Here is a 53,172-nt window from a genome sequence, read left to right on the forward strand (position 1 = left end):
GGGCCGGAGGGAGGGGGATAGAGAGGGAGGGGGTAGGGCGGCCCGCTCAGCTTCGGGTAGACTGCCGCACGACGATCCGGGGCGGCATGGCCAGGCTCCGGGTCGGCTGCCCTTCGATCCGCGCCTTCAGCCGCTCCACCAGGGCCCGCGCGCCTTGCGCGATCTCCTGGCGGATGGTGGTCAGCGGCGGGGTGGTCTGGGCAGCGAACGGCAGGTCGTCGAAGCCGACGATCCGCACGTCGCCGGGCACGGCGCGGCCCCGCTCGTGGAGGATGCGCAGGGCCGCCATGGCGACGAGATCGGATGCCGCGACGATGCCCTCGATCGGCAGATCGGCTGCGGCCAGCGCCCGATCGATCTGCGGACCCATCGCTTCGCCGGCCGGATCCACCGGCAGGTGGACGAAAGGCGCGCCTGCGCTCTGGGCGGCGGCGGCGGCGCCGCGATAGCGAGCCGCAGCCTCGATCGCGCCGGTCTGCCCGAGGAAGGCGAGGTGGCGGGCGCCCGAGGCGAGCAGATGTTCGACGGCGATCCGGCCCCCCAGTTCATTGTCGGTGCCGACGGTGCACTGGGTCTGGCCGCTGCGCCCCTGGCCCCACACCACCAGCGGCCGATAGGCGTGGGCGACCTGCTCGATCACGTCGGCCTGGTCGGACTGGCCGATGACGATGATCCCGTCGACCATGCCCGATCCGCTGATCCGTTCCAGCCAGTCCGCCGTGCCGTCGGGAGCGGCGCGGCTGAGCATGATGTCGTAGCCGCATTCGGCCAGTTCATCGGCAAGATGGCCGAGCAGCCGGAGGAAGAGGGGATCGGAGATCTGCCCGCGCCTGTCCTGGCCGAGGGGAATGACCACGCCGATCACGCCCGTCCGCCCGGTGCGCAGCTTGCTGGCCATCTGGTTCGGCTTGAAACCGTGATGGCGGGCGAGGGCCTGGATGCGATCGCGGGTTTCCACGTTGACCAGCGTCTTGCCGGCCAGGGCGCGGGAGACTGTGCCCGCCGACACGCCGGCCAGTCGCGCCAGATCGGCCAGGGTTCGGACGTGCCGCCGGGCGTCCGGGCCGCGCGGCTCGCCTTTCCGCGTCGGGTCCAGGGTCCGATCGTCGATATCCGCCATTCCACTTCCCTTTGTTCCGGCCGATTGAATGTTCGGATCCCGCGGCGGAGACGAAAGCCCCTTCGATAGTCCTGCTTACCCGAAGCGGGCCGCAGGGCTGGAGGCGAGAAGCGCCGCGCCCGCCCCCGCCAGCGGACACAGCCTACGAAGACCAGCGAGCGGCGCCGACTTAGGGCAGGAAACAGCTTCTATATCAAAGGCATGGATGTCGTCTCCAGGAACATCGGAAACCGGATTAAAATATTGAAAAGGCTTCCGCGATGCTCGCCGAAAGCGCGCAGGCGCTGCTGACGATCAGATGGTTCAGGCGAGGCGAGCGATAACGCGGGCCCAGGAGTCTCGAAGTGCAAATTATTCAATTTCGCCCGCTTAAACGAATGTTGCGCAGTGAAGAAATCGCGTTACAACTCAGGTGAGCGTCGAAAGACCGGTCGCGCGAGCCGGGTCGCTGCACTTTCCACAGTGTACCGACCGGCCGATGCTGTCGCCTTTCCCAGGATACGGGAAAGCGGTGGGTGTCGGATCGCCGGACCAGTCCTATATTCGTCGTCCGGCAGCGGGCGCCTGCGATGCCTCCTGCCGCTGTTTTGCGGGAGAATGCAATGAGCGCAGAGGATCTGACCGCCGCCCCGAAGACCCGTTCTTGCAAGCCGGGCCGCGATTCAGGACCTCTACTCTGACAAGCTCATTGCCGTAGACAAGCGCCAAGAGGGCCGTCTCGCTTCTATTTGGTGGGATGATGCAGAGTGGACCATTGAGGGAATCGGCACCTACAAGGGCCCGGAAGGCGCCCTCGATTTGGCCAATAACGTACTCTGGCCAATGTTTCACGAATGTATTCATTATGGAACCAATCTGCGCTTGGAATTTGTGAGCGCGGACAAGGTAAATGGTATTGGCGACGTCCTTCTCCTTGGAAATCTCGTCGAAGGTAATCAGTCGATTCTTATCGCTGCGGTCTTCACGGATGAGTATGAGCGCCGTGACGGGGTGTGGAAGTTCTCTAAGCGCAACGCATGCACAAGCCGGACCGGAAGGTTTCCGCGCTGCAGCCGGCGATCGTCGCGCGCATCCGGGATTCGCTGCTGCCCGGCGACGCGCCCGACCAAGGCGCCTGGGTGGAGGATGCCGCATCGGTCCTGCTCGAGGTCTCCGCGCAGCGCGCACCCGGCGCGCCGGTGATCGACATCGTCTCGGTGAACGAGGAGCGCCGCTACTTGCGCATCGCGATCGTCAACGACGACATGCCGTTCCTGGTCGACTCGGTCGCGGCCGTGATCGCCGAAGCGGGCCTCGTCATCGACCGCCTCGTCCATCCGGTGGTCCGCGTCGAGCGCGATGCCGCCGGCGGGATCCTCGCCCTTCCGGAAGACGCGTCGCCAACGGTTCACCGCGAGTCGATGATCTACATCGAGACCGACCGCGCCGACGCCCGCCAGCGCCGCGACCTCCACGCCGCCCTGGAAACCACGCTGGCCGACGTGCGCGTCGCCGTGGCGGACTGGCCGAAGATGGTTGAGGCGATGGAAGCCGATGCCGACCGCATCGACGATGGGGAAGGTGCCGATCTGCTGCGCTGGTTCGCCGGTGGCATGCTGACCCAGCTTGGCCATGTCACGCGCCGCCGCGACGGCACGCATGGCGACCTGCTCGGCATCTGCAAGCGCGATGCCCGCGATCTGCTGTCCGACGCCAGCTACCAGCGCGCCTTCGAAGCTTTCGATGCCCGATTGGCGGCAGGCGAAGTGCGCGCGCCGATGGTCATCAAGGCCAATGTCATCGCCCGCGTCCATCGCCGCGTTCCGCTCGACCTCTTCCTGGTCCCGGTGATCGAAGGGGACAAGCTTGCCGCGCTTTCGGTCCATGCGGGCATGTGGACGAGCGCCGCGCTGGCCGTCGCGCCGGACCGGGTGCCACGCCTGCGCCGCCTGCTGGCCGGCCTGGCCGGAAAGCTCGGTTTCGATCCGGGCGGCCATACCGGCAAGGCCCTGGCCCATGCCATGACCAGCCTGCCGCACGACCTGGTGCTAGGTTTCGGCGAAGCGGACGTGGAGCGGCTGGCCACGACGATGACCGGGCTCGTCGATCGCCCGCGCCCGCGCCTGGTGGTCACCACCTCGCCGCTGTCCCGTCACTTGTTCGCCTTCGTCTGGATCACGCGCGACACGCTGTCCACGCAGATGCGCAAGCGCATCCAGACCATGATCGAGGAAGCCGCGCAGGCGCCCACGCTCGACTGGTCGCTCAGCGTCGAGGCGGGCAACCTGGCCATGCTGCGCTTCACGCTGGACATCCGCGAGGGCGCGCAAGTGCTCGACGAGGAAGCGCTCGACCACCGCTTGCAGGTCATGCTGCGCGGCTGGGGCGAGGCTGTCGAGGCCGCTCTGGCGCAGTCGCTCGAACCGGGCCGCGCCGCCGCCATCGCCACGCGCTATGCCGAAGCCTTCCCGATCTCCTACCGTAGCGATTCCGGACCGGCCGAGGCGGCGATCGACATCGCGCACATGCGCGGACTGGTCGTCGGCGATGCGGGCACCGAAGCGCGCGGCAGCCGCGGCGTGCGGCTCTAAAAGTCCGTGAAGAGGTTATCAAGCCTGAGCAATCGACTCTGATTAGCCCGGATCGACAGTCACCGAGCCTCCTTCGCCGCGAAGCGACGGTCGAACCGCGGTTCGAACTGTTCCACTTCGTGTTCTCAGTCTGCTCGCAAAAGGTGCGCGGCACCCTAATGGAGAAGGGCGTGACCTTCGGCTCCAACGAGTTGACGATCCTTCCCCCGCAGAATGAGAATTATTGTCCGCAATATGTCCGGCTGCGGTTGCGATCGGAAGCCGCAGCCAAGCACCGTCCTGTCAGCTCGTTCACTGGGCAGTCGTCTGTTGATTCCGAAGGGTTCGACCCGCTCGTCGTACCGACCCTCGTCGACCATGAGACCGGCCGGATCCTCGCCGATTCCAAGGCAATCTGCCTCTACCTCTGCGACGCCTTGTCCGGCGGTACCGATCTTCTGCCCGCCGACATACGGGAGGCTGTGCTCAAGCAGGTCCAGCTCGCTGACACGACGCCCCATGTAGCCCTGCTCTACGGCGCCGATCCGGACGGTGATCGTCGGCCCGAAAGCATGCAGGCGGTCATGCCCGGCATCCACGCACACAAGATCGACGCCGTGCGCCGCAATATCCCGCTCGCGGACGGCGACCCGCTTCTCCTCGAAGCCTACCAACACAAGATTGTGAAGGAGGAAGCCGCCGCCTCGTTCGTCATCAACGAGCCGCAAATGCGGACCGCCATCTCGAAGGCGGAGCAGCTGGTTACCGATCTCGATCGCGACCTCGGGGCGTCCACCGGACCTTGGCTGTTCGGCGACCGCTTCACGCTCGCCGACCTGTTCTGGGCCGGAACGATTCCGGCGAGGCGCACCAGCTTCACCTCAAGATCTACCAGGCCGAAGGCAGCCTGCCGCTGTCCGACGCCGTCCCCGCGCTGGAGAACTTCGGCTTCCGCGTGCTCGCGGAAATGCCCACCCCGCTGGACAAGGGCCGCATCGGCACGATCCACGACTTCACCCTGGCCCTGCCGACCGGCGGCGACGCGCGCGAAGTGCTGAAGCTGGCGCCGATGATCGAGGACGCTTTGGCGGGCGTGCTCAACAACCAGGGCGAGAACGATCCCTTCAACCGCCTGGTCCCCGGCCTGGGCCTCTCCAAGCGCGACGCCAACTGGCTGCGCGCCTGGTATCGCTACTTGCGCCAGGCGGGCATGCACTTCGGCATCGGCACCGTGGTCGATGCCCTGCTGGGAGCGCCGGCGGTGACGCTGGGAATCGTCGACCTGTTCCGCGCCATCCACGATCCCGCCTTCAAGGGCGACCGGGCGCAGGCCAAGGCGCAGGCGCAGGAAGCGATCCGCGCCGGCCTGGCCGAAGTCAGCGCGATCAACGACGACCGCGTGCTGCGCGCCTTCCGCGACGTGGTGGCGGCGATGCTGCGCACCAACGCCTTCGCGCCCGCCGGTGAGACGGCGCTGGCCTTCAAGTTCGATTCCGCGATGGTGCCCGGCCTGCCCAAGCCGCTGCCCTGGCGCGAGATCTTCGTCTATTCGCGCCGCGTGGAAGGCATCCACTTGCGTGCAGGGCCTGTCGCGCGCGGGGGCCTGCGCTGGTCGGACCGCCGCGACGACTATCGCACCGAGATCCTGGGCCTGATGAAGGCGCAGCGCGTGAAGAACGCGGTGATCGTGCCGACCGGCGCGAAGGGCGGCTTCTATCCCAAGCAGCTTCCCGATGCGGCGCTCGATCGGGCCGGTTGGGCGGCCGAAGGGCAGGCAAGCTACGAGATCTTCATCGGCACGCTGCTGTCCATCACCGACAACATCGTGGCGGACAAGGTGGTCCATCCCGAGGCCGTGGTGATCCTCGACGGCGAAGACCCTTACTTCGTGGTCGCGGCCGACAAGGGCACGGCCAAGTTCTCCGACGTCGCCAACGGCATCGCCGAATCGCGCGACTTCTGGCTGGACGACGCTTTCGCCAGCGGCGGCTCCAACGGCTACGACCACAAGGCCATGGGCATCACCGCGCGCGGAGCCTGGCTCTCGGTGCAGCGCCATTTCCTGGAAATGGGCGTGGACGTGCAGAACGATCCGGTCCGCGTGATCGGTTGCGGCGACATGTCGGGCGACGTTTTCGGCAACGGCATGCTGCTTTCGAAGTCCCTGAAGCTGCTGGCCGCCTTCGACCACCGCCACATCTTCCTCGACCCCGATCCCGACGCGGCGAAAAGCTGGGCCGAACGCAAGCGCATGTTCGACCTGCCGCATTCGAGCTGGGACGACTACGACAAGAGCCTGATCTCGCCGGGCGGCGGGGTGTTCTCGCGCAAGTCCAAGTCAATCGTGCTGACGCCCGAAGTGAAGGCCGCGCTGGGCATCGAGGCGAACGAACTGGACCCCGAATCGCTGATCTCCGCGATCCTCTGGGCGCCGGTGGACCTGCTCTGGTTCGGCGGCATCGGCACTTACGTAAAGTCTTCGGCCGAGAACAACGCGACCGTGGGCGACCCGGCCAACGACGCGCTGCGCGTCAGCGCCAACGAGCTGCGGGTCCGCGTCATCGGGGAGGGCGCGAACCTCGGCGTCACCCAGGCCGCGCGCATCGAGTTCGCGGCACGCGGCGGGCGCATCAACACCGACTTCATCGACAATTCGGCCGGCGTCGACTGTTCGGACAACGAGGTCAACATCAAGATCGCGCTGGCTGCCGCCAAGCGGGCCGACAAGCTCACCGAGGAAGAGCGCGTCGAACTCCTGCGCGAGATGACCGACGAAGTGGCCGAGCTGGTGCTGGAGGACAACCGCCTCCAGGCCTTGGCGCTCTCCATCGCCGAGCGCGGCGGGGCCAGCGCCATGCCCTCGCACGTCCGCCTGATCGAGACGCTGGAGGAAGGCGGCAACCTCGACCGCAAGACCGAGGGCCTGGCCGACAACGAGTCGCTGGGGCGCCGGGCGCAGGATGGTCGCGGGCTCACCCGGCCCGAACTGGCGGTGCTGCTGTCGAGCGGCAAGCTGGTGCTCCAGGCCGCGATCGAGGCTTCCGACCTCGCCGCCGACGCCACGCTCCAGCCCATGCTGCTGGCGGCCTTCCCGCAGCCGATGCAGGCGAAGTACGCGCGCTTCATCGAAGGGCACCGTCTGGCGGGCGAGATCATCGCCACCAAGCTGGCGAACCGCGTGGTCAACCGCCTCGGCATCGTCCATCCCTTCGAACTGGCCGAGGAAGAAGGCGCCGACCTGGCCCATGTCGCTGCCGCCTTCGCGCTGGCGGTGCGGCTCTTCGACCTCGATGCACTGTGGGAGCGCCTTGAAGTCGCGCCGATGAGCGAGGACGCGCGCATCGCCCTGTTCGACCGCACGGCCAGCGTCGTGCGGAGCCACATGGCCGACCTGCTGCGCGCCGGTGCGGGACAGGCGGCGCCTTCCGAAGTGCTGGCCCGGATCGGCAAGCCGGTCGCGGCGCTTTCGGTGGACACGCATGAACTGCTGGGCGAACGCGTGGCCGTACATTCGCGCAAGTTGCGCAGCGGCCTTCTCGAACTCGGCGCGCCCGAGGGAGAGGCAGGCATGGTCGCCAACCTCTACGACCTCGACGGTGCCGTGGGCATCGCCGCGCTGGCCGCCGACACCGGGATCGATCCGCGCCAGCTGGTGGGGGCCTTCACCCGCATCGGCGCAGGCCTCGGCCTCGACTGGGCCCAGGCCAGCGCGACGATCATGAACCCGTCCGATCCGTGGGAGCGCCTGCTCGTCGCCGGCCTCGCGCGCGATTTCCAGCAGATGCGGCTGGACTTCCTCAAGCGCCTCGCAGCCACCAAGTCCGGCAAGTCGGACCCGGCCGCCGCCGCCGAGGAATGGGGCCGCGCGCACATCGCCGCGATCCAGACTTTCCGCTCGATGGTCCAGCGCGCCGAGAACACCGCACCGCTGAGCCCGGCCATGCTGGCGCAGATCGCCAGCCAGGCGCGGAACCTGCTCGGGCGGTAAGGGGAGAGCAGGGGTTTACCACCCCTGCAGCCCTAACCTGGGTTCTCGCCTGCCGCGCGGAATACTCGCGCAAGCACCAACGTCATCCTGAAACAGGTTCAGGATGACGCGTGCGTGGGAGCACCGCCAGTGCCCTATTCCAGCGGCAGCGCGCGCTGTTCCTTGATGGCTTCCAGCACGATGCTCGACTTTACGTCGCGAACGCCGGGGATACGCACCAGCGTCTTCAGCGTGATCTGCGAGAGATGCTCCACGTCCCGGGCGATGATGTGGACGATGTAGTCCATGTCTCCCGTCACCGCATGGCAGGCGATCACATAGGGATTGTCGCGGATCGCCTGTTCGAAGCGGGTGATGTTCTCGTCGATATGGGCGTTGAGGTTGATGAGGACATAGGCCTCCAGTTCGAAGCCCAGCTTGCGCGGATCGAGTACCGGCGCATAGCCGATGACCACGCCGTCATCCTCCAGGCGCTTGATACGGCGGCTGACCGGCGTGGCGGACAAGGCGGTGCGTTCGGCGACTTGCGCCACCGGCATGCGCGCGTCTTCCTGCAACGCGGCGATGATCTTTCGGTCAAAGAGGTCGAGCTGCATGAATCGCCTGACTCAAGGATGGTTCCTGGTTGAAACCACTCATAACGGCGCTGAAGATGCATGCAATCGCATGAATCCAGCGCCTGAGCTGTGATAATCTCCCTCGAATGAAGAAGCCCTCTACCGAAACATCCACGAGCGGGCTTCGGGGAGAGTACGACACGGCTGCCGACGACTATACGGTCGCGCAGGACTGGCACGGCTACACCCCGGAGATGCATGAGCGCTGGCGCCGGCTCTATGCGCGCCAGTCCGGGCTGGTGGAGACTCATGCCTGCGCTGCATTTCGCGAGGGCCTTGCCCGCCTGGATTGTGCCGCCGGCATTCCGCGGTTCGAGGATGCCAACGCCATCCTCAGCGCCGCCACGGGCTGGCGGCTCATCGGCGTACCGGGCTTCATTCCCGACGCGATCTTCTTCGACCACCTGGCGCATCGCCGCTTTCCGGTCACGCGCTGGCTGCGTGAGGAACACGAGCTGGACTATCTCGTCGAGCCGGACATCTTCCATGACTTCTTCGGCCATGTGCCGATGCTGCTCGACCCCACCATCGCCGATTTCCTGGAACTTTACGGTCAGGCCGGCGCACGGGCCATGGCGATGGACGCGCTCGACATGCTGGCGCGGATCTACTGGTACACCATCGAGTTCGGGCTGGTGCGGGAAGATGGCGGGCTGAAGGTCTTCGGGGCCGGGATCATCTCCTCTTCGGGTGAGACGCACTATTCGATCGAGGACGACACAGTGCTGCGCCTGCCGTTCGAGGCCGTCCGGGTGATGCGCACCGGCTACAAGATCGACTCGTTCCAGAAGACCTACTTCGTCCTCGAAAGCCTGCCTCAGCTAATCGAGGACCTCGTCTCGCTGGATTTCGGCCCCGTCTATGAAACCTGGCGCACGGCGCCGCCCATTCCCGCCGGAGAGGTGCTTCCCGGCGAAACCCCCTTGGGAGAACTGACTTCATGACCGACCTTTTCGACAACCCCATCGGCCTCGACGGCTTCGAGTTCGTCGAGTTCTCGGCGCCGGAGAAGGGCGTGCTGGAGCCGGTGTTCGAGGCCATGGGGTTCACCCGGATCGCCCGTCACCGCTCGAAGGACGTGGAACTCTGGCGGCAGGGCGGGATCAACTTCATCACCAATTACGAGCCGCACAGCCCGGCCTGGTTCTTCAGCCGCGAGCACGGCCCTTCGGCCTGCGGCATGGGTTTCCGCGTGCGGGATGCACGCGCGGCCTATGCCGAACTGCTCGCCCGCTCGGCGGAGCCGGTGCAGGTCGCGACCGGCCCGATGGAGCTGCACCTTCCCGGCATTCGCGGCATCGGCAACTCGATCATCTACCTGATCGACCGTTACGAGCGGAACGGAGACGGCGCCCTGTCGATCTACGACATCGACTTCGAATACCTGCCGGGTGTAGACCGCCACCCGGTGGGGGCGGGCTTCGACCTGATCGACCACCTGACCCACAACGTCTACGGCGGCCGCATGGCCTATTGGGCGGACTACTACGAGAAGCTCTTCAACTTCCGCGAGATCCGCTATTTCGACATCAAGGGCGAATATACCGGCCTCACCTCCAAGGCCCTCACCGCGCCGGACGGCAAGATCCGCATCCCGCTCAACGAGGAAGCCGAGGGTGGAAAGGGCCAGATCGACGAGTTCCTGCGCGCCTTCAACGGCGAGGGCATCCAGCATATCGCCTTGATCTGCGACGATCTGATCGGCGCCTGGGACAAGCTCAAGGCGCTTGGCGTGCCGTTCATGACCGCCCCGCCGGAGACTTACTACGAGATGCTCGACGAGCGCCTTCCCGGTCATGGCGAACCGGCTGAGGAACTGAAGATGCGCGGCATCCTGCTCGACGGCACGACCGGGGAAGGGCAGCCTCGCCTGCTCCTCCAGATCTTCGCGGAAGCGCGGGTGGGGCCGGTGTTCTTCGAATTCATCCAGCGCAAGGGCGACGACGGCTTCGGCAACGGCAACTTCAAGGCGCTGTTCGAAAGCATGGAACGCGACCAGATCCGGCGCGGGGTGTTGAAGGTGGATGAGCCCGCCGAATAGACGAGGTTGGGAGAGAGGGGCAGGCCCACGCAGGTCTGCCCCCGATTTCCGGGAGATTGACGATGACTGAGACGACGACTGGCAAGGCACCTGCGGCCGTTCCGAACCCGGCTCCGAAATTGGGCGGAATTCACCACGTCGCCTACCGGTGCCGGGACGCCAGGGAGACGGTGGACTTCTACCGCGACGTGATGGGCATGGACTTCATGCTGGCCATCGCCGAGGACAAAGTGCCGTCCACCGGCGCGCCCGACCCCTACATGCACGTCTTCCTCGATTGCGGCGGCGGCAACGTGCTGGCCTTCTTCGAACTGCCCAACGCGCCCGACATGGGGCGGGACGAGGCTACGCCCGCCTGGGTCCAGCACATCGCCTTCAAGGTGGAGAGCGAGGAAGGCCTGCTATCCGCCAAGGAGCGCGCCGAGGCGCGCGGGCTTACGGTGGTCGGCCCGGTCCATCACGGCGTGTTCAAGTCGATCTACTTCTTCGATCCCAACGGCCACCGCCTGGAACTGGCGTGGCAGTTCGGCACCTCCGGCCAGATGGCGCAGCTCAAGGCCGTGGCCGAGGACATGCTGGAAGAATGGTCGCGCACCAAGAAGGCGCCGCGCCACGCCGCCTGGCTGCACGAGAAGATCGCTGCGGAGACCTGAGAGCGTGAAGCTCCATGGCTACTGGCGCAGCTCCACAAGCTACCGCTTGCGCATCGCGCTGGGTCTCAAAGGACTTGAATACGAGCAGGTCGCCGTCAACCTGCTCGACGGGGAGCAGCGCTCCGCGGAATATCGCCGCCTAAACCCCTACGGCGGTGTTCCGGCGCTGGAGATCGACGGGCGCGTCTACGCGCAGTCGATGGCGATCCTGGAGTGGCTCGACGAGAGCTTTCCCGATCGGCCGCTGCTTCCCCGCGATGTCGAGGGCCGCTTCGCCTCGCGCGAACTGGCCATGGCCATCGCCACCGAGCTGCATGCGCCGCTCAACCTGCCGGTGCTGCAATACCTGAAGCATGATCTCGGCCATGCGCAGGCGGAAGTGGACGCCTGGTATCGCCACTGGATCGCCCGCACTTTCGAGGGCGTGGAGGCGCGGCTGGCGAGGCGGGGCGCGGGGAATTATCTGTTCGACGCGCCCGGCCTGTTCGAATGTGTGCTGATGCCGCAGCTATACAATGCGCGGCGGTTTTCCTGCGATCTCGGCAGCTATCCGCACGTGATCCGGATCGAGGCGGCCTGCCGGGAGCATCCCGCGTTCGTCGCGGCGCATCCCGACAATCAGCCGGACAGGAATTGAAGCGGCGGGTCAGGCTTTCGGCGTGACCCAGACTTCCACCGGCGCCACGAACTTTCCGGGCGCGGGCTTGCCGACATGGACGCGGTCGGCAGTGACGAGTTCGCCGCTGGCGAGGTTGAAGCTGGCCCAGGGCTTGGGCATGCGGCCGAAGGTCATCTTCTGGATGGGCTGGCCGGTGGTCGAATTCATGATGGTGGCGATGATGCTCATCCGCCCGCCCGTAGCCAGGTCACGCCATGGCGGTCCAGCGGGTGAGGAGAGCTATACCCGGAGCAATGCGTCGTCCCGGACTTGATCCGGACCGCTGGCGATTCTTCACGCGCCCGCGCGCAGTAAAGCGCCTCGCCGACAGACGGGCCGTTCTCGGCCAGCGGTCCCGGATCAAGTCCGGGACGACGGCCAAGTTCAACTGGCCTCAGCCCTCCGCAGGCGCCAGCAGCAGATCGCGCAGTGCTTCCAGGCTCGGCAGCACTTGCGCGCAGACCAGCGTCTGTTCCTCGGTGGCGGGCAGCAGGTCGGGCACCATGACGGTGGCGATCCCCGCCGCCGTGGCCGAGCGCACGCCCACCGGGCTGTCCTCGATGGCAACGCAATCGGCAGGATCGACCCCGAGGCGGCTGGCGGCGAGCAGGTAGGGCTCCGGATGCGGCTTGCCTTCCCGCACATCGCTGCGAGTGACGACGACATCGAAATAGTGCAGCAGTCCGGCCCTTTCGAGCTTCTGCTGCGCATAAGGCGCCTCGGAGGATGTGGCGATGGCCATCGGCACGCCTGCCTTGGCGAAATGCTCCAGGATCACTTCCGCGCCGGGCCGCAGCGGAATACCGGCTTCGAGCATGGCGGCGAAGGTCACGTCGCTCTCGTCGAAAAAGCGGTCGAGCGGGAAGTCCGGGCCCATGTGCTCGGCCATCAGGCGGCGCGAGCCATCGCGATGGACACCGACCACCGCTTCGCGCAGGTCCAGCGGAAGCGGATAGCCCATGGCCTCGCCCGTGGCGGCGAAAGCGCGCCCATGGACGGCCTCGGTATCGAGCAGCGTCCCGTCCATGTCGAAGATCGCCGCGCGGATCGGATCGGGCAGGGCGGAGGAGCGGAGCGTTGCGGGGAGCGTGGTCATGGTTCCAATATGAGCGCTGGTGATGGTGGAACCAATGCAAAAGGCGAAGGGATGGTTGCAGTAAACGTCGTGAGGATGAGGATGAGGGGGAGACGTCGTCCCGGACTTGATCCGGGATAACGACCACTCACCACTCACGCGCTGGCGTACGTCACGACATCCCCCGGCCCCACGCCCAGCAGCGCCGCCGCCGCCGCATCCAGCGTCACGCCGCCATCGGCAGCATCGACCTTCCCGAGACAGGCCCGGAAATCCGCCAGGCGCCCGGCGGCGACGAGGTGGCTGGCTTCCGCGTCGTCGGCATCCGCGATTCCCGTGATCTCGGCGCTGCGGGCCTGCTGAACGGTGCGGATCTGGTCGGTCCTGGCGATCATCGTCGGTCCGGCATCGAAGATGTCGACGTAGTTCTGGAACGAAAAGTTCTCGTTTTCCAGCATGCGCATCGCCGGGCGGCCGGAATAGTGCGGCTGGCCCATCACCTGCCGCGCCGCTTCGGACAGCAGCGCGCAGTAGATCGGGTGCTTGGGCATGAGGTCGGCGATGAACTGGTTGCCGTGCTTGGCGTTGAACTCGTCCGCATCGCGGAAGCTCATGTCGAAGAAGCGCCCGGCCAGGCCGTCCCAGAACGGCGAGTTTCCGGCATCGTCGATGGCGCCGCGCAGTTCGGCCAGAGTGGTCTCGCCGAAGCGCGCTCGGTGCATCTTGATGAAAAGGTAGCGGCTGCGCGCCAGCAGCTTGCCCACGCCGGCCGAGCGCTCGGTGGCGTCCAGATAGAGCCCGCCCACTTCGCTGGCGCCGTCGAGATCGGTGCAGAGCGTCAGCATTTCCGCGCGGAAGGTGCGGTCCAACTCCTTGGAATGCTGGGTGATCCGGCCGAGGCGGTAGGAGTAGAACGGAAACTCGGTGCCCACTTGCGAGAAAGCCTGGCAGGTGCCGCGCACTTTGCCGGTCTCGGTGTCTTCGAGGATGAACACGAAGAGGTCGTTGGCGATCTCGTCGCCGTCGCGCGCGAAGCTCTTGGCCGTGCGCGTCAGCTTGGCTTCGAGGGTGGGCTTGTCGGGCGGCAGGTTGGTGAAGCCGCCGCCGGTGCCCTTCGCCATGCGGTAGAGCGCTTCGAGGTCCTTTTCCTGGGCGGTGCGCAGGAGAAACGTCATGCGGGCAGAACTCCGTGGCGGTCCAGTCTGCGGAGGACGAGGGCGGTTAGGCGGGCGCGGGCGTCGAGGGAATCGGCCAGCAGGAATTCGTCGGGCGAGTGGATGGAGCCGCCCAGCGCGCCCATGGTGTCGAGCACGGGTATGCCGCAGGCGGCGATGTTGTTGCCGTCGCAGACGCCGCCAGTGTCCTTCCAGCTCATCGGCTGGCCGAGGTCGGCGGCGGCCTTGCTGACCATGCCATAGAGCGCCTCGGTCCCTGCCGAGATCGCCTTGGGCGGGCGCGAGACATGGCCGTGGACATGCATGTGGACGTCATGCGCGGCAGAAACTTCGGCGACCGCGGTCCTGATATCCGCTTGCGCCTCGGCGGCCAGTTCGGGTGTGGCGGGGCGCATGTTGAAGTGCAGGATGGCCAGGTCCGGCACGGTATTGTTGGGCGCGCCGCCCTCGATCCGGGCGGGATTCACCGAGAGGCCGGGGCGGCGCATCGCGGCGAGGCGCAGGGCGAGGTCACCGGCGGCGAGCACGGCGTTGCGGCCTTCCTCGGGATTGCGTCCGGCATGGGCGGCGCGGCCGTGGACGACGACGGCGTAATTGCCCGATCCGGGGCGTGCCCGCGCCATCTGCCCTCCGGGCAGCGCCGGTTCGTACGTCAGCGCGGCCAGCTTGCCTTGCGCCAGCTCCGCGATCAGCGCGGCGGAGGAGAGCGAGCCGGTTTCCTCGTCGCTGTTGATCAGCACATCGTAGCCCAGCGTCGCACCGGAGCGCTCATAGGCCGCGAGCCCCGCCAGCATGAGCGAGAGACCGCCCTTCATATCCGCCGTGCCGGGGCCGTTGAGCCGGTTCTCGTCGAGCCATCGGCACGTCTGGAAGGGGTGGTCGGCGGGGTAGACGGTGTCCATGTGCCCGGTAAGGATCACCCGGCGCTGGGCCTGGGGCCGCACCGAGAGCACCAGATGACGCCCGTGGACGACCTCGCGGGCATGGCCCTGGCTGTCGACTTTGTCGACCGGGGCGGGATCGACCAGCCTGACTTCGCCCGGCAGGACGGCAAAGGCCTCTGCCAGCTGCCGGGCCATCGCCGCCAGCCCCTCGATATGGCCGGTGCCGCTGTTGATCGCCGCCCAGTCTAGCGTCCGCGCGAGGATCGTGGCCCGCTCTACCGGCGCAAGAAGATCGCGTTCCTCGCTCGTCAGCCCTGTCATCAACGCAGCTTGCCGGAGAGCGCGCCGCTGTTGCCGGCCACGTCGGCCGCCTCGAAGCTGGCGACCGGATAGGCGCAGTAATCGGCGGCGTAGTAGGCGCTTGGGCGGTGGTTGCCGCTGTCGCCAAGCCCGCCGAAGGGCATCGATCCCGCCGCCCCGGTGGTCGGGCGGTTGCGGTTGACCACGCCCGCGCGGCTCTCCAGCACGAAGCGATCCCATAGCGCGTCGTCGCCGCTGACGAGGCCCGCCGACAGGCCGAAGCGGGTGGCGTTCGCGGCGGCGATGGCGGCATCGAAATCGGGAACGCGGGTAATCTGGACGATCGGGGCGAAAATCTCCTCATCGGGCACGTCCAGGCCGGTTACGTCGAGAACGCCGGGGGTGACGAAGGCGCCGCTGCGGCCTTCCACACCGGTGAAGGCGCGGATGACGGTGGCACCCTGCGCCGCGAGGTCCGCGAAGCGCGCCTTGGCGGCCTCGGCAGCCCGATCCGAGATCAGCGGGCCGAACCAGGGCTCGGGCGTCTCGTGCCATTCGCCGATGGTCACGCGGTCCGCCAGGGCGGCCACGGCGTCGACGAGCGCGGTGCCGAAGGCACTGTCCGGCATGATCAGTCGCCGCGCGCAGGAGCAGCGTTGGCCAGTGGTGATGAAGCTGGACTGCACGACCACCGAGGCGGCCTCGTCCACATCGCCGTCCCATACGACCAGCGGGTTGTTGCCGCCCAGTTCGAGAGCCAGGATCACGTCGGGGCGATTGGCGAAGATCCGCCGGAAATGCGCGCCGGCGCCTGCCGAGCCGGTGAACAGCAAGCCGTCGATGTGCCCGGCCACCAGCGCCTCGCCGGTGGCGCGGGCGCCGTGGACGATCTGGAACACGCCCTCTGGAAGACCGGCCTGGACCCAGGCATCGGCCATGGCCTGGCCGGTTGCCGGGGTCATCTCGGAAGGTTTGAACACCACGGTGTTGCCCGCGAGCAGGGCCGGGACGATGTGTCCGTTGGGCAGGTGGCCGGGGAAGTTGAACGGACCCAGCACCGCCATCACGCCATGCGGGCGGTGGCGCAGCACGGCTTGCCCGAACGGCATGTCCTGCCGCTTTTCGCCTGCGCGCTCGGCCTGCGCGGCGATCGAGATGCCTACTTTGCCGATCATCGAGGCGATTTCGGTGCGCGTCTCCCAGAGGGGCTTGCCGGTCTCTCGCGAGATCGTCTCGGCCATGGCGTCCTTGCCGGCTTCGAGGACCGCCTTGTAGCGCTGGACCAATTCCACGCGTGCGGAGACGGGAAGGGCGGCCCAGGCCGGGAACGCCGCATGGGCGCGGGCCAGGGCGGCATCGACGGCGGCGGCATCGGCCGCTTCGCCTTCCCAGACCAGCGCGCCGCTGGCCGGATCGAACGATTGGAGCAAGGTCATGCGTTCCTCGTCACCGCGAAGATGCCGGTGGCATTGCCCGAATCGAAAGTGAGATCGAGCCTGCCGGTCTCCGGATCGATGTCGCGGGTAATGAATTCGTAGAAAGAGCCCGGCACCGGCAGCGGAACTTCGGCGCCATCGGCCTCGCGGAAGGGGCGCACGACCTTGTCGGCCAGGATCGCGGTCTGGCGCACGCGGCCGTTCTGCGACACTTCGACCGAGGGCTTCATCGGATAGCCGTCCGCCTTCAGTTCCTCGGCCAGGGCCACGACATTGTCGGTGCGGGTGGTGGCGTGGTTGAAGGCATTTCCTTCGGTGGCGATCCAGGCGCCTTCCTTGGTTTCGCTCAGAAGCACTTCGTAGTCGGAAAGCGCCGGCGGCTCGTGCTGGCGGCCGAAGCAGGCGAGCGCGCCCTTGAGCGCGGTCACGGCCTGTTCGAACCCGCAGGCGCCTTCGGCCGAAAGCACCGCGAGCGCAGCGATTTCCGCTTCGCCGAGCGGATCGGCGGACGTACCGAAGACAGTGGCGCAGGCAGCCTGCGCCGCTTCGGAAAGCTGGTCGACGTGCAGTTCGGAGACGAAGAACTGCGGCACCGTTTCCGGCAGGTCGCGCTGGACGTAGGCACGGCCGGTCATCTTCAGCCGGGGCAGCGGATAGAGCCCGCCCACTTCGTAGCCGAGCGGCCTCAGGAAGCGGCCGAAGCCCTCGTGCCCGCGCGGCAGGGCGCCGGTTTCGCCGTCGATCGTGCGCAGGGCACCGTGGTCGAAAGCGATCGTCTCGCCGGCTTCCCGGACGGAATCGACGTAGCGGGCGGCGGTGGGCACGCGCTCCAGCAGATCGGCGAAGAGCGCGGCGTTGAGCGCCATGGCCACTTGCGCGCGGGAAACCGGCTGGCCGCTTCCGGACAAGGCGGGGTCGATAGTGAGGACGGCGAGGGTGGAGGCGGCGGTACGGTCGCCCACCGCGGCGGAAAGCAGCCGGAACAGGGTATCGTCGCGATTCGCAAGAAGCTCGGAGTCGGAAGGCATCGTGTTCCCGTCGTATTCTGTTTGCGCGTTGCAACGACATAGAAAAGCACCGGGGGCAAGTCCATGCCGGTGAATGCCGCGATGGCCATTTGTCTATACTAAAAAGCCGCGACTCGCGGGCGATTCGCAACCGCACAAAAGTGAACATGCGACAATTCCGCCCTCCGCGCGCCGTCTGTGACGGGCAGCTTGCCGCGTTATGTCGAATTTTTTGCAGTGCAGCGGGAAACTCCGGGCAAGCTCAGGCTTTAAGCGAGCATTCTTCCACCATCTCCTGCGGGGTGCGCATGAACCTGATGCCTCGTGATCAAGAACCCGGCCGGAAATCGGGTTCCGACAAAGTGCGGTCTATTTTCGAAGGTCCCGCCGGCGGTAGCGACGTGCAGGCCGACCGGCCGCTTCATCTTGCGCTCGTCGGCAATTTTGCGCCGCGCAAGTGCGGCATCGCCACTTTCACGACAGACATTCACGAAAAGCTGGCCGAATTTCATCCGGACATGGTCGTCGATGTCTATGCCCTGGACGATCCGGCCCAGAAGCTGGCCTATGGCGACATCGCCGGCACGATCGCGTGCAATGCGCCCGAAGACTACGCGCGGGCCGCGCGCCAGATCAACGAGGCCGGCGTCGATGCGGTCTGGGTCCAGCACGAATACGGCATCTTCGGCGGCAAGGACGGCGAGATGGTGCTCGACTTCGTCGACCGGCTGGCGGCACCGCTGGTGCTGACGCTGCACACGGTGCTGTCCGACCCTTCGGAGCGCCAGCGCGCGATCCTGCGCCATCTGATCTCCCGCGCATCGCGGATCATGGTCATGTCGCACAATTCGCGCGACCTGCTGGAGCGCGAGTATGACGCGCCTGCCCGTATCCTCGAAGTGATCGAACACGGCGCGCCGGACCGGCCGTTCGGGCGCCAGGAAGAGTTCAAGGAGCAGCTCGGCCTGGATGGCCGCAAGGTGCTCATGACTTTCGGGCTGCTCAGCCGCGGCAAGGGGCTGGAGAACGCGATCCGCGCGCTTCCCGCCGTCGTCGAACGCCATCCCGAAGTGATCTACCGGATCGTCGGCGCCACGCACCCCAACCTCGTCGCGCACGAAGGGGAGGCCTACCGCGAGGAACTGCAGGCTCTGGCGCAGGAACTCGGCGTCTCGGCGCATATCTCCTGGGACAACCGCTTCCTCGAAACGGGCGAACTGCTCGACCAGCTGGAAGCCTGCGACATCTACCTGACGCCCTATCATGGCCTGCAGCAGTCGACCTCCGGTACGCTCAGCTATGCCGTCGCCTTGGGCAAGGCGGTCGTTTCGACCCCTTACGTCCATGCGCGCGAACTGCTGGCCGACGACATCGGCCGCCTGATCGAGCCGGAATCGAGCGAGGCGATCGCCGAAGCGGTCAATGCCCTGCTTGACTGCCCGGCGGATCTCTCCGCCATGCAGCGCCGCGCCTGGGCGCGCGGCAGGGAGATGATCTGGCCCCGCTTCGCCGATGCGAGCCGCCGCCTGGTGGCCCGTGCACGGGCGCCCGAGCCGGCGCTGCCGCCGATCACCGCAACGCCGGGGCTGGCCGCCGTGCTCGCCATGAGCGATGCCACGGGCATGCTCCAGCATTCCGTCGGCGTCGTGCCCGACCGGCGTCATGGCTATTGCCTGGACGACAATGCCCGCGCGCTCATGCTGATGAACGTGGCGCGCGGTCTGCCCGTGGCCGAGCGGATGAAATGGAGCCTGGTCTACGCGGCTTTCGTGCAGTCGGCATGGAACCCGGATCTTGCCCGCTTCCGCAACTTCATGCGCTTCGACCGCGACTGGTGCGAGGACGAAGGTTCGGAAGATTCCAACGGCCGCGCCATCTGGGCCCTGGGGCAGACCTGCGAGCGGGCGCCCGACCAGAGCCTTTCGGAATGGGCGCTGCAACTGTTCGAGGAGGCGCTGCCCAGGCTGTCCACGCTCGAATCGCCGCGCGCCCGCGCTTTCGCGATGCTCGGCGCCTGCGCGGTGCTGCGCCGCGATCCCCGCAACGCCGCCGCGCTCGATTGCGTACAGCAGGGCGGCGATTTCCTCATGCGCCTGCTCGGCCATGGCCGCCGTCCCGACTGGGCCTGGTTCGAGGCCGTGCTCGGCTACGACAATCCGCGCCTTCCGCAAGCCCTGATCGAGGCTGGGCTGGCCCTGGGGCAGGAAGCCTGGATCGGCGCCGGGCTGGAGACGCTGGAGTGGATCTGCGTGCAGCAGGTCTCGACCCGCGGACAGTTCCGGCCGATCGGTTCGGAGAGCTTCGGGAAGCCGCATAGCTATCTGCCCTTCGACCAGCAGCCGCTGGAAGCGCAGGCCGCCATCGAGGCTGCTTGCAGCGCCTGGACCGCCACCCGCGGCGCGTTCTGGGTCGAACATGCGCTTACCGCGTGGCGCTGGTTCTTCGGCGGCAACGATCGCGGCGTCGTGCTGGCCGATATTGCGACGGGCCGTTGCCGCGACGGGGTCACACCGAGGGGGGTAAACGCCAATTGCGGCGCGGAATCCATTCTCGCCTTCCAACTTTCGCACTATGCTCTGGCCGAGCTTGCCGTGTCGGCACCGCTCGGACGTGGAGGAGGACTGCTTGAATCGGCCCGAGAACGTCTGGTCTGAACCGCTTCACATCTTCGAGACTCGCCTCTACGCCGATCCGGCGCGAGTCGTGCTGCGCCCGTTCCACCTTGGCTGGCAGGGCAAGAATGCCGGCGGGCGCGCCTATCGCCTGGTCGAGGACGTGGCGGGGCTCAGCGACGAGCAAGTCGCTTCCGAATACGCGCGCGTCCTGCGCGACTTCAAGGAGCGCCACTGGCAGACCGAGAAGATCTTCGCCGAGCGCTTCGACGAAGTGGCGCGCAATCTCGAACTCGATGCCGCGCAGTTTTCGGAGACGCGCCAGCGCCTGATCGGTGCCTATTTCTGCCACGAATATACTTTCGCGGCGGCGGCGCTGATGAACCCCTCGATCGTGCCGGCGCCCGACCAGTCGGGCATGCAGGACGGCGCCGTGCGGTTCATCATGAGCCTGCGCGCCGTGGGCGAAGGCCATATCAGCTCGATCGCTTTTCGAGAGGGTATCGCGGAAGTGGACGGCACCTTCTGCCTCTGGCCGCAGGCGTCCTTCGCGACGTCGGTGGAACTGGACCAGGAAGAGCAGGCCGATTCCGACGAGACCGTTTCGGTCCATCGTCACGCGGAATCGAACCTGTCGAACACCGTGATCTTCCCCATCACCGAGCAGCAGCGCGGCGGATTGGAGGACTTGCGGCTCGTGCGCTTCGATCACGGCGGCGGCGATTTCGAATGGGTGGGGACTTATACCGCCTATTCGGGCAGTTCGATCCGTTCCGAACTGCTGCGCACGCGCGATTTCCGCAGCTTCGAACTGGAACCGATCCGCGGCCGCGCGGGCCGCAACAAGGGCATGGCGCTGTTCCCCGAGAAGATCGACGGCCGCTTCGCCATGGTCGGGCGGCAGGACGGCAAGAACCTGTTCCTGCTGCGCTCCGATTCGCTCGGCACCTGGGATGACGACGGCGTGCTGCTGATGGAGCCCAAATACCCTTGGGAATTCATCCAGATCGGCAATTGCGGCAGCCCGATCCCGACCGAGCACGGCTGGCTGCTGTTCACCCACGGCGTCGGCGCCATGCGCAAGTACGCGCTGGGCTGTGCGCTGCTGGACCTCAAGGATCCCTCCAAGGTGCTGGCCCGCACCGTGGAGCCGGTGCTCACCGCCGAGAACGCCGACCGCTCGGGCTATGTGCCGAACGTGGTCTATACTTGCGGGGCGCTGAAGGTGGGCGAGCGGCTGCTGCTCCCCTACGGCATCTCCGACAGCACCGTGGGCTTTGCGACCTGCGAGATCGAGAACCTGCTGAAGCTGATGCGTTAGCGCTCATCCAGCGGCCTGGCCGGCGCCCAGCCGCTGTCGGCCAATATAGCCTTGGGCGAATCGAGCTTCAGCAGAGCGGTCAGCGCGGCGGCTTTGTCTGGGGCTTTCCGATAGTAGGCAAGTGCTATGCGATAGCCTTGCCAATAGCCCAGATCACCCGGATTAGCCGGCGTCCCGGCGCCGTTGTAGAGCCAGCCGGAAAGATCGGAACTCTCGGCCTGGGCCAGAAAGCGCTCGTCTATTTCTGCTTGCTTGCCGAGAGTCCATTTGCGCAGATGGGCATTGGTAATATCTCCGGAAATGAGTTCCGCGATCAGTTCCGCAACGCCTTCGATCAGCGACTGGCGCAGGACCGTGGTTGGAACTGTCTCGTCGTCGAGGGTGGCGGGTTGCTGAACATGGCCATATTCATGCGCGACAAGATGCAGCAGTCGATCGGAGAGATCCGCTTGCAACCAATTCGACCGGCAGGTGACTTCAAGGCCGATGAGCACGCCTGACGCGGCGGTCGTGCCGCCGCTGTTATCGCGCCCTATCAAAATCGTCGCGGGCGGAAAGCGCGCTTCCGGTAGCAGTTTCGCCAGTTCAGCGAAGGCGGCTTGCAGCCGCGCCTTCACTTTCGGCAGCACCTTGAGGCAGGCTCTAGCCCGCTCATAGACCTCGGGATGGGCGGCGACCTGGGCTGCCAGTGCCTGGCCGGATAGGATACGGTGCGGCAAGAACTGCCGCACCCCTTCGCTACCGTGCTCGATATAGTCGCGCTGGAGGGTTTCGGCCGAAGGCTTACCCTTGGCCGCGTCGTAGATCGCGTAGAATCGGTCGACGTCTTCGATCCGGACTTCAACGGGAACTTCAGGCTGCGCGGCGGCCGCCAGGACAGGAGGACTTAGCCCCAGGCCCAGCGCGGCTGCCGCCGCAACAGCCCTACCCATGCGCCCCGAACTCGTTGGCCAGCGCGGTGGTGATGCGCAGGGAGAGGCCGTAGGAGCGGGCGATCGGGTCTATGTATTCGCGGTGGATGCGGGTGTAGCCGGTCGCGCTCGAATCCGGGTAGTCGCTGGGGCAGTCCACCTTGAAATCGTCGATCGAGGGGAAGCTGGTCGGGAAGGCGCGGCGAAGCTGGGCGAGGCCGTCTTCGACGCGCAGGGTGAAGAACATCTCCAGCACGTCGTCGCGGCTGATGTCGTTGGCGCGGCTGAACTGCGGCACCATGACGGCGCGCAGGAACATGTGCTTGAACAGCGCGATGCGCAGGGATTGCAGCACGCCGAGGCTGCGGCGGGTGTGCTCGCGATCGGGCAGCGGCTCTTCGTCGGGCAGCAGGTCGAGCAGGAAGTGCAGCTTCATCGCATCGACCCGCAGGCGCGAGGCGAGGCGGCGGAACACGCCGGTGCGGTCGTCCTTGGTGAGGTATTCGGCCAGCTTCAGGCAGGCCTCGGCGATGTACTGCTCGTCGCCGCGATAGGGGCGGCTGGCCCAATAGGCCGAGTTGAACAGCTCGCCGTAAGCCGCCACCGTCTTGATCGAGGCGAGGGCATTGGCGGCGCGGGCCAGGCGGAGCAATTGCTGCCCGCGCTCGCTCTCGCGCAGGAGCACGGCGATCTCCTCGCGGTTGCCGTCGGAGGCGGTGCCGATCCCGGCGATCACGTTGACCGGATAGCCGAGCTGCTGGAGAATGGCGTTATGCGGGATCGCGCGGATCTGGCGCAGGCTCATCGAGCGGTCGGCGGCGAGATCGGACTGGCGGCGCGATTTGCGGCTGCCGGTGTCGTTGAGCAGGCCCAGGCCGAAGGCGGTGATCGCCCGGCTGTAGGTGGCCGATTCCAGATGTTCGTGCTGGACGCCGCGGATCGCGCGATAGAAGTCGAGGCTGAGGTCGGTGCGGCGATAGAACAGGTCGGTCGGCGCATCGGTGTCGGCGCCCCAGAGCGGCATTTCGGCCATGCGGGTGAGCGTGGCCAGCGCCAGTTCGTCGGACCCGAACCAGAGATAGCCGTCGCCCCCCTGGAACGAGACTTCGGGCTCCAGCCGGATGCCCGCGCGCAGGAAGCGGCGGCGGGCCCAGGGCGACATCGGCCACTGGAAGCGGTCCTCGATGCTGGAAGGATGGGCGCCGCGACCCATCGATTCGCCGTGGGTGTTGAAGATCAGCGCCGAGACATCGGTAAGGCCATTGGCGACCATCGCTTCGGAGAGGCGGCCCTGAAGGCGCTCGATGGCGAGCGCGGCGGGCACCTGGCCGACGAACCGGCCTGCATCCGAGAAGCCGGTCTGAATCGAGATCCGGCCGCGCTTGCGGGCGTAGTCGCGATAGGCGGGCTCTGCCAGCACGGCATCGACGAAGCGGCCGCCGTGTTCCAGCGCGGATTCGGTCTCGAACAGCGGCGAGACGTCCACCTTGTCGTCGATGCCGAACATCCGCGCGAAGTAGAGCGCGGCGAGGATCGTCGCCGGTTCCTCGCACTCGGCCACGAGCATGCGGATCGGCGCATCGGCGTCGATATGGGCGAGGATCTGCGCCATCGCCAGGAACTGGCGCACGGCGGTGGAATTCTCGATGGCGAGCGCGGCGAAGTTCGACCTGAGCGGCACGACTTCGGCCAGCAGTTCGCGCATCCGCACGAGCGCGGCCTGGCTGGCGAGGCTGAGCTTGCCTTCGGGGTCGATGCGCAGGCGGATCGCGTTCTGAAGCTGCGAGGCGTTCACGCGGAAGTGGATCCAGCCCATGCCGAGGCCATCGGCGCGCATGGCGGCGGCAGTGACCAGCAGGGTGCGCGCGATCTCCTGGTCGGCGTGGCGGGCCTCGTTCTCCAGCTCGGCGACCACACCTTCCAGGCTGACGATCCGGTCGGGATGGTCGGCGGTGAGGGCATTGGCGGCGTTGGACAGGGCCTCGGGCGCGGAAAGGTCGGCGGCGAAGCGGGCCACCATGTCCTCGGTCAGCTTGCGAGCGCGCTCCAGCTTGTCGGCGATTTCCGGCGCGGCCTGGGCGAGGCTGGCGGCATAGCTGCCAAGGCGGAGCGCCTTTTCCTGAAGGCGATAGCGGATCGAGGTGGACCAGCCGATGTCGGTGCGGCCGTCCATGTCGTAGCCGACCCAGGAGGCGAAGCGCACCGGCATCGGGTTGAGGCCGCGCCAGCGCTTGGGCCAGCGGGTGGCGGCGATGTCGAACAGGCGGGCATTGATGCGGTCGCGGGCCTTCTGGCCGCGCGCGATCGCTTCCATCGCCTTGTCGTGCTCGTAGTCGAGGGTGATCTGGTCGCGCTCGGGCGAGGCGACGCAGACCGAGGCCACGCTGTGGTCGCCGCTCGATACCGAAGCGGTGACTGCTTCGCTCTGGGCGGTGGACAGCAGGAAAGTGGGATGCGCGGTGAAGACGACATGGGCGGCGGGGCGCTGCCAGCGCACCGCGAAGGCCGAAAAGTCGTCGTCATTCTCACCGCTCTCGCCCGCGACGGCGTCGATGCGGGCGTCATTGTCGGACAGGCCCACCGGTGCGAGCAGGCGGTCGAGCCGGGCAGCGCGGGCGCGAAGGCCCTCGCACTCCATCTCGGCGACGAGAGCCTCGATGTGATCGAGGCTCATTTCGCCGGTTTCCAGCTTGCGCGACAGTTCGTGGCCGAGCTGGAACACCGGGTTGTAGGTCGGCGTCTGTGCGGTCAGGACGTGGAGTTCCTGGAGCCGGCGGTCGAGATCCTCGACCGTGGTCAGGGAGCCCGCGCCCTGGTGCGCCGCGCCCCCGTTCACCGCTGGAGTCCTGCTGCTTCGCGGGCGGCCGCTTCGATCAGGGCAACGTCCGGCTTGCCCTTGGGCACCATCCAGCTGCCGCCGACGCAGAGAACCGCGTCAAGCGCCAGCCATTCCGGGGCGTTCTGCGGGGTGACGCCGCCGGTCGGGCAGAACTTGGCCTTGTAGAGCGGCGCCGAGATCGCCTTCAGCGCCGGAGGTCCGCCCGCTGCCATGGCGGGGAAGAACTTCAGCCGGTCGAACCCGCATTCCAGTGCGAACATCACGTCGCTGGCGTTGGCGGTGCCGGGCAGGAAGGGGATCTGCGACTTGTACGCGGCTTCGGCCAGCATGGGCGTGAGGCCGGGCGAGACGATGAATTCGGCGCCCGCGTCGATGGAGCGCTTGAGATCGTCGGGCGAAAGCACGGTGCCCGCGCCGACCACGGCGCCGGGAACCTGCTTCATCACCTTGATCGCCTCGATCGCGCATTCGGTGCGCAAAGTCACCTCAAGCGCGGGCAACCCGCCGGCGACGAGGGCTTCGGCGATCGGCAGGGCGTGCTCGATATCCTCGATCACCAGCACCGGGATCACCGGGGCGAGACGCATGACCTTTTCGACGGCTGCGGACGGGCTGCTCATTGGACGTGCTCCCTGACATAGGCGGCAGCCGCGCCGTAGAGGCCGGGCTGCGGATGGGTGATGAGCTTGACGGGGATCTGCGCCATCAGCGAGGCGAAGCGCCCCTTGGCGCGGAAACGCTCCGAAAAGCCCGAGGACAGGATGGTCTCGCGGATCCGGTAGCCGAGGCCCCCGGCGATGACGACGCCGCCCGCGCCATGCGCCAGCGCATAGTCGCCCGCGGCGCTGCCGAGCGAGAGGCAAAAACGGTCCACGGCGGCGGCGGCGAGCGGGTCGGACTGGTCCGTGCCCGCCGTCCAGATCTCCACGTCTGACAGCTCGTGCACTGCGCGGTTCTGCATGGCGGCTAGCGTGTGGTAGATGTCGACGATGGCCGGGCCGGAGACGACGCGCTCCACCGAGACGCGGTTGTGCCGCTTGCGCAGGCGGGCGAGCACGGCATCCTCGATCAGGTCGAGCGGGGCGTAGTCTATGTGACCGCCCTCGGTCGCCTGGACATGGTAGAAGCCGCCCTGGCCGTGGGGCAGGCCATTGCGCCACAAGTGGGCAACGCCAAGGCCGGTGCCGGGGCCCAGCACGCTGAGCGTGCCCGAGGCGGGCAGCGGACCTTCCGGCCCGGCAAGATGCAGGAACTGGTCCTCGCCCGCCAGCGCCACGGCATAGGCGACCGCCGCGAAGTCGTTGACGACCGTATAGCGGTCGACGCCCAGCTTCTCGCGGATCAGCGCGGGGCGGATGATCCACGGGTTGTTGGTGAAGCGGATCACGTCGCCGCCGACCGGGCCGGCGATGGCGATCGAGACGGCGGGCGGCAAGGAGCCGCCCATGCGTTCGCGGAAGGCCTGCCAGGCCAGCTGGAAGCTGCCGTGTTCGCTGGTGTGCAGGGTGACGGGCTCGCCGAGGGTGATCTGTCCCCGGTCATCGACCGAGGCTATGGCGAAGCGGGCATGGGTTCCGCCGATGTCCACGGCAACGAGTTCGGTACGCGCGGAATCGCTCACAGGCCGGCCACCTCCAGCATCGAGGAGCCGCCCTGTTCGGCGCCGCCCGCATTGGCCCGGAACATCGCGAAGAGTTCGCGGCCCATCCCCTCTGCGGGAGCGGGCAGCGGGGCGGCGGTGCGGCCCGAAAGGTCCGCCGTGGTGGAAAGCGTGCCGTCTTCGGCCGAGAGACGCACCACGTCGCCGTCCTGGAGATAGGCGATCGGGCCATCGGCCAGCGCTTCCGGGGTGACGTGGATGGCGGCGGGAACCTTGCCCGAGGCGCCGGACATGCGTCCGTCGGTGACGAGCGCCACCTTGAAGCCCCGGTCCTGAAGCACGCCCAGCGGCGGGGTGAGCTTGTGGAGTTCGGGCATGCCGTTGGCGCGCGGGCCCTGGTGGCGCACGACCACCACGACGTCGCGGTCCAGTTCACCGTTCTTGAAGGCGTTGATGACGCCTTCCTGCGTCTCGAACACGCGGCAGGGTGCCTCGATGGTCCAGCGCTCCTGATCGACGGCGCTGGTCTTGAACGTGGCGCGGCCGAGGTTGCCCGAGACGAGGCGCATGCCGCCGTCGGGCAGGAAAGGCTTCGCCACCGTGCTCAGCATGGCCTCGTCGCCGCTGACCGTGGGCGCGGGCTTCCACGTGAGTTCACCCTCTTCCAGCGTCGGCTCGGAGGCATAGCTGCGCATCCCGCCTTCGGAGATGGTGAGGATATCCTCGTGCGCCAGCCCGGCATCCAGCAGTTCGCGCACGATCCAGCCCATGCCGCCGGCGGCGTGGAAGTGGTTCACGTCGCCCGAGCCGTTGGGATAGACGCGGGTGATCAGCGGCACCGCGCCGGAGAGCTCGTCGAAGTCCTGCCAGTCGATCTGGATACCGGCGCAGCGGGCCATGGCGGGCAGGTGAATGGCATGGTTGGTGGAGCCGCCGGTGGCGAGCAGGCCGACGATGGCGTTGACGATCGCCTTCTCGTCCACGACGCGCGCCATCGGGCGATAGTCGTCGCCCTTGCGCGTCAGTTCGGCGGCGCGGTGCACGGCGGCGCGGGTCAGCGCCTGGCGCAGCGGGGTGTTCGGCGGCACGAAGGCGGCGGCCGGGATGTGCAGGCCCATCATCTCCATCATCATCTGGTTGGAGTTGGCAGTGCCGTAGAAAGTGCAGGTGCCCGGCGCGTGATAGCTGGCGCTCTCGCTGGCCAGCAGTTCCTCGCGGCCGACCTTGCCCTCGGCATAGAGCTGGCGGACCTTCTGCTTCTCCTTGTTGGAGATGCCGCTGGGCATCGGACCGGCCGGAACGAACACGGCGGGAAGGTGCCCGAAGCGCAGCGCGCCCATGACCAGGCCGGGCACGATCTTGTCGCAGATGCCCAGCAGGGTCATGCCGTCATACATCGCGTGGCTGAGCGCCACGGCGGTGGAAAGGGCGATGGTGTCGCGGCTGAACAGCGAGAGTTCCATGCCGTCGAAGCCTTGGGTCACGCCGTCGCACATGGCCGGTACGCCGCCCGCGACTTGCGCCGTGGCGCCCACTTCGCGGGCGAAGAGCTTCATCTGCTCGGGATAGCGGCCATAGGGCTGATGGGCCGAGAGCATGTCGTTGTAGGCGGTGACGATGCCGATGTTGATCGCCTTGCCTGCCGAGATCGCCGGCTTGTCCTCGCCGCTGGCGGCAAAGCCGTGCGCGAGGTTGGAGCACGACAGGAACGAGCGGTCGGAATGACGGTCGGCCTCGCGCTCGACCATGGCGAGGTAACGCTGGCGGCTGGGCTTCGACCGTTCGATGATGCGATCGGTGACGCGGGCGACCACCGGGCTGAGATTGCTCATGGGGTTACTCCTGCACTTTCCGTCTGTTTTTTTGTCTCAGCCTCCAGAAGCCGCCGCAACAGGATCTCCCGTGCGGGGCTTGAAGGCCCTTGGGTAACCGGTGTCAAGAAGCATCTTCCACCGGTTCGCGGGGAATTTCTACGCGCCCGGACATGAGGGGCCGTTCACGCACCCGGTCATATAGGGTGCATGTCGGGTTCATGCCGCTGGGCCGGTCCTGTTATTCACGCCCGATTACTCGTGCCAGGTGACGCCGTCGCGCTCGGCGAGGGCGATGGCGGCGGAGGGGCCCCAGCTTCCGGCGGTATAGGTCCGGGGCTCCTGAGCCTGGCCTTCCCACTCGGCACGAATGGCGTCGATCCATTCCCACTGCGCTTCCACCTCGTCGCGGCGGACGAACAGCGTCTGCTCGCCCTCGATCAGATCCAGCAGCAGGCGTTCGTAGGCGATGCGGCGCTGCGGCCCGGCGAAAGCGTCGGGCATTGCGATGTCGAGCGGGATCGAGCGCAGGCCGAAGCCGTTGCGGTCCAGCCCAGGCACTTTGGCCATGAGCGAGAGCGTGATGTTCTCGCTGGGCTGGATGCCGATGACCAGGCGGTTGGGGACCGTGCGGGCGCCGCGACCGTGGAATATCGAGTGCGGCACGTCGCGAAACTGGACGACGATCTCGGTCGTGCGCTTGGGCAGGCGCTTGCCGGTGCGCAAGTAGAAGGGCACGCCCTGCCAGCGCCAGTTGTCGATATGCGCCTTGATGGCGACGAACGTCTCGGTATTGGAATCCCTGCCCAGTTCGTCGTCATAGCCCGGCACGGCCTGGCCGCCGATGGCCCCGGCGCGGTACTGGCCGGTCACCGTCTCGTTTGTCGACACCTTGCGCAGCGAGCGAAGGATCTTGACCTTCTCGTCGCGGACGCTGGTAGCGTCGTAGCTGACCGGCGGCTCCATCGCGACGAGCGCGAGCAGCTGGAGCATGTGGTTCTGCACCATGTCGCGCAGCGCGCCGGAATCGTCATAGTAGGCCACGCGCGATTCCAGGCCGACTGTCTCGGCCACGGTGATCTGCACATGATCGATATGCGCGGCGTTCCACAGCGGCTCGAACATCAGGTTGGCGAAGCGCAGCGCCAAGAGGTTCTGGACCGTTTCCTTGCCCAGGTAATGATCGATGCGGAAGATGCGGTCTTCGGGGAAGGCGCGGGCGACGGCGTCGTTGATCACCTTGCTCGACGCAAGATCGACGCCCAGCGGCTTTTCCAGGCCGATCCGCACGTTGTCCCCGGCAAGGCCGCTCGCCTGGAGGCCGCGAATGGTGGGTTCGAACAGGCTGGGCGCGGTGGAGAGGAAGATCGAGAGCCCGTCCTTCGGCTCGCCCACTTTGGCGGCCAGGGCGTTGAAGCCTTCCATCTGGTTGGCGTCGAGCGTCTGGTAGGACAGGCGGTTGAGGAACCGCGCCATGCCGCCGCGCCGTTCTGCAGGCAGGAACTGTTCGAGCGATTCCCGCGCGAAATTGCGGAATTCCGCATCGTCGTGGTCGGAACGGGCAGTACCGACGATCTCGATCTTGGGATCGAGCAGGCCTTCGGCATCGAGCGCGCAGAGCGAAGGAAGAAGCATGCGGCGCGAAAGATCGCCGGTGGCACCGAACAGAAGCAGGCGGTCGGACGTGAATGGGGCCGAAATCGAATTGGTCACTGGGCGCAGTCCACCTTCTGGGGGGTTATCCCCTATGGGTCATTTTCCGCCGGAATCGACGGGCTCCTCCTCCTGTGCGTTCCCATCATGCGCCCCGCGAGGAATAGATGCCTCTTCGCGGTTGCAGCATGACACGAACTGCGTGCGCCGTGCTAGGCGAGAGCGCGCCAAACCTCAACCTCGTTTGCACGGATTGATCCCGGGCTCCGCCCCGCATACGTATTTAGAACCGTAGCGGAGGCGATTTTCCGCAAGTTCCTTGCGGCGGCGTCTTTGTCCTGACGCTCGGTACGGGCATGGGACAGGATCGGCATCCGTGCAAAAGCGGCTGCGGCGAAGGATAGAAGGCGAAAAGCATGGCCGGTGACGGCGTCCACCTCCTCGAACATCTCCAGACCCCGGCGATGATGGTCTCGCGCGGGCAAGTGCGCTTCGCCAACGGCGCGGCGCGGGGCCTGCTCGGCGCCCATATCGTCGGGCAGGACGTGCGCATCGCCATCCGCGAACCCCGCGCGGTCGCCGCGATCCTCAGCGACGAAGGCGGAATCGCCCGCGTCAGCGGCTTGTCCACCGGCGGCAGCGTCTGGGAAGTGGACTGCCGGGTGGTCTCGCCGATCGACCGGCTGGTCAGCCTCTACGACCTCTCGGAGCGGGTCAGCGTCGCCAAGTCGCACGCCGATTTCGTTGCCAATGCCAGCCACGAACTGCGCACGCCGCTGGCCAACGTGCTCGGCTATGTCGAGACGCTGCACAACCCCAAGGCCGGCGGCGACGAGAGCGTGCGCACCCGCTTCCTCGACACCATCCGCCACGAGGCGCAGCGCATGCAGGCCCTGATCTCCGACCTCATGTCGCTTTCGCGGATCGAGGCGGTGAAGCACGAAGTTCCCTCCGAGAAGGTGGAAATGGTGGCGCTGGCGCGGGAAGTCGCGGGCGAGACGCGCGGCGATGCGCAGATCTCGGTCGAATCGAATTGCCCTCAGGCGGTAGTGACCGGCGATCGCGGCCAACTGGCGCAAGTGCTGCGCAACCTCATCGACAATTCGCTGAAATACGGCAAGCAGGGTGGGCCGGTGGACGTCAGCCTGGAATCAACGCCGACCGGCTGGGTGCTGGTGACGGTACAGGACCACGGCGAAGGCATCGCGCCCGAGCACCTGCCGCGCGTGACCGAGCGCTTCTACCGCGCCGACACCAGTCGCAGCCGCATGGTCGGCGGCACCGGGCTGGGGCTTTCGATCGTCAAGCACATCGTCGAGCGCCATCGCGGCCGCTTCGATATCGACAGCCGGCCGGGGCAAGGCACCACCGCCTCGCTGATGCTGCCGCTGCGCAAGGACGAGGCGGCAGGATGAGCGGGCGGGGTGAGGCGGCGGGGTGAGCGGGCGGGGACCAGGGTCGGTCGCCACGCCCCCCCCCCCGAACTCAGAAGTCCAGTTCGAACCGCGTGCCCACGACTTGCGCATCGTAGTCGGTCTTGCCCGAAGGCAGGGCTTTGGCGCCGGTGTAGTCCATCAGCGCATAGTTCACGTTGAAGCGCAGGTTCTGGATCGGCTCCCAGACGAGCGCCGCGATGTAGCCGTTCTGGGTGCCGCCGCGAATGTCCTTGTCGTTGAGGTCCAGCCAGTCGTAGCGCAAGCTCAGGAGCAGCGAGCCGAGGCCGCCTTCGCCCAGGGGACGGGCCGGCTTCTCGACGCGGAAGATGCCTTCCTTGTAGCCGCGATGGTCGCCCTTGGTGAGGAACAGACCGGTCTCGGCATAGGCGCCCCGGAAGGTGACGGTGGAGGCGTCGACGCGGTTGGCGGTCAGCATGTGATACTCCGCCGCCGCATGCCAGCGGCCGCGAATGGCCGCGAACTCGAGGCCGTAGTGGTCTTCTTCGGAGACGTTCATCACCGGCGTGCCGATCAGGCGCGTATTGGTGGAATGGACGTAAGGGCGTTGGCGGTAGCGGGTTTCGCTGTCCGCCAGCCGGCCGAGACGGCGGTAATGCGCCGAGCCGCCGAAGTGAAGCTGAAGATCGCCTAGCTTGGGCGCGAAGACCAGGCGCCCGTCGAGGCCGTAGCTGTTGTTCTCGTCGCCGCCGTCCACGCCGTCGCCGTCGTTGGCGAGGGCGCCGATATCGTCGGTGAACACGCCCGCCTGCGCCAGCCAGGGGCCCTTGCCGTACTGGAAGGCGAGGCCGAGGCGGCGCTCGAAGTTGAAGGCGTCGGTGAAGGCGGCGCGCTCCATCACGCTGCCGCTCGTATCGCCGGTCAGTTCGTCGAGCGACTGGAACGAGTTCTGGTTGCCCAGCCGGATCTGCCAGGGACCGGTGTGATAGCCGACATAAGTGTCGACGAGATCGACCGCGTTGTCCGACAGTTCGAGCTCCAGCTTGTAGTCGAACCCGGCGCCCAGCGCCCCTTCCGCGCCAAGCCGGATACGGCGCGCCTCGTTGGAGAAGCCCAGGCCCTTGTCGTCCAGGCTCTTGGGGGCCTTGACGTAGTTGGCGTCGGCCTGGATGCGGCCCTTGACCTTGAACAGGCGGTCGCCCTGCGCGAACTGCGGGCTGCCTTTCCAGTCGATGGCGGTATCGTCCTTGCTCTTGCCGTCCTTGTTGCTGCCGTCCTTGTTCTTGGCGGGCTTTGCGGCGGCGGGAGCGGCCGGGGCTGCGGCAAGCGGCGGCGTTCCGGCTGGCGCGGGAGCTTCAGGCGCGGCGCCGGCGGCAGGCGCGGCGGCGTTCAGCCGGGCCTCCATCGCTTCCATCTGGGCTTTCATCGTACGGATCTGCGCGCGCAGCGCTTCGGCTTCTTCCGCCGAGATCGCCTGCGCTCTTGCGCTCGAGGCGGACAGGACGACGGCGAGGGCCGTCGCGCAGGCGAGAGTGAGACGCATATCGGGCATTCTCCTTGGCGCTGCACACAAGTGCCGGGCGCGACGAGGGCCGACTATTTCGGTTCAATGACAGTTTGATGACTGATGTGACTGCGAATATGACGAATATGACGATGCTCTTGGCGTGTTCAGCAGGCTTTTTCTATTCGTACCGGCACGGACGGACAGGGCCGAACGACGGCGATCGGCACGGTTTCTCAGCCACGTCTTCATCAAGGCCACGCGTAAGCCTTTCTCATTGCTCGGAACTTGGATCGGATGACGGCTCCGCTACTCCATCGAGTCGCGGAAGAGTGTCTCATCGGCCTCTATGGGAAACAATCCCGACACGCTTTATGGCACCGCGAAGATTACGCGGTATGCAGGTTTCTGTTCGCGACGGAATGAAGTCCGAATGTTGCTGGAAGGGCGGCGCGGACACGCGAGACCTGCGCGTGGGCCTTCGAGCCTGCCGTTGTTCGCCGCATCGGGCATAGATGCCCCGGCAGACAGTCGTCGACGGTCAGTTGCGGACACCTGACGAAAAAGGGCGCTCGCGGTTTCCACCCCCTGTCGCCGTCGGAATGGCGGCCGGAACGTCGCAAACGGCGGGCAGCACACTTGCTCCCAAACCGCGACTCGCATCGTCGTATAATTGTCATGTTCTTGCTCCGCGAACCCTCCGGACCTCATTTCGATCCAAGGAAAACGCACGGATTTGCGCGGTTTGGCGAGTTATGTCACTTTCCTGTCATAGAAGTGTCATTCTACCCCAATAGGGGCGTCGCAGAGAGAAACCCAAGGGGTTAAGACCATGCGTTCGACCAAGACCATCATCTTCGCTGCCGCTTCCGTCCTCGCTCTGAGCGCCTGCGGCGGCTCGGGCGGTTCGGGCGCGGGTTCGCGCGATTTCGTGCGGGCCGTCGGCTCCTCCACCGTCTATCCCTTCGCCACTGCCGTGGCCGAGCAGACGGCCAAGGCGGGCGGCAAGTCGCCGGTGATCGAGTCGACCGGCACGGGTGCGGGCATGAAGCTGTTCTGCGCCGGCGTCGGCGCGCAGCATCCCGATATCGAGAACGCCTCGCGCCGGATCAAGAAGTCCGAGTTCGAGGAATGCCAGAAGAACGGCGTGACCGAGATCGTCGAGATCCAGGTCGGCATCGACGGCATCGCCTTCGCCGAGGGCAAGAACGGCCCCAACATGAAGCTGACCCCGGTGGACATCTACAAGGCGCTGGCCGCCAATCCCTTCGGCAAGCCGAACACCGCCAAGACCTGGAAGGACGTGAACCCGTCGCTCCCGGCCGAACCGATCCTGGTCTACGGCCCGCCCTCCACCTCCGGCACGCGCGACGCGCTCAAGGAACTGATCCTCGAAGCGGGCTGCAAGACCGACGCTGCCACCAAGGCCCTCAAGGACAGCGACAAGGACAAGTACGAGGCGACCTGCCACGACATCCGCGAGGACGGTCCCTATGTGGACGCCGGCGAGAATGACAACCTGATCGTGCAGAAGATCTCGCAGAACCCGAAGGCCATCGGCATCTTCGGCTTCTCGTTCCTGGAATCGAACATGGGCACGATCAAGGGCATCCCGATGTCCGGCATCGAGCCGACTTATGCCTCGATCTCGGATTTTTCGTACCCCGGCGCCCGTCCGCTCTACATCTACGTGAAGAAGCAGCACCTCGCCCCGATCAAGGGTCTCCAGGCCTATGTCGCCGAATGGGCCAAGTCGTGGGGCCCGGATGGCGCACTGAAGGCCAAGGGCATGGTGATCTCGCCCGAGGACGTTCGCGCCAAGAGCGCCGACATCGTCGCCAAGATGACCCCGCTCGATCCCGCGGTTCTGAAGTAAGCCCTTTCGGGGGCAGGGACGCAAAGGGCGGCCATTCATGATTCTCACCGGAGTTCTTCTGGCCGTTCTCGGCCTCGGTCTCGTCGGCTGGTTCGCCGCACGGGGCCGGGCCCGGCTGCTCCATACCGGCCGCGGCTCGATCCATTCGATGCCGGGCTACCACGCCTGGCACGTCGCGCTGTGGATCGTCTTTCCGGCGCTGATCGCCTGGGGGGCATGGCAGGCGATCATGCCGGGCCTCGTCGACGGGGCGGTCATGGCCGACCCCGTAGCGGCGCAGCTTCCTGCTGACGCCATGAGCCGCGCGGCGATCCTCTCCGAAGCCAAGTCCATCGCCGACAATCCCGATGCGGTCGCCTTCAACCCGCTGGCGAACACGCTGGCCGGGCCGGTGCGTGACGCCCATGGCCGCTTCGGCCTGATCGGCGCGCTGCTGGTGGCGATCGTGGCCGTCGCGGGCGGGGGCTGGGCCTTCACCCGCATCCGCGCGAACTTCCCGGCGCGCACCCGCGTCGAACGCGGCGTGCTGGGACTGCTGCTGGTCGCCTCGCTCATGGCGATCCTGACCACTTTCGGCATCGTCGCTTCGCTGGTGTTCGAAGCGGGCATGTTCTTCAAGGACGTCTCGCCGATCGACTTCCTCACCGGCCTGCACTGGTCGCCGGGCTCCGCGCGAGGCGACAACCTGGGCGACAGCTTCGGCGCGGTGCCACTGTTCTGGGGCACGATCTACATCGGCGCGATCATCGCCATGATCGTGGCGATCCCGCTCGGCCTGATGAGCGCGATCTACCTGACGCAATATGCCACGCCGACGATCCGCAAGTGGCTGAAACCCATGCTGGAAATCCTCGCGGGCATTCCCACGGTGGTCTACGGCTACTTCGCCGCGCTGACCGTGGCGCCGATCTTCCGCGACTTCGCGGCCTCGCTCGGCATGGCCAACCCCTCGACCGAAAGCGCGCTGGCCGCCGGTGTGGTGATGGGCGTGATGATCATTCCCTTCGTCTCCTCGATGGCCGACGACGCGCTCGCCGCCGTCCCCCGCGCGATGAGCGACGGCTCGCTGGCGCTCGGCGCCACCAAGTCGGAAACGATCAAGAAAGTGCTGCTCCCCGCCGCGCTTCCGGGCATCGTCGCGGGCGTGATGCTGGCGATCAGCCGCGCCATCGGCGAGACCATGATCGTGGTCATGGCCGCCGGTGCCGCCGCCAACCTTTCCGCGAACCCCTTCGCCTCGATGACCACCGTCACCTACCAGATTGTCCAGATGCTGACCGGCGACCAGGAGTTCAACAGCCCCAAGACGCTCTCCGCCTTCGCGCTGGGCCTGGTGCTCTTCATCGTCACCCTCATCCTCAACATCATCGCCCTTCGCGTGGTGAAGCGCTTCCGGGAAGCTTATGAGTAACGCATCTCTCAGTGCCGCGCGCGATGGTAATGCCCCCTTGGGCAACGCACGCTGGCAAACGCCGGAGGCCCTGCGCCGGATTTCCCGCCGCAACGCCGCCGAACGCCGCTTCAAGCTGATCGGCCTCGGCGCGATCGTCCTCAGCCTCGCCTTCCTGGCGCTGCTGCTGGTGATCATGCTGAAGAACGGCCTGGGCGGTTTGGACTGGAGCTTTCTGTCCGGCTCGGATTCCACCGATCCCGATATCGCGGGCGTCTGGGGCGCGGCCAAGGGCTCGCTGCTGACGATGGCCGTCACCCTGCTGCTCTCGTTCCCGATGGGCGTGCTGGCGGCGATCTACCTCGAGGAATTCGCTCCGCGCAGCCGCTGGATCGAATGGGTCGAGGTCTCGATCAACAACCTTGCCGCGGTGCCCTCGATCATCTTCGGCCTGCTCGGCCTGGCGGTGTTCATCAATACCCTGGGCATGCCGCGCTCCTCGCCGCTGGTCGGCGGGCTGACGCTGGCGCTGATGACGATGCCGGTCATCGTCATCTCCGGCCGCAACGCGATCAAGGCGGTCCCCCCCTCGATCCGCGATGCGGCCCTCGCGATCGGCGCCAGCAAGATGCAGACCGTGTTCCACCACGTCCTGCCGCTCGCGCTGCCGGGCATTCTCACCGGCACCATCATCGGCATGGCCCGCGCCCTCGGTGAAACCGCGCCGCTGCTGATGATCGGCATGCGCGCCTTCGTCGTCACTCCGCCGGGCGGGATCACCGACCCTTCCAGCGTGCTGCCGATGCAGATCTTCCTGTGGTCCGACGAAATCGATACGGGCTTCGTCCAGAACACCTCCGCCGCCATCATCGTTCTGCTGGTCTTCCTGTTGGCGATGAACGGCCTTGCAATCTACCTTCGAAACAAGTTCGAAGTGCGCTGGTAGAGATATGACAAACTCCAAACTCACGGCTCGTAACGTCGACGTGTTCTACGGCCAGAAGAAGGCCATCAACAACGTCTCGATCGAGATCGACAACGGCATCGTCACTGCTTTCATCGGCCCTTCGGGTTGCGGCAAGTCCACGTTCCTGCGCTCGCTGAACCGCATGAACGACACCATCGCCGACGCCCGCGTCACCGGCGAGATCCTGCTCGACGGCGAGGATATCTACGCCGCCGCGATGGATCCGGTCGCCCTGCGCGCCCGGGTGGGCATGGTGTTCCAGAAGCCCAATCCGTTCCCCAAGTCGATCTACGAGAACATCGCCTACGGCCCGCGCATCCACGGGCTGGCGCCCGCGAAAGCGGACCTCGACGGGATCATCGAAAGCTCGCTGACCAAGGCGGGCCTGTGGGACGAAGTGAAGGATCGCCTGAACGAGCCCGGCACTGCCCTGTCGGGCGGCCAGCAGCAGCGCCTGTGCATCGCCCGCGCCATCGCCGTCAGCCCCGAAGTGATCCTGATGGACGAGCCGTGCTCCGCGCTCGACCCGATCGCCACCGCGCGAATCGAGGAACTGATCGACGAGCTGAAGGAAAGCTTCGCCATCGTCATCGTCACCCACTCGATGCAGCAGGCGGCCCGCGTCTCGCAGCGCACGGCGTTCTTCCACCTCGGCAACCTGGTGGAATACGGCGACACGAGCCAGATCTTCACCACGCCCCGCGAGGAGAAGACCAAGGACTACATTACCGGTCGCTACGGCTGACGGCGAAGACAGGGAACAGGACAAGAGCCATGGTTGACCATACCGTAAAGGCCTTCGACAGCGAGATCGGGCAGCTTCGCGGCCTCGTCGCCGAGATGGGCGGCCTCGCCGAAGTCGCCATTCGCGACGCCATCATCGCGCTGACGCATCATGACGAGGACCTCGCGGCACAAGTCGTCGCCGCCGACGCCCGCCTCGATGCGCTGGAAGCCGAAGTGGACCGGCTGGCGGTGCGCACTATCGCCCTGCGCGCGCCGATGGCCGACGATCTGCGCGACGTGATCGCCGCGCTCAAGATCTCGGGCGTGATCGAGCGCATCGGCGACTACGCCAAGAACATCGCCAAGCGCGTCAACGCTCTCGAAAATCGCGTGAAGATCGAGCCGCTCGATCTCGTGCCGATGATGGCCGAGATCGCCGAGGGCATGGTCCGCGACGTGCTCAACGCCTATGGCTCACGCGATGCCGCGCTGGCGCAGGAGGTGATCCGCCGCGACGAGAAGCTGGACCAGTTCTACAACACGCTGTTCCGCTCGCTGCTGACCCACATGATGGAGAACCCGGCGACGATCTCCAGCGCTGCGCAGCTCCTCTTCATCGCCCGCAACCTCGAACGCATCGGCGACCACGCCACCAATGTCGCCGAAATGGTCTACTATGCCGCGACCGGCGAATACCACGCCGAGCGCGACAGCCAGACCGACGACACAAGGGACCTGCCGTGAACCCCTCCGTCCTCGTCGTCGAAGACGACCGCGCGCTCTGCGAACTGCTCACCTGGAACCTCAGCGCCGAAGGCTATCAGGTGCGCAGCACCAGTGACGGCGAGGAAGCCCTGCTGATGGTGCAGGAACAGATGCCCGACGCCATCATCCTCGACTGGATGATCGAGCACGTTCCCGGCATCGAGGTCTGCCGCCAGCTCCGCAAGGACAAGGACACCGCGCAGATCCCGATCCTGATGCTGACGGCGCGCGGCGAGGAAGAGGACCGCATTCGCGGCCTCAAGACCGGCGCGGACGATTACGTCACCAAGCCGTTCTCCCCCCGCGAACTGCTCGCCCGCATCGAGGCGCTGCTGCGCCGGGCGCGCCCCTCGCTGGCGGGCAACGTGCTCCAGTGGGGCGACATCGAACTGGACGCCACCAGCCACCGCGTGCGTCGCTCGGGCGAGGCGCTGCACCTCGGCCCGACCGAATTCCGCCTGCTGCGCTATTTCATGGAGCGTCCGAACCGGGTGGTATCGCGCCAGCAGATCCTCGACGGCGTCTGGGGCATGGACTCCGACATCGACGAGCGGACGGTGGACGTCCACATCCGCCGCCTGCGCAAGGCGATCAATCGCGACGGCGACACCGATCCCATCCGCACCGTCCGCGCGGCGGGTTATGCGATGGACGTGACCTGATCCGGCCGGGGAAGGCGAACAGTCGCCTTCCTCGCGCGTCGGCTGCCGGACGCTAGAACTTGGTGCCGATGCCCACCGCCACGATATCGGAGTCCGGTTCGCCGTTGCCGATCAGGACGTGCTTGTATTCCAGCTTGGCGTAGACCTTCTCGTTGAGGTCCTGCTCCCACCCGGCGCTGAGCCCCACGGCATCGCTGCATTCGCGGCAATCCTTCGACTGCCAGTTCGCCGCCGCATAGAGCTTCGCGCCGGGTAGCACCCGCGCGCCGGCGCGGCCACCGATGCCCCAGACCACGCGGGTATCGTTCGCCAGCACTTTCTCCGCAAAACCTTCCCCGCCGACGAATAAGCGTTCACTGAGGTCGATATCGTGACCCAGCGTCACGGCGGCGACGGCGTTGGCCTCCTCATGGTTCCAGATTATGCCCCCGGTGCCTTCGACGTAGGTTTCGTCGGCCAGGGCGGGCGCCGGAGCGGCGATGGCGGCGGCTGAGACGAGAGCGACCGGCAGCAGAATCGGAAGGTTGCGCAAGATGGATCCCCAAGGTGGAATGATGCGCCGCCTGCCAGCAGGCGGCCTCGATATGGCCGCCATAGTCCTTGGTATTGTAAGATAACATTGCTGTTGCGAGGCTGAATGTTGCGATTTACGAAATCGGCCTGCGCGTCGGAGGCTAGGAGTTAGGCGGGGGCCGCCGCATCCTTGCTATGCGAAAGCGAGGTCGTTCCAAAACGAGTTCAGGAAGACGGAATGACGGACAGATGAGGAACGCCGTGACAAGAGGGACGGGTGGAGGAGAACCACTCAGGCGGCGGCGCGGGCAGGGCGCTCCGATGCTTCCAGGGCGGCCTGAATCGTCGTCAGGAACTGGTCCGTGGCCCGCTCCCAGGAAAATCGCGCGCCGAGCCGGGCGGCGTCCCCGCGCCGTACCGCCAAGGCTGCCGTAATGGCGCGTTCGAGCACCGCGTCGACGGCGCCGGCCGGTGCTTCCATGCCTTCGTCGACGCCGCAGCCATCCAGCCCGAGGATATCGACCGGGCCGGTTACCGGAAAGGCAGCGACCGGGGTGCCGCAAGCCAGCGCCTCGATCACCACCAGTCCGAACGTGTCGGTGAGGCTGGGGAACACGAAGCAGTCGGCGGCGCGGTAGGCGCTCGCCAGTTCCTCTCCGGACAGGGCACCCAGGAACAGCACCTGGGGATAGCGGCGCTTGAGGCTTTCCAGCGCGGGACCGTCCCCGACCACGACCTTGCTTCCCGGCACTGGCGCGTCGAGAAAGGCTTCGAGGTTCTTCTCCGGCGCTACCCGGCCGACATTGAGCAGCACCGGGCCGGGCAGGGCGCCCATCGCCGGGTGCCGCACACCGTCCGGCTTGAACTGGTTCTGGTCGATGCCGCGACTCCAGCGGCGGGTATGCGCGATCCCGCGCCCGGCGAGTTCATGCGCCAGGCTCTGCGTCGAGACCAGCACGGCCTGGCTCGGCGCGTGGAAGCGCTGCATGATCGGCCAGAAGCGCTCGGCGCTGAGCCCCGTCCGCACGGCGGCATATTCCGGGAAGCGGGTATGGAACGCGGACGTGAACGGCACTCCGCGCGAAAGGCACCAGCCGCGCGCTGCCCAGCCGATCGGGCCTTCGGTGGCGATATGGACGATCTCGGGCTGCGCCTTGTCAAGCATGCGGCGAACCCCGAAACGCGGCGCCATGGCGAGGCGGATCGAGGCATAGCCCGGCATCGGCACCGTGAAGAAGCGATCGGGCGTCAGCGTCTCCACCTGGTGACCGCGCCGGGTCAGTTCATCCAGCGTGGCGGAGAGCGAGCGGACCACGCCGTTGACCTGGGGGAGCCAGGCGTCGGTCGCCAGGGTCAGCTTCACTCCGCTGGCTCGTGCTGGGCCGCCTCGTGATGGCCCGCCTCGTGGTGGGCCGGGATACCCTCGGCGGTCTGGCCGCCGGTCTCCGCGATCCAGTCGATGATCGCGATGTGGCCCTGGAGATCCTCGACCAGGGCGGTGCAGCTTTCCACCCAGTCGCCGTCGTTGTAGTAGGTGATTCCGCCGAACTGGCGGATCTCCGCGCAGTGGATGTGGCCGCAGACCACCCCGTCGAAGCCGCGCGAGATCGCTTCGCCGGCCACGGCTTCCTCGTAGCTGCAGACGTATTGGACGGCGTTCTTGACCTTCTTCTTCATATAGGCCGAGAGCGACCAATAGGGCATCTTCAGCTTGCGCCGCACCGCGTTGAACACGATGTTGGCCCGCAGCAGCGCGCCGTAGGCCTTGTCGCCCAGGAAGGCGAGCCACTTGGCATAGAGCACCACGCCGTCGAACGCGTCGCCGTGGGTGACGAGCAGACGGCGGCCGTCGAGCGTCTCGTGCACCGCTTCCAGCACCAGTTCCACGCCGCCGAAGGTGAGCCCGGCATAGTCGCGCAGCATTTCGTCATGGTTGCCCGCCACGAAGACGACGCGCGTGCCGCGATGGGCCATCTTGAGGATGCGGCGGATCACTTCGTTGTGGGCATCGGGCCAGTACCAGCCCTTGCGCAGGCGCCAGCCGTCGACGATGTCCCCCACGAGATAGAGCGTCTTGCATTCCACCGAGCGCAGGAAGTCCACCAGCATTTCGGCATTGCAGCCGCGCGTGCCCAGGTGGACGTCGGAGATCCAGATCGTCTCGTACTTGCGCTTGGGGCGAAAGCCCTTGGGATCGGGCAGGTCGAGCCAGGCGGGGATGTTGGTGCCGGTAAATCCGGCATCGCTGCCGTTGCGGCGTGCGAGAAGGGTGTCGGCGTCGTTCCGCATCGTTGTGCCCCGATCCAGTTCTGGCTCGTTCCAGTTGCTGGATGATTGCATTTCCGCGTTGCGTGGCGGTGACGGTTGCGGGTCACTTCGATGACAGCCGCTCGCAGGAGAAAACCCACATGGAGGCTCGCCCGCGCGTGCTCGATCTTTTCCGTTGCACGTCATCGATATGTCACTTGCTCGTCACACTGGAGCGGCAATTACCCGCGCGGAGTCCCGATCCGGGGGGCAATCAGGCAGGGGGCCATGCGGCGCATCGACATATTGCTGGCGAGTGAACTTTCAGGTGGTCTCGCCGCCTTTCGGCACGACGATTTCGATGTCGTCCTTCATCGCTGGACCGACTTTGCCGAACTGCCGCTGATCGAAGGGGCGCTCTGGGTGTTCATCGACTGGGTGTTGCCGGAAATGTCCGGCCTCGAACTCTGCCGCCGCCTGCGCGCGGACGGCCTCACCAGCCATGCCCATGTCACCATCGTTCTCGAAGAGGACAACGTGGACGATCGCAAGCGCGCGCTGCGCATGGGGGCCGACGACTACATGGTCGGCCCGCTGACCCGCTCCGCCCTTCTCGACCGGGTGCTCGGCGCCAATATCAGCGAGCAGGACACGGCCAATGGTCGGGTGCTGGCGCAAGGCGAACTCTCGGTGGACGTGGCTGCGTTCCAGGCCCGTTGGCAGGGCAAGCCGATCTCGCTGATGCCCAACGAACTGCGCCTGCTGCGCTATTTCATCGAGCATCCCGGCCGCGTCTTTACCCGCAACCAGTTGATCGCCGCTCTCGGCAAGCAGGAGCCGGCGGTGGACGAGCGCACGGTGGACGTGTGGATCGGCAGGCTGCGCCGCGCGCTCAAGGGCGTGGGCGCGGGCAACCCGCTGCGCACCGTGCGTTCGCTCGGCTACGTCTTCGACGCGGTCTGAGCTACTCGCCCCGATCGCTCGAACAGGGTCGTCAGCCCAGCCAGCCTGCGGTCTGCGCCAGAAGCCAGAGTCCGATCACCAGGAACAGCAATGCCGCGATGCCGCGCACGACATCGAGCGGCACGCGCTTGATGATCGCATTGCCCAGGAACACGGCGGGCACATTGGCGAGCATCATGCCGATCGTGGTGCCCACCATCACCGGAACCACGCTCTGATAGCGCGCGCCGAGCGCGATCGTGGCGATCTGCGTCTTGTCGCCCATCTCGACCAGGAAGAAGGCGATCGTGGTCGCGGCGAACGGACCGAAGCGGCTGGGCCGGGGCGCGTCGTCCTCCTCGAACTTGTCGGGGATCAGCGTCCAGCCCGCCATGACGATGAAGCTGGCGGCGATGAGGTAGCGGAACCAGCGACCATCCAGGAAGGCGGCCGCCTGTTCGCCCACCAGCGCGGCCAGGAAATGATTCGCCAGCGTCGCCACGAAGATGCCCGCGACGATCGGCCAGGGCCGCTTGAAGCGGGTGGCCAGCAGGATCGCGAGAAGCTGGGTCTTGTCGCCGATCTCCGCAAGCGCGACCACGGCCGTCGAGGTGAACAGGGCCGGGCCGAACAGAGTCGACGTAAGCAGGGCTGGCACGAAAATTTCTCCGGGGCCGGGCGGCAGACAAGACAATAGCGCGGCAGAACCCGCCCGGCCGGACGGAGCTGCAACGCCATTGGTCTCGCCCGGACGGTCCTTTCCGTCCTCCTGTGCGCCATGGTCTCTCGACCAAGTATGTTGACGACAGGTCCTGCTGGTCTTGCCCAGGCGATGGCCGAGACAAGGGGGCGCAGGCGGCTACTCCCCAGATGACGCGGCGCCCTTAACCCGGCCCCGCCCGAATGGAAAGAAAAAAGGGCCGGTCGCATCGCTGCGACCGGCCCGTCAGTTGCCGTCGGGAGGGCAGGACCTCCGTGGTGAGATGGTCAGAACTTGGCCGTTGCCGAAAGCGAGAAGACGCGGCCGAGATCGTAAGTGTTGAAGTCCACCCGGCCGTCCTCGAAGGTTTGATACTCGAGGTGCTTGCGGCCCGTAAGATTGCGACCCTCGGCCTTCAGCTCGATTTCCTTGCCGCCGACCTGGATGCCCTGGCGCAGCACGACATCGATGCGCAGGCCCGGATATTCGATCACGTCGGGCTGGCGCACGGTGCCGACGAGGCCGCGGCTGACCGAACGCTTGCTGGCATAGCTGAGCAGAATGGTCTGCTGCGACAGCTTCTCGGTATCTTCCATGCCCAGTTGCAGGTTGAGCAAGTGCTCGGCCTGGCCAGTAAGCGGTGCGCCATTGCGGAAGTAATCGCGGGCGAACTGCGTCGTGCTGGCACCGTAGATGTCGGTCGTGTCGTCGTCGCCAACCTTCAGCTTCGACTTGGTATAGGTGTAGTTGCCGACCAGGACCAGGCGCCGGTTTTCGAAGAACGATCCGCCCAGCGTATCGAGGTAGACATGCTTCTGCACTTCGAGTTCCGCACCGTAGAGGTCGGCCGCAGGCGCGTTGGCGTAAGTGGTGATGAAGCTTTCGGAACCGGCGAGGATCGATTCGATCGGGTTCTTGATGTGCTTGTAGAACCCGCCGAGCGACACCCGCTCGTCACGGCCGAAGTACCACTCGAAGCGGGCCTCGGCGTTGTAGAGCTGGCTATCCTTGAGGAAAGGGTTGCCGCGATAGGTGCGGTTGCTGTCGGGATCGTAGAAGTTCTGATAGACCAGCTCGCGGAACTGCGGGCGGGCGATCGTCTTCGAACCGTTCACGCGGACCTGCATGCTCGGCTCGATCTCGTACGTGAGCGTCAGCGCGGGAAGGAAGTATTCCTTCTTGAGGTCGGTCGTCGCCTCGGCCGGAGCTCCGACCGGTCGCAGGACTGTCGACTGCTTGGCGTATTCCCAGCGAACGCCGGCATCGACCGAAAGGCTGTCGGTGATCTGGCCGTCAACCTTGCCGTAGAAGGCATGGTTGAGCAGGCGGGCATCGAACAGACCGACGTTGGCCGTCAGGTCGCGCAGCTCCAGGTTGTAGTTCACGCCGCCAGCCTGGTTGATGTACCACATGCCGGGCTGGAGCAGCACGTCGGGCCGCAGCAGGCCGAACGACTGGATCAGGTTCTGGTCGCCGCTGGCGTAGACGCCGAACTGGCGGTTGGTGTTCGTGCGGCGATTGAGCTGATAGGCATAGCCCACCGTTCCGCGCCAGCCTTCGAAGAACTGGTGAGAAACGTCGGCACCGGCCGACCAGACGTCCTCGCTCAGGCGCGAGAAGGTGATGGTGGTCGGGTCGACCGCGCCGGTGCCCAGGGTATTGACGTAGTTCTGACCGAACTGGGTGCCGTCGTTGGTGCGGATATATTCCGAATCGATCTCGAACGGAGAGAGCCGCTTCGAGTTCGCGAAGCCGCCGCGCAAGTCGATGGTGGTCTTGTCATCCACCTTGAATTCGCCGGTGAGCTGGGTGTCGAGCAGGGCGCGCTCGTACCAGGCCGTCTTCTGCGAGATGAAGTCGACCGCCGGGTTGCTCTCCTGGTTACCGGCGCGCAGGCGCGTGAACTTGCTGGTGTCGTGAATGTAGACATTGGTCCAGCGGATCGAGTTCTCGCCCCATTCCAGACCCATGCCCAGCATCCCGTTGACGACGATGCGGTTGTCGGTGCTGACGGTGCGATAGTCTTCCCAGAGGTTGTTGGGATTGGCGCTCAGGCCCTGGGTGAGCTGCTGGATGGCGTCCCGGGTCTGGGTCTTGTTGGAATAACCGGCCGCGCCGATCACGCCGAGCGTGACTTCACCCATTTCAAACTTGGTGCCGGCGGAGAGATCCACCGAGAAGTTCGGCTGCATCTTGTCGACGCGCTGGACCACGGCGTTGCGGCCCCGGAACAGCACGCTGCCGATCTCCTTCGCCTGGTCGCTGTTGGAACCCATCACGGTATTGCCGTTCAGGTAGCTCTTCAGCGCCGGCGGGATGGAACGGTTGCCGTTGTCGTAACCGGTCCAGTCGCTCTTGGCGCCGTAATAGGTATAGCCGAGCTTGTTGGTCGATTCGGTATCCCAGCCGATGCCGCCGCCGATGGTGAGGAAGCTCTCCTCGGGAATCGACTTGGTCGTCAGGTTGATGACGCCGCCGCCGAATTCGCCGGGGAAGTTCGTGGAGTAGCTCTTCTGCACCAGCGACGAGGCAATGATGCTGGTGGGGAAGAGGTCGAGCGGAACCACGCGCTTCAGCGGCTCGGGGCTGGGCAGCGGCGAGCCGTTGAGCAGCGCCAGCGAGTAGCGATCGCCGAGGCCGCGCACGTAGACATAGCCGTTGCCGACCACCGACAGGCCGGTGACACGGCCCAGCGCGCCGGCGATGTCGCCTTCGCCGGTACGTGCGATCTGCTCGGTCGAGAGGACGGAGACCACTTGGGGTGCCACGCGCTCGATATTGCGGTTGCGCTGGCCGGTGACGATGATGGCGCCGCCGGGAATGGAGACGTCGGGCGCGGCTTCCTCGGCTGCGGGTTCCGCGGTGGATGAAGCGGGATCGGCGCCTACGGCACCGGAGGCGGGAGCGGAAGTGCTGTCCTGCGCCCAGGCCGAAGTCGGCGCGAGGATCGCAGTGGAGAGCAGCAGCGTGACGAGCCGCGGCTTGATCATGGTATGTCCCCCTGGAACATCTATCGGATGCGAGAAGGGGGCGGCCTGAATGGACCGCCCCCTGTCGTTAGGCTGCGGGCGGCCGGATCAGGTCGTGGGCAGCGCGGTGCAGGCGCTGTTCGATCCGAGGTTGGCGTTGGTGGTGTCGCAGGTCCAGCCGCGATACCAGGTGTCCGAGGCATCCTTCACGGCGCCGATATAGGTGGCGGCGGTGAAGTAGCTGGAGATTGCCGCCAGGCCCGCGAAAGGTGCGACGCCGGTTTCGTTCGCGCCGTTGACGAAGGTGTTCGACAGCGTCGAGGTGAAGGTCGACTGGTTGCCGGTGCCTGCATCGAAGGCAGCCTTGACCGCAGCGGCATCGTAAGAGCCGCCGCCCAGGAACGCGCCCGAACCGCCGCAGGTCAGGACGACCGAGTTGGCGACGAGCGAGGCGGGGGCCGAGCTGTTGGCCGAAGTGCCGTTCAGGCGGATGCACTCGTTGGTCGGCGTGAAGAAGATGCCGTTGGCGAGCGTGACGTCGGCGTTGCCGCGGAACAGGGCCGAAGCCTGGTTGCCGCTGTTGCCGGAACCGACGCTGGTCTGGACGGCGGTGAAGTTGGCGACCGCGATCTTGGTGCGCGGGGTGTCGCTTTCGTTGCCGTTGCTGTCGAACTCGAAGAACGAGTCGCCGGCGCTCGGCTTCTGGACGATCAGGACGTACTGCACGTTGGCCTGAACGCCGGTATCGAGGTCGAGGCTGTCATCGTCGGCATTGATGGCGACGTAGTGCTTCATGTTCAGCGCACCGCCGAAGAATTCCGCGCCGTCGTCCGAGCTGTTGACCGACTGGATGTAGTCGAGCTGGGTGCCGGTGCCGATGCCGCCGCCGGTAAGAGCCTGAAGCTCGTTGTTCGGTGCGAGCGAGAAGCCCGAATAGCGGATCTGCACGTACTTCAGGCTGCCGGCGTTGTAGGCGTTGTCGCGACCGCCGAAGTTGGCGGGATCGGCGGCACCTTCGGTGACGCGTTCGCAGTTGTCGGCAGCCACCGAGCCGAGGCCGGTCGAGCAGTCGGTGATGCGACCGCGGCCAAGCAGCACGACGCCGCCCCACTTGCCCTGGGTATCGTTGTTGATGGCCGTGCCGTTGGCTTCCTTGCCGGTCACGTTTTCGAGGCTGGTGAAGATGATCGGCTGCGTGGCGGTGCCTTCGGCGATCAGCTTGTTGCCGCGGTTGACGGCCAGCCACGAGGCGCCCGTGGTGCTGTCGCCATAGACGATCGCGCCGGCCTGGACGGTCAGCGTGACGTTGGTGTCGGCCGTCAGGGAGCGGCCATTGCAGGCCTTGGTGGTGGTGGCGAAGGGTGCAGCGGCGGTCGGCGCCGCGAAGCCGCCGTCGCAGCCTACGTCGACGCGGCCGTTCAGGCGATAGAGTACGCCGGTGACCTTGGGCAGGGTGGCGCTGGCGTTGACCAGTGCAGGCAGGGTGCAGACGCGCCACGTGCCCTGCGGACCGGCGATGGTGCCGTCATTGGTGAGAGCGAGGCCGCTGGTGGCCGCGGTGCTGGGGCATTCGGCCGCCGCGACCACAGTGCCCGGGGTCGGGGTGGGCGTCGGAGCGGGCGTCGGCGTGGGATTGGTGATTTCGATGCTGCCGGCACCCGGCGAGGAGATGTCGTCGGCGCCGCAGCCGGCGAGAGCGAGAGCACTGCAGCCGATCAGCAGCGCGCCATGAATGGTCTTCACGTGAATTCCCCCGTTTGTCAGGTCGAGCCGAGGCGGCGAGTCCGCCGTCGCTGAGCGCGGGGTCTAGGGTGAGGTGGTGACAGTTTGTTGGCGCTACAATGACAGTAATCTGCAGTTATACGACGGCTGTATGACGAATCGGGCGATGTACCTCGAAAGGATGAGGTGCGACTCGCGCATTTTGCCGGCTTCACACCCAGGTTGCAGTTTTATGACAGTGGCGTCATTTTCTTGTGGGACGTGATTTTTGAGCGGATGTTGCATTTCGCCAACAGATCAAAAACGAACGGGAGAATGCCATGTCCTTCACTGCCCTCGCTGCCACTCTCCTGCTGAGCCAGACTGCCGTCACGGCTGCGCCGGCCACGCCGCTGAACGACCGGATTGACGTGGCCTATACCGAGCTGTCGAGCGGAAATGCCGAAGCCGCCGTTCGCAAGCTGGAAGCGGCCGGTGCGGCCAAGTCCGAAGACCCGGCCACGCTGATCAATCTGGGCGCGGCCTATGCGGCCAACGGCCAGTCGGAAAAGGCGCTCGCCAGCTACCGCGCCGCGGTGGCCAGCCCGGATCGCTACGACCTGCAACTGGCCGACGGATCCTGGACCGACTCGCGTGCCGCCGCGCGCCTGGCGCTGAACAACCTGCTGCGCTCCACGGCGCGCGCTTCGCGCTGAACGCGCGTGGATTGAGCAAGTAGCTGTAAACAGGGAGGGATGCTCCCTCCCTGGTCACCAAAACCGAAGCTGGCCTTTCGGGACGCACCTGAAGTATAACAAGTGTACGCAAGGGGTGTGGTCAAGGTTGCAGCGCCCTTCCACGATGACCTAGCTTGGTGTGCCGAACTGCAATGGCACTGCTGAATTGGCCGTGCCATCGTCACATAGTTGTCATCCAGATGGAGCACTGCGCCCTCAGACGGAGGGCATCGTGATTCGGTATACTCAGCTTAAGACCCGCAAGGTTCGGGGATATCTCGCCAATTTCGCGGCACTTGTTGCCGCAGGGCTCGGCTTCGTGCCGTCTCTCGCCCAGGCGCAGCAGGTTATGCGCGCCGATCCCGCCGGCTCCGGCCCGATCGTGAATGCGCTGGGCTGGCTTCAGGGAACGCTGCTCGGCAACGTCGCCACTGCCGTCGCCGTCATGGCGGTGGCCGCGGTCGGCTTCATGATGCTGACCGGCCGGATGAACTGGCGCTTCGGCGCCACGGTCATCATCGGCGTGTTCATCCTGTTCGGCGCCGGCGCGATCGTCACCGGCATCCAGTCCGCAGCGGTGGGCTGAGATGTCGCTCGCGCGCTATCCGGTCCATCGCGCGCTGACCCGCCCGCAGATGTTCGCGGGCGTGACCTACAGCTTCTTCATCATCAATGCGGCGGTGACGACGGAAATCTTCCTCATCACCAAGAGCTTCTGGGCGCTGCCAGCAGCGCTCGCGATCCACGGTGCCGGATACCTCGCATGTCTACGCGAACCCCGGGTATTCGACCTGTGGATCGCCAAGGTCAGCAAGTGTCCGCGCGTGCCGAACTGGCAGCGCTGGGGCTGCAACAGCTACGCGCCCTGATTGGGGGACGCGGGGGAAACGACGATGTCCAAGAGCAAGAAATCGGCCCACAAGGGCGCTCTTGGCGGTTGGGCCGCCAAGGAAACGCTGGTCGGCGACCGGCTGCCCTACCAGGCATTGGTGGACGAGAACGTCGTGCTGCTGCGCGACGGTTCGGTCATGCTCTCGCTGATGGTGCCGGGCTTCGCCTTCGAAACCGCCGATAGCGAGGAACTGAACGCCCATGTCGCCACGCGCGAAGTGCTGCTGCGCTCCTCGCTCGACGCGCGTTTCGTGCTCTATCACCACGTCATCCGCCGCCGCGTGCAGATCGCGCTGGAAGGCCAGTTCGAGGATCCGCTCGCCGCGCATATCGATGCGCGATGGCGGGCGCGCACCGGCTCGGGCGCGCTGTTCGTCAACGACCAGTTCGTCACCCTGGTGCGCCGTCCCGCGCGCGGCAAGGCAGGCTGGCCGGACAAGCTCTCGCGCATGCTCCGCAACAAGGGAAGCGCACCCGCCGAGGCCGACCCTGCCGACGTTCGCGCGCTGCGCGCTGCCGCATCGGCCATGGTCGCATCGCTGGGCGCCTATGGTGCGCGGCTGCTGGGGGACTACGAAGGGCAGGCCGGACCGTGCTCGGAAGTGCTGGAGCTGCTCTCGGCGCTGTACAACGGCGAGATGCGGCCGGTGCGCAAGCCGGTTGACGGCACCGATATCGGCCATATGCTGCCTTATCGCCGCATCAATTTCGGCATGGACGCGCTCGAACTGCGCGGCGCCGCCGGCGCCTCCTTCGGGTCGATGGTGAGCCTCAAGGACTATCCCGACAGCACCGCGCCGGGCCTGACCGATCCGCTGCTGCGCCTTCCCTGCGAACTGGTGCTCACCGAGACTTACGCGCCTTCGGACCGCCAGATCGCCCGCGAACGCATCGACCTCGCCATCCGCCGCCTGCGTTCGGCGGACGAGGAAGCGATGGCCGAGCGCCGGGAAATGTCCTCGGCCCGCGATTCGCTCGGCACCGGCGCGGTCGGTTTCGGCGATCACCACCTTTCGGTGCTGGTCCGCGCCGATACGCTCGACGCGCTCGACGAAGTCACCGCCCTCTGCGCGGCCTCGCTGGCCGATGCCGGTGCCGTGGCGGTGCGCGAGGATGTGAACATGGAGCCGGCGTTCTGGGGCCAGCTCCCCGGAAACGAGGGCTTCATCGTCCGCCGCGCGCTGATTTCCAGCGCCAACATGGCCTGCTTCGGCTCGCTTCACGGCTTTGCGATGGGCCAGGCGAGCGGCAACCACTGGGGCGATGCGGTGACCCTGCTGGCGACCACCAGCGCCACGCCGTTCTTCTTCAACTTCCATCAGGGCGACCTCGGCAACTTCACCGTCATCGGTCCGTCGGGTTCCGGTAAGACCGTAGTCATGAACTTCCTGGCCGCCCAGGCGCAGAAGTTCAGTCCGCGCACGGTCCTGTTCGACAAGGACCGCGGCGCCGAAGTGTTCCTGCGCGGCATCGGCGGCACCTACAGCCGCGTCGCCGCCGGGCATCCGACCGGGTTCAACCCGCTCTCGCTGCCCGATACCGCCGCGAACCGCGCTTTCCTGCGCGACTGGCTGGGCGTGCTGCTCGAAGCCAGGGGCCCGGAGGAGCTCTCGACGATCGCCGGCGCGGTCGACGCGGCCTATCACAACGACCCCTCGCTGCGCCGCCTCTCGCACTTCCGCGAACTGCTGGCGGGCGCGCGCCGCCCTGAACCCGGCGACCTCGCAAGCCGCCTCGACGCCTGGCTTCAGGGGGGCGAGCATGGCTGGCTGTTCGACAACCAGCACGACCGGCTCGACCTCTCGTCCCGCGTGCTCGGCTTCGACATGACGGCACTGCTGGAAAGCCCGCGCCTGCGCACGCCGGTCATGATGTACCTGTTCCACCGCATCGACGAGCGGCTGGACGGCGAACCGACGATGATCCTGATCGACGAAGGCTGGAAGGCGCTCGACGACGAAGTCTTCGCCGCCCGCATCCGCGACTGGCTCAAGACCTTGCGCAAGCGCAATGCACTGGTGGGCTTCGCCACCCAGTCGGCCCGCGACGCGCTGGACAGCAAGATCGCCACCGCGCTGGTCGAACAGACCGCGACGATGGTGTTCATGCCCAACGCCCGCGCCCGCTATGAGGATTATTGCGAGGGCTTCGGCCTGTCGCAGCACGAACTGGATGTGATCAAGACGCTGCCGGCGCAGTCGCGCTGCTTCCTGATCCGCCAGTCGGACGCCTCGGTGGTGGTGCGCCTCGACCTTTCGGGCATGCCCGAAGTGCTCACCGTGCTTTCGGGCCGCGAGAGCACCGTGCGCAAGCTCGACCAGCTTCGCGAGCGCTACGGCGACGATCCGGCGGCCTGGTATCCGGTGCTGACCGGCCTGCCATGGCCGGGCGAAGCGGATGACGAGGCCGCCTGGATCGAGGCGGCGGAGTAGGGGCGATGAGCACCGCCTGCGAACAGCTTACCGAAGTCGCCAGCGCGGGGGTTGCCCCGGCGCTGCGCGCGGTCGATTGCGTGGCGAACGAGATGGCTTCGGCTGCCTTCGGCCGCCTGTTCGGCGCCGAAGGGGCGATGGCCCCGGTGCTGACGATCCTGCTCACGCTCTATATCGCCTTCTTCGCGATCTCGCTGCTGACGGGCCGCTCCAGCCTCGGCATCTCGGCGCTGACGCCGCGCATGCTGACGCTGGGCCTGGTGCTGACTTTCGCAACCAGCTGGATCGCCTATCAGGGCGTCGTCTGGAACCTTGCCGTGGGCGGCCCGGACTGGATCGCCTCGCAGCTGATGGGCGCGAAGGGTTCGGCCACCCAGATCTTCGGAGATCGCATCGACGTGGTCTTCAACGCCATCGCGGAGGCTTCGCAGAACGCGGGGCAGGCCGGCGGGGACGCCGCGCAGGCAGCGCCGGAGGGCGCGGCACCGGCCAAGGCCGCCATGCCA

At 66.5% G+C, this 53,172-nt stretch carries 41 protein-coding genes, 3 pseudogenes and 1 riboswitch; of the genes and pseudogenes, 23 read left to right on the forward strand and 21 right to left on the reverse strand.

What is annotated here, in order from left to right:
* Window positions 1-46: 46 nt before the first annotated feature.
* The gene (locus tag L284_RS32915) at window positions 47-1,120 is read right to left on the reverse strand and encodes a LacI family DNA-binding transcriptional regulator (protein WP_021233570.1); all 1,074 of its coding nucleotides are present in this window, start codon (window positions 1,118-1,120) and stop codon (window positions 47-49) included.
* A gap of 642 nt (window positions 1,121-1,762) precedes the next feature.
* On the opposite strand from L284_RS32915, the pseudogene linA reads away from it, so the two are divergent.
* From linA to L284_RS0123970, 4 genes and pseudogenes are all read left to right on the forward strand, one after another.
* A pseudogene (gene linA, locus L284_RS47270) lies at window positions 1,763-2,146 on the forward strand (hexachlorocyclohexane dehydrochlorinase); the annotation flags it as partial.
* Entirely contained in the window at window positions 2,137-3,690 is a 1,554-nt protein-coding gene (locus L284_RS0123955) for an NAD-glutamate dehydrogenase domain-containing protein (protein WP_031341862.1), read from the forward strand. The pseudogene linA and the gene L284_RS0123955, both read left to right, overlap by 10 nt.
* A 158-nt stretch (window positions 3,691-3,848) precedes the next feature.
* Window positions 3,849-4,517 (forward strand): annotated as a pseudogene (gene linD / locus L284_RS32920) (2,5-dichlorohydroquinone reductive dechlorinase); the annotation flags it as partial.
* Between the two features lie 17 nt (window positions 4,518-4,534).
* A pseudogene (locus L284_RS0123970) lies at window positions 4,535-7,657 on the forward strand (NAD-glutamate dehydrogenase domain-containing protein); the annotation flags it as partial.
* Between the two features lie 134 nt (window positions 7,658-7,791).
* Here L284_RS0123970 and L284_RS32925 read toward each other — a convergent pair.
* On the reverse strand, window positions 7,792-8,253 hold the full coding sequence (locus L284_RS32925; RefSeq protein WP_021233572.1) for an Lrp/AsnC family transcriptional regulator: 462 nt from the start codon (window positions 8,251-8,253) through the stop codon (window positions 7,792-7,794).
* A gap of 107 nt (window positions 8,254-8,360) precedes the next feature.
* On the opposite strand from L284_RS32925, the gene phhA reads away from it, so the two are divergent.
* From phhA to maiA, 4 genes are all read left to right on the forward strand, one after another.
* A complete protein-coding gene (gene phhA / locus L284_RS32930) occupies window positions 8,361-9,218 on the forward strand; it encodes a phenylalanine 4-monooxygenase (protein ID WP_021233573.1) in 858 nt (285 codons plus the stop codon).
* Window positions 9,215-10,315 (forward strand): 4-hydroxyphenylpyruvate dioxygenase, encoded by a 1,101-nt coding sequence (gene hppD / locus L284_RS32935; protein ID WP_021233574.1) that lies wholly within the window; start codon window positions 9,215-9,217, stop codon window positions 10,313-10,315. Before phhA ends, hppD begins: the two co-directional genes overlap by 4 nt.
* A 62-nt stretch (window positions 10,316-10,377) precedes the next feature.
* Window positions 10,378-10,968, forward strand: coding sequence for a VOC family protein (locus tag L284_RS32940; RefSeq protein WP_021233575.1), 591 nt, complete (start codon window positions 10,378-10,380; stop codon window positions 10,966-10,968).
* 4 nt (window positions 10,969-10,972) lie between these two features.
* Complete coding sequence (maiA, locus tag L284_RS32945) at window positions 10,973-11,605, forward strand: maleylacetoacetate isomerase (RefSeq protein ID WP_021233576.1); 633 nt, start codon at window positions 10,973-10,975, stop codon at window positions 11,603-11,605.
* A gap of 9 nt (window positions 11,606-11,614) precedes the next feature.
* Here maiA and L284_RS32950 read toward each other — a convergent pair whose 3' ends face one another.
* The 6 genes from L284_RS32950 to L284_RS32975 form a co-directional block, all read right to left on the reverse strand.
* A complete protein-coding gene (locus L284_RS32950) occupies window positions 11,615-11,815 on the reverse strand; it encodes a hypothetical protein (protein WP_021233577.1) in 201 nt (66 codons plus the stop codon).
* Between the two features lie 205 nt (window positions 11,816-12,020).
* A complete protein-coding gene (locus L284_RS32955; RefSeq protein ID WP_021233578.1) occupies window positions 12,021-12,722 on the reverse strand; it encodes an HAD family hydrolase in 702 nt (233 codons plus the stop codon).
* A 134-nt stretch (window positions 12,723-12,856) separates the two neighbouring features.
* Window positions 12,857-13,876 carry an arginine N-succinyltransferase gene (locus L284_RS32960; protein WP_021233579.1) on the reverse strand — a complete coding sequence of 340 codons (1,020 nt, stop codon included), beginning with the start codon at window positions 13,874-13,876 and terminating at the stop codon, window positions 12,857-12,859.
* Window positions 13,873-15,081, reverse strand: a complete 1,209-nt coding sequence (locus L284_RS32965; protein ID WP_021233580.1) for a hydrolase — start codon at window positions 15,079-15,081, stop codon at window positions 13,873-13,875. Before L284_RS32965 ends, L284_RS32960 begins: the two co-directional genes overlap by 4 nt.
* Window positions 15,081-16,496, reverse strand: a complete 1,416-nt coding sequence (astD, locus tag L284_RS32970) for a succinylglutamate-semialdehyde dehydrogenase (RefSeq protein WP_021233581.1) — start codon at window positions 16,494-16,496, stop codon at window positions 15,081-15,083. The genes L284_RS32965 and astD overlap by 1 nt, the downstream gene beginning before the upstream one ends.
* Window positions 16,493-17,524 (reverse strand): 2-oxoadipate dioxygenase/decarboxylase family protein, encoded by a 1,032-nt coding sequence (locus tag L284_RS32975; protein WP_021233582.1) that lies wholly within the window; start codon window positions 17,522-17,524, stop codon window positions 16,493-16,495. The genes astD and L284_RS32975 overlap by 4 nt, the downstream gene beginning before the upstream one ends.
* A 287-nt stretch (window positions 17,525-17,811) precedes the next feature.
* On the opposite strand from L284_RS32975, the gene L284_RS32980 reads away from it, so the two are divergent.
* Window positions 17,812-20,157, forward strand: coding sequence for a glycosyltransferase (locus tag L284_RS32980; RefSeq protein ID WP_021233583.1), 2,346 nt, complete (start codon window positions 17,812-17,814; stop codon window positions 20,155-20,157).
* The gene (locus L284_RS32985; RefSeq protein ID WP_021233584.1) at window positions 20,129-21,436 is read left to right on the forward strand and encodes a glycoside hydrolase family 130 protein; all 1,308 of its coding nucleotides are present in this window, start codon (window positions 20,129-20,131) and stop codon (window positions 21,434-21,436) included. The genes L284_RS32980 and L284_RS32985 overlap by 29 nt, the downstream gene beginning before the upstream one ends.
* Here L284_RS32985 and L284_RS32990 read toward each other — a convergent pair.
* The 6 genes from L284_RS32990 to zwf all read right to left on the reverse strand — a co-directional run bounded on the left by L284_RS32990 (window position 21,433) and on the right by zwf (window position 30,310).
* Entirely contained in the window at window positions 21,433-22,368 is a 936-nt protein-coding gene (locus L284_RS32990; protein ID WP_021233585.1) for a DUF2268 domain-containing putative Zn-dependent protease, read from the reverse strand. The two genes, L284_RS32985 and L284_RS32990, sit on opposite strands and share 4 nt — an antisense overlap.
* The gene (locus L284_RS32995; RefSeq protein WP_021233586.1) at window positions 22,361-25,183 is read right to left on the reverse strand and encodes a phosphoenolpyruvate carboxylase; all 2,823 of its coding nucleotides are present in this window, start codon (window positions 25,181-25,183) and stop codon (window positions 22,361-22,363) included. Before L284_RS32995 ends, L284_RS32990 begins: the two co-directional genes overlap by 8 nt.
* Entirely contained in the window at window positions 25,180-25,806 is a 627-nt protein-coding gene (eda, locus tag L284_RS33000; protein ID WP_021233587.1) for a bifunctional 4-hydroxy-2-oxoglutarate aldolase/2-dehydro-3-deoxy-phosphogluconate aldolase, read from the reverse strand. The genes L284_RS32995 and eda overlap by 4 nt, the downstream gene beginning before the upstream one ends.
* Complete coding sequence (locus L284_RS33005; protein WP_021233588.1) at window positions 25,803-26,807, reverse strand: glucokinase; 1,005 nt, start codon at window positions 26,805-26,807, stop codon at window positions 25,803-25,805. Before L284_RS33005 ends, eda begins: the two co-directional genes overlap by 4 nt.
* A complete protein-coding gene (edd, locus tag L284_RS33010; RefSeq protein ID WP_031341866.1) occupies window positions 26,804-28,618 on the reverse strand; it encodes a phosphogluconate dehydratase in 1,815 nt (604 codons plus the stop codon). Before edd ends, L284_RS33005 begins: the two co-directional genes overlap by 4 nt.
* 234 nt (window positions 28,619-28,852) lie before the next feature.
* Window positions 28,853-30,310: a glucose-6-phosphate dehydrogenase gene (gene zwf / locus L284_RS33015; RefSeq protein ID WP_021233590.1), complete on the reverse strand. Its 1,458-nt coding sequence runs from the start codon at window positions 30,308-30,310 to the stop codon at window positions 28,853-28,855.
* 356 nt (window positions 30,311-30,666) lie between these two features.
* Here zwf and L284_RS33020 point away from each other — a divergent pair, with 356 nt between their 5' ends.
* A complete protein-coding gene (locus L284_RS33020; RefSeq protein WP_031341868.1) occupies window positions 30,667-31,665 on the forward strand; it encodes a sensor histidine kinase in 999 nt (332 codons plus the stop codon).
* A 70-nt stretch (window positions 31,666-31,735) separates the two neighbouring features.
* On the opposite strand, the gene L284_RS33025 is transcribed toward L284_RS33020, so the two are convergent.
* Window positions 31,736-33,187 (reverse strand): OprO/OprP family phosphate-selective porin, encoded by a 1,452-nt coding sequence (locus L284_RS33025; protein ID WP_031341869.1) that lies wholly within the window; start codon window positions 33,185-33,187, stop codon window positions 31,736-31,738.
* Between the two features lie 793 nt (window positions 33,188-33,980).
* On the opposite strand from L284_RS33025, the gene L284_RS33030 reads away from it, so the two are divergent.
* The 6 genes from L284_RS33030 to phoB are packed head-to-tail and all read left to right on the forward strand — an operon-like array spanning window position 33,981 to window position 39,534.
* Complete coding sequence (locus L284_RS33030; RefSeq protein ID WP_021233594.1) at window positions 33,981-35,024, forward strand: substrate-binding domain-containing protein; 1,044 nt, start codon at window positions 33,981-33,983, stop codon at window positions 35,022-35,024.
* A gap of 37 nt (window positions 35,025-35,061) precedes the next feature.
* Complete coding sequence (pstC, locus tag L284_RS33035) at window positions 35,062-36,435, forward strand: phosphate ABC transporter permease subunit PstC (protein ID WP_021233595.1); 1,374 nt, start codon at window positions 35,062-35,064, stop codon at window positions 36,433-36,435.
* A complete protein-coding gene (gene pstA, locus L284_RS33040; protein ID WP_052018363.1) occupies window positions 36,428-37,360 on the forward strand; it encodes a phosphate ABC transporter permease PstA in 933 nt (310 codons plus the stop codon). Before pstC ends, pstA begins: the two co-directional genes overlap by 8 nt.
* A 4-nt stretch (window positions 37,361-37,364) precedes the next feature.
* Window positions 37,365-38,126: a phosphate ABC transporter ATP-binding protein PstB gene (gene pstB / locus L284_RS33045; protein WP_021233597.1), complete on the forward strand. Its 762-nt coding sequence runs from the start codon at window positions 37,365-37,367 to the stop codon at window positions 38,124-38,126.
* 29 nt (window positions 38,127-38,155) lie between these two features.
* Complete coding sequence (gene phoU / locus L284_RS33050; protein ID WP_021233598.1) at window positions 38,156-38,851, forward strand: phosphate signaling complex protein PhoU; 696 nt, start codon at window positions 38,156-38,158, stop codon at window positions 38,849-38,851.
* Entirely contained in the window at window positions 38,848-39,534 is a 687-nt protein-coding gene (gene phoB, locus L284_RS33055) for a phosphate regulon transcriptional regulator PhoB (protein ID WP_021233599.1), read from the forward strand. Before phoU ends, phoB begins: the two co-directional genes overlap by 4 nt.
* A gap of 52 nt (window positions 39,535-39,586) precedes the next feature.
* Here the strand turns inward: phoB and L284_RS33060 are convergent, their stop codons facing one another.
* From L284_RS33060 to L284_RS33070, 3 genes are all read right to left on the reverse strand, one after another.
* Window positions 39,587-40,066 carry a hypothetical protein gene (locus L284_RS33060; RefSeq protein ID WP_021233600.1) on the reverse strand — a complete coding sequence of 160 codons (480 nt, stop codon included), beginning with the start codon at window positions 40,064-40,066 and terminating at the stop codon, window positions 39,587-39,589.
* Window positions 40,067-40,339: 273 nt separating this feature from the next.
* Window positions 40,340-41,410 (reverse strand): glycosyltransferase family 4 protein, encoded by a 1,071-nt coding sequence (locus tag L284_RS33065; protein WP_021233601.1) that lies wholly within the window; start codon window positions 41,408-41,410, stop codon window positions 40,340-40,342.
* Complete coding sequence (locus tag L284_RS33070; protein ID WP_021233602.1) at window positions 41,407-42,336, reverse strand: UDP-2,3-diacylglucosamine diphosphatase; 930 nt, start codon at window positions 42,334-42,336, stop codon at window positions 41,407-41,409. Before L284_RS33070 ends, L284_RS33065 begins: the two co-directional genes overlap by 4 nt.
* A gap of 246 nt (window positions 42,337-42,582) precedes the next feature.
* Between L284_RS33070 and L284_RS33075 the strand changes: the two genes are divergently transcribed.
* Window positions 42,583-43,257 (forward strand): response regulator transcription factor, encoded by a 675-nt coding sequence (locus L284_RS33075; RefSeq protein ID WP_021233603.1) that lies wholly within the window; start codon window positions 42,583-42,585, stop codon window positions 43,255-43,257.
* Between the two features lie 31 nt (window positions 43,258-43,288).
* On the opposite strand, the gene L284_RS33080 is transcribed toward L284_RS33075, so the two are convergent.
* The 3 genes from L284_RS33080 to L284_RS33090 all read right to left on the reverse strand — a co-directional run bounded on the left by L284_RS33080 (window position 43,289) and on the right by L284_RS33090 (window position 48,648).
* On the reverse strand, window positions 43,289-43,894 hold the full coding sequence (locus tag L284_RS33080; protein WP_021233604.1) for a TMEM165/GDT1 family protein: 606 nt from the start codon (window positions 43,892-43,894) through the stop codon (window positions 43,289-43,291).
* Between the two features lie 60 nt (window positions 43,895-43,954).
* Window positions 43,955-44,117: riboswitch (yybP-ykoY riboswitch) on the reverse strand.
* Between the two features lie 106 nt (window positions 44,118-44,223).
* A complete protein-coding gene (locus tag L284_RS33085; RefSeq protein WP_021233605.1) occupies window positions 44,224-46,926 on the reverse strand; it encodes a TonB-dependent receptor domain-containing protein in 2,703 nt (900 codons plus the stop codon).
* An 87-nt stretch (window positions 46,927-47,013) separates the two neighbouring features.
* Window positions 47,014-48,648: a hypothetical protein gene (locus L284_RS33090; RefSeq protein ID WP_021233606.1), complete on the reverse strand. Its 1,635-nt coding sequence runs from the start codon at window positions 48,646-48,648 to the stop codon at window positions 47,014-47,016.
* A gap of 299 nt (window positions 48,649-48,947) precedes the next feature.
* On the opposite strand from L284_RS33090, the gene L284_RS33095 reads away from it, so the two are divergent.
* From L284_RS33095 to L284_RS33115, 5 genes are all read left to right on the forward strand, one after another.
* Complete coding sequence (locus L284_RS33095; protein ID WP_021233607.1) at window positions 48,948-49,322, forward strand: hypothetical protein; 375 nt, start codon at window positions 48,948-48,950, stop codon at window positions 49,320-49,322.
* Window positions 49,323-49,575: 253 nt separating this feature from the next.
* Window positions 49,576-49,929, forward strand: coding sequence for a TrbC/VirB2 family protein (locus L284_RS33100; RefSeq protein ID WP_021233608.1), 354 nt, complete (start codon window positions 49,576-49,578; stop codon window positions 49,927-49,929).
* 1 nt (window position 49,930) lies between these two features.
* Window positions 49,931-50,212: a type IV secretion system protein VirB3 gene (locus tag L284_RS33105; protein WP_021233609.1), complete on the forward strand. Its 282-nt coding sequence runs from the start codon at window positions 49,931-49,933 to the stop codon at window positions 50,210-50,212.
* 24 nt (window positions 50,213-50,236) lie between these two features.
* Complete coding sequence (locus L284_RS33110; protein WP_021233610.1) at window positions 50,237-52,666, forward strand: VirB4 family type IV secretion/conjugal transfer ATPase; 2,430 nt, start codon at window positions 50,237-50,239, stop codon at window positions 52,664-52,666.
* Window positions 52,667-52,671: 5 nt separating this feature from the next.
* Window positions 52,672-53,172 (forward strand): type IV secretion system protein (locus L284_RS33115; protein ID WP_021233611.1); only part of this gene is annotated, 501 nt, incomplete at its 3' end.

The organism is Novosphingobium lindaniclasticum LE124, assembly GCF_000445125.1.
Classification (GTDB): domain Bacteria; phylum Pseudomonadota; class Alphaproteobacteria; order Sphingomonadales; family Sphingomonadaceae; genus Novosphingobium; species Novosphingobium lindaniclasticum.

What these genes read in the sequence shown, in the direction of transcription:
- phoU (WP_021233598.1), top strand. Translation starts at nt 38,156, where the DNA reads ATGGTTGACCATACCGTAAAGGCCTTCGACAGCGAGATCGGGCAGCTT.
- phhA (WP_021233573.1), top strand. Translation starts at nt 8,361, where the DNA reads ATGAAGAAGCCCTCTACCGAAACATCCACGAGCGGGCTTCGGGGAGAG.
- L284_RS33025 (WP_031341869.1), bottom strand. Translation starts at nt 33,187, where the DNA reads ATGCGTCTCACTCTCGCCTGCGCGACGGCCCTCGCCGTCGTCCTGTCC.
- pstA (WP_052018363.1), top strand. Translation starts at nt 36,428, where the DNA reads ATGAGTAACGCATCTCTCAGTGCCGCGCGCGATGGTAATGCCCCCTTG.
- L284_RS32965 (WP_021233580.1), bottom strand. Translation starts at nt 15,081, where the DNA reads ATGACAGGGCTGACGAGCGAGGAACGCGATCTTCTTGCGCCGGTAGAG.
- L284_RS33105 (WP_021233609.1), top strand. Translation starts at nt 49,931, where the DNA reads ATGTCGCTCGCGCGCTATCCGGTCCATCGCGCGCTGACCCGCCCGCAG.
- L284_RS32955 (WP_021233578.1), bottom strand. Translation starts at nt 12,722, where the DNA reads ATGACCACGCTCCCCGCAACGCTCCGCTCCTCCGCCCTGCCCGATCCG.
- L284_RS33030 (WP_021233594.1), top strand. Translation starts at nt 33,981, where the DNA reads ATGCGTTCGACCAAGACCATCATCTTCGCTGCCGCTTCCGTCCTCGCT.
- L284_RS32975 (WP_021233582.1), bottom strand. Translation starts at nt 17,524, where the DNA reads ATGCCTTCCGACTCCGAGCTTCTTGCGAATCGCGACGATACCCTGTTC.
- edd (WP_031341866.1), bottom strand. Translation starts at nt 28,618, where the DNA reads ATGAGCAATCTCAGCCCGGTGGTCGCCCGCGTCACCGATCGCATCATC.
- eda (WP_021233587.1), bottom strand. Translation starts at nt 25,806, where the DNA reads ATGAGCAGCCCGTCCGCAGCCGTCGAAAAGGTCATGCGTCTCGCCCCG.
- L284_RS33110 (WP_021233610.1), top strand. Translation starts at nt 50,237, where the DNA reads ATGTCCAAGAGCAAGAAATCGGCCCACAAGGGCGCTCTTGGCGGTTGG.
- L284_RS32925 (WP_021233572.1), bottom strand. Translation starts at nt 8,253, where the DNA reads ATGCAGCTCGACCTCTTTGACCGAAAGATCATCGCCGCGTTGCAGGAA.
- pstC (WP_021233595.1), top strand. Translation starts at nt 35,062, where the DNA reads ATGATTCTCACCGGAGTTCTTCTGGCCGTTCTCGGCCTCGGTCTCGTC.
- astD (WP_021233581.1), bottom strand. Translation starts at nt 16,496, where the DNA reads ATGACCTTGCTCCAATCGTTCGATCCGGCCAGCGGCGCGCTGGTCTGG.
- L284_RS32940 (WP_021233575.1), top strand. Translation starts at nt 10,378, where the DNA reads ATGACTGAGACGACGACTGGCAAGGCACCTGCGGCCGTTCCGAACCCG.
- pstB (WP_021233597.1), top strand. Translation starts at nt 37,365, where the DNA reads ATGACAAACTCCAAACTCACGGCTCGTAACGTCGACGTGTTCTACGGC.
- L284_RS32990 (WP_021233585.1), bottom strand. Translation starts at nt 22,368, where the DNA reads ATGGGTAGGGCTGTTGCGGCGGCAGCCGCGCTGGGCCTGGGGCTAAGT.
- L284_RS33070 (WP_021233602.1), bottom strand. Translation starts at nt 42,336, where the DNA reads ATGCGGAACGACGCCGACACCCTTCTCGCACGCCGCAACGGCAGCGAT.
- L284_RS33085 (WP_021233605.1), bottom strand. Translation starts at nt 46,926, where the DNA reads ATGATCAAGCCGCGGCTCGTCACGCTGCTGCTCTCCACTGCGATCCTC.
- L284_RS32950 (WP_021233577.1), bottom strand. Translation starts at nt 11,815, where the DNA reads ATGAGCATCATCGCCACCATCATGAATTCGACCACCGGCCAGCCCATC.
- L284_RS0123955 (WP_031341862.1), top strand. Translation starts at nt 2,137, where the DNA reads ATGCACAAGCCGGACCGGAAGGTTTCCGCGCTGCAGCCGGCGATCGTC.
- L284_RS33095 (WP_021233607.1), top strand. Translation starts at nt 48,948, where the DNA reads ATGTCCTTCACTGCCCTCGCTGCCACTCTCCTGCTGAGCCAGACTGCC.
- hppD (WP_021233574.1), top strand. Translation starts at nt 9,215, where the DNA reads ATGACCGACCTTTTCGACAACCCCATCGGCCTCGACGGCTTCGAGTTC.
- L284_RS32915 (WP_021233570.1), bottom strand. Translation starts at nt 1,120, where the DNA reads ATGGCGGATATCGACGATCGGACCCTGGACCCGACGCGGAAAGGCGAG.
- L284_RS33020 (WP_031341868.1), top strand. Translation starts at nt 30,667, where the DNA reads ATGGCCGGTGACGGCGTCCACCTCCTCGAACATCTCCAGACCCCGGCG.
- L284_RS32960 (WP_021233579.1), bottom strand. Translation starts at nt 13,876, where the DNA reads ATGACGTTTCTCCTGCGCACCGCCCAGGAAAAGGACCTCGAAGCGCTC.
- L284_RS32980 (WP_021233583.1), top strand. Translation starts at nt 17,812, where the DNA reads ATGAACCTGATGCCTCGTGATCAAGAACCCGGCCGGAAATCGGGTTCC.
- L284_RS33075 (WP_021233603.1), top strand. Translation starts at nt 42,583, where the DNA reads ATGCGGCGCATCGACATATTGCTGGCGAGTGAACTTTCAGGTGGTCTC.